The 57020-nt window shown below is 65.7% G+C and carries 53 protein-coding genes and 1 tRNA gene (2 of these 54 running past the window's edge); 19 read left to right on the top strand and 35 right to left on the bottom strand.

Translation table 11 applies throughout. The features are described from left to right. Positions 1 to 772: the 3' portion of a LysR family transcriptional regulator gene (locus GRX31_RS08180; protein ID WP_074921010.1), read on the top strand. It extends 143 nt beyond the left edge of the window; 772 of the gene's 915 nt are visible here — the last part of the coding sequence; its start codon lies beyond the left edge, outside the window; it ends in the stop codon at positions 770 to 772. 351 nt (positions 773 to 1123) lie between these two features. Beyond that, entirely contained in the window at positions 1124 to 2467 is a 1344-nt protein-coding gene (gdhA, locus tag GRX31_RS08175; RefSeq protein WP_016447677.1) for an NADP-specific glutamate dehydrogenase, read from the top strand. 84 nt (positions 2468 to 2551) lie between these two features. On the opposite strand, the gene GRX31_RS08170 is transcribed toward gdhA, so the two are convergent. Next, positions 2552 to 3877 (bottom strand): serine hydrolase domain-containing protein, encoded by a 1326-nt coding sequence (locus GRX31_RS08170; RefSeq protein WP_160852134.1) that lies wholly within the window; start codon positions 3875 to 3877, stop codon positions 2552 to 2554. 122 nt (positions 3878 to 3999) lie between these two features. Beyond that, positions 4000 to 4872 carry a methylglyoxal synthase gene (locus GRX31_RS08165; RefSeq protein WP_016447679.1) on the bottom strand — a complete coding sequence of 291 codons (873 nt, stop codon included), beginning with the start codon at positions 4870 to 4872 and terminating at the stop codon, positions 4000 to 4002. A gap of 149 nt (positions 4873 to 5021) precedes the next feature. On the opposite strand from GRX31_RS08165, the gene GRX31_RS08160 reads away from it, so the two are divergent. Continuing rightward, the gene (locus GRX31_RS08160; RefSeq protein ID WP_017406694.1) at positions 5022 to 5924 is read left to right on the top strand and encodes an alpha/beta hydrolase; all 903 of its coding nucleotides are present in this window, start codon (positions 5022 to 5024) and stop codon (positions 5922 to 5924) included. A 27-nt stretch (positions 5925 to 5951) separates the two neighbouring features. Here the strand turns inward: GRX31_RS08160 and GRX31_RS08155 are convergent, their stop codons facing one another. Beyond that, positions 5952 to 7391: an alpha/beta hydrolase family protein gene (locus GRX31_RS08155; RefSeq protein WP_016451225.1), complete on the bottom strand. Its 1440-nt coding sequence runs from the start codon at positions 7389 to 7391 to the stop codon at positions 5952 to 5954. A 311-nt stretch (positions 7392 to 7702) separates the two neighbouring features. On the opposite strand from GRX31_RS08155, the gene GRX31_RS08150 reads away from it, so the two are divergent. Next, positions 7703 to 9364, top strand: a complete 1662-nt coding sequence (locus GRX31_RS08150) for an ankyrin repeat domain-containing protein (RefSeq protein WP_160852132.1) — start codon at positions 7703 to 7705, stop codon at positions 9362 to 9364. A gap of 68 nt (positions 9365 to 9432) precedes the next feature. On the opposite strand, the gene GRX31_RS08145 is transcribed toward GRX31_RS08150, so the two are convergent. The 5 genes from GRX31_RS08145 to GRX31_RS08130 all read right to left on the bottom strand — a co-directional run bounded on the left by GRX31_RS08145 (position 9433) and on the right by GRX31_RS08130 (position 14054). Beyond that, entirely contained in the window at positions 9433 to 10521 is a 1089-nt protein-coding gene (locus GRX31_RS08145) for a type VI immunity family protein (RefSeq protein ID WP_160852130.1), read from the bottom strand. A gap of 39 nt (positions 10522 to 10560) precedes the next feature. Further along, a complete protein-coding gene (locus tag GRX31_RS30770) occupies positions 10561 to 11031 on the bottom strand; it encodes a hypothetical protein (RefSeq protein WP_237426632.1) in 471 nt (156 codons plus the stop codon). A 69-nt stretch (positions 11032 to 11100) separates the two neighbouring features. After that, positions 11101 to 11238, bottom strand: a complete 138-nt coding sequence (locus GRX31_RS30765; RefSeq protein ID WP_237426631.1) for a hypothetical protein — start codon at positions 11236 to 11238, stop codon at positions 11101 to 11103. A 411-nt stretch (positions 11239 to 11649) separates the two neighbouring features. After that, positions 11650 to 12915 (bottom strand): YeeE/YedE family protein, encoded by a 1266-nt coding sequence (locus GRX31_RS08135; RefSeq protein WP_160852128.1) that lies wholly within the window; start codon positions 12913 to 12915, stop codon positions 11650 to 11652. A gap of 173 nt (positions 12916 to 13088) precedes the next feature. Further along, on the bottom strand, positions 13089 to 14054 hold the full coding sequence (locus GRX31_RS08130; protein ID WP_160852127.1) for a sulfurtransferase: 966 nt from the start codon (positions 14052 to 14054) through the stop codon (positions 13089 to 13091). 214 nt (positions 14055 to 14268) lie between these two features. On the opposite strand from GRX31_RS08130, the gene GRX31_RS08125 reads away from it, so the two are divergent. The 9 genes from GRX31_RS08125 (at position 14269) to GRX31_RS08085 (ending at position 25282) form a co-directional block, all read left to right on the top strand. Then, positions 14269 to 15465: a multidrug effflux MFS transporter gene (locus GRX31_RS08125; protein WP_017407484.1), complete on the top strand. Its 1197-nt coding sequence runs from the start codon at positions 14269 to 14271 to the stop codon at positions 15463 to 15465. Between the two features lie 29 nt (positions 15466 to 15494). Then, positions 15495 to 16484: a tRNA (adenosine(37)-N6)-dimethylallyltransferase MiaA gene (gene miaA / locus GRX31_RS08120; protein ID WP_160852125.1), complete on the top strand. Its 990-nt coding sequence runs from the start codon at positions 15495 to 15497 to the stop codon at positions 16482 to 16484. A gap of 16 nt (positions 16485 to 16500) precedes the next feature. Continuing rightward, entirely contained in the window at positions 16501 to 17217 is a 717-nt protein-coding gene (locus GRX31_RS08115; RefSeq protein ID WP_016447687.1) for an ABC transporter ATP-binding protein, read from the top strand. 19 nt (positions 17218 to 17236) lie between these two features. Further along, positions 17237 to 19804: an FtsX-like permease family protein gene (locus GRX31_RS08110; protein WP_160852123.1), complete on the top strand. Its 2568-nt coding sequence runs from the start codon at positions 17237 to 17239 to the stop codon at positions 19802 to 19804. Between the two features lie 195 nt (positions 19805 to 19999). Continuing rightward, positions 20000 to 20698: an IPTL-CTERM sorting domain-containing protein gene (locus tag GRX31_RS08105; protein ID WP_160852121.1), complete on the top strand. Its 699-nt coding sequence runs from the start codon at positions 20000 to 20002 to the stop codon at positions 20696 to 20698. Between the two features lie 9 nt (positions 20699 to 20707). After that, the gene (locus GRX31_RS31015) at positions 20708 to 21793 is read left to right on the top strand and encodes a collagen-like protein (protein WP_202396519.1); all 1086 of its coding nucleotides are present in this window, start codon (positions 20708 to 20710) and stop codon (positions 21791 to 21793) included. A gap of 226 nt (positions 21794 to 22019) precedes the next feature. Beyond that, positions 22020 to 23072 (top strand): tetratricopeptide repeat-containing glycosyltransferase, encoded by a 1053-nt coding sequence (locus tag GRX31_RS08095; protein ID WP_237426630.1) that lies wholly within the window; start codon positions 22020 to 22022, stop codon positions 23070 to 23072. 26 nt (positions 23073 to 23098) lie between these two features. Continuing rightward, entirely contained in the window at positions 23099 to 24166 is a 1068-nt protein-coding gene (locus GRX31_RS08090) for a PLP-dependent cysteine synthase family protein (protein WP_047326642.1), read from the top strand. A gap of 3 nt (positions 24167 to 24169) precedes the next feature. Then, entirely contained in the window at positions 24170 to 25282 is a 1113-nt protein-coding gene (locus tag GRX31_RS08085) for a lipocalin-like domain-containing protein (RefSeq protein ID WP_047326641.1), read from the top strand. Between the two features lie 61 nt (positions 25283 to 25343). Here GRX31_RS08085 and GRX31_RS08080 read toward each other — a convergent pair whose 3' ends face one another. The 27 genes from GRX31_RS08080 to rpsO all read right to left on the bottom strand — a co-directional run bounded on the left by GRX31_RS08080 (position 25344) and on the right by rpsO (position 51386). Then, positions 25344 to 26342, bottom strand: coding sequence for a branched-chain amino acid ABC transporter permease (locus GRX31_RS08080; protein WP_016447695.1), 999 nt, complete (start codon positions 26340 to 26342; stop codon positions 25344 to 25346). A 27-nt stretch (positions 26343 to 26369) separates the two neighbouring features. Next, on the bottom strand, positions 26370 to 27254 hold the full coding sequence (locus GRX31_RS08075) for a branched-chain amino acid ABC transporter permease (protein WP_012206960.1): 885 nt from the start codon (positions 27252 to 27254) through the stop codon (positions 26370 to 26372). Positions 27255 to 27311: 57 nt separating this feature from the next. Beyond that, positions 27312 to 28508 carry an ABC transporter substrate-binding protein gene (locus tag GRX31_RS08070; RefSeq protein WP_016447696.1) on the bottom strand — a complete coding sequence of 399 codons (1197 nt, stop codon included), beginning with the start codon at positions 28506 to 28508 and terminating at the stop codon, positions 27312 to 27314. Between the two features lie 100 nt (positions 28509 to 28608). Then, positions 28609 to 29319, bottom strand: coding sequence for an ABC transporter ATP-binding protein (locus GRX31_RS08065; protein WP_016447697.1), 711 nt, complete (start codon positions 29317 to 29319; stop codon positions 28609 to 28611). Between the two features lies 1 nt (position 29320). Further along, the gene (locus GRX31_RS08060; protein WP_016447698.1) at positions 29321 to 30091 is read right to left on the bottom strand and encodes an ABC transporter ATP-binding protein; all 771 of its coding nucleotides are present in this window, start codon (positions 30089 to 30091) and stop codon (positions 29321 to 29323) included. 613 nt (positions 30092 to 30704) lie between these two features. Continuing rightward, positions 30705 to 31214, bottom strand: coding sequence for a DUF1178 family protein (locus GRX31_RS08055; RefSeq protein ID WP_160852118.1), 510 nt, complete (start codon positions 31212 to 31214; stop codon positions 30705 to 30707). 38 nt (positions 31215 to 31252) lie between these two features. Continuing rightward, positions 31253 to 31558 (bottom strand): DUF2818 family protein, encoded by a 306-nt coding sequence (locus GRX31_RS08050; protein WP_016447700.1) that lies wholly within the window; start codon positions 31556 to 31558, stop codon positions 31253 to 31255. 55 nt (positions 31559 to 31613) lie between these two features. Further along, entirely contained in the window at positions 31614 to 33107 is a 1494-nt protein-coding gene (gene nuoN, locus GRX31_RS08045) for an NADH-quinone oxidoreductase subunit NuoN (RefSeq protein WP_016447701.1), read from the bottom strand. A gap of 24 nt (positions 33108 to 33131) precedes the next feature. Next, positions 33132 to 34607, bottom strand: a complete 1476-nt coding sequence (locus tag GRX31_RS08040; protein ID WP_046239124.1) for an NADH-quinone oxidoreductase subunit M — start codon at positions 34605 to 34607, stop codon at positions 33132 to 33134. Between the two features lie 16 nt (positions 34608 to 34623). Beyond that, positions 34624 to 36672 (bottom strand): NADH-quinone oxidoreductase subunit L, encoded by a 2049-nt coding sequence (nuoL, locus tag GRX31_RS08035; protein ID WP_202396518.1) that lies wholly within the window; start codon positions 36670 to 36672, stop codon positions 34624 to 34626. A gap of 29 nt (positions 36673 to 36701) precedes the next feature. After that, positions 36702 to 37010, bottom strand: coding sequence for an NADH-quinone oxidoreductase subunit NuoK (gene nuoK, locus GRX31_RS08030; protein WP_016447704.1), 309 nt, complete (start codon positions 37008 to 37010; stop codon positions 36702 to 36704). Further along, the gene (locus tag GRX31_RS08025) at positions 37007 to 37675 is read right to left on the bottom strand and encodes an NADH-quinone oxidoreductase subunit J (protein ID WP_012206970.1); all 669 of its coding nucleotides are present in this window, start codon (positions 37673 to 37675) and stop codon (positions 37007 to 37009) included. Before GRX31_RS08025 ends, nuoK begins: the two co-directional genes overlap by 4 nt. 34 nt (positions 37676 to 37709) lie before the next feature. Beyond that, entirely contained in the window at positions 37710 to 38219 is a 510-nt protein-coding gene (gene nuoI / locus GRX31_RS08020; RefSeq protein WP_016447705.1) for an NADH-quinone oxidoreductase subunit NuoI, read from the bottom strand. Positions 38220 to 38230: 11 nt separating this feature from the next. Then, positions 38231 to 39307, bottom strand: a complete 1077-nt coding sequence (gene nuoH / locus GRX31_RS08015; RefSeq protein ID WP_016447706.1) for an NADH-quinone oxidoreductase subunit NuoH — start codon at positions 39305 to 39307, stop codon at positions 38231 to 38233. Then, positions 39304 to 41427 (bottom strand): NADH-quinone oxidoreductase subunit NuoG, encoded by a 2124-nt coding sequence (gene nuoG, locus GRX31_RS08010; RefSeq protein WP_016447707.1) that lies wholly within the window; start codon positions 41425 to 41427, stop codon positions 39304 to 39306. Before nuoG ends, nuoH begins: the two co-directional genes overlap by 4 nt. Positions 41428 to 41442: 15 nt before the next feature. Further along, a complete protein-coding gene (gene nuoF / locus GRX31_RS08005; protein ID WP_016447708.1) occupies positions 41443 to 42801 on the bottom strand; it encodes an NADH-quinone oxidoreductase subunit NuoF in 1359 nt (452 codons plus the stop codon). Further along, complete coding sequence (gene nuoE / locus GRX31_RS08000) at positions 42798 to 43289, bottom strand: NADH-quinone oxidoreductase subunit NuoE (protein ID WP_016447709.1); 492 nt, start codon at positions 43287 to 43289, stop codon at positions 42798 to 42800. Before nuoE ends, nuoF begins: the two co-directional genes overlap by 4 nt. Then, positions 43286 to 44539, bottom strand: a complete 1254-nt coding sequence (locus tag GRX31_RS07995; RefSeq protein WP_016447710.1) for an NADH-quinone oxidoreductase subunit D — start codon at positions 44537 to 44539, stop codon at positions 43286 to 43288. The genes nuoE and GRX31_RS07995 overlap by 4 nt, the downstream gene beginning before the upstream one ends. Positions 44540 to 44571: 32 nt before the next feature. After that, entirely contained in the window at positions 44572 to 45180 is a 609-nt protein-coding gene (locus GRX31_RS07990) for an NADH-quinone oxidoreductase subunit C (RefSeq protein WP_160852116.1), read from the bottom strand. A gap of 10 nt (positions 45181 to 45190) precedes the next feature. Beyond that, entirely contained in the window at positions 45191 to 45670 is a 480-nt protein-coding gene (locus GRX31_RS07985; protein ID WP_012206978.1) for a NuoB/complex I 20 kDa subunit family protein, read from the bottom strand. Positions 45671 to 45693: 23 nt separating this feature from the next. Continuing rightward, the gene (locus GRX31_RS07980; protein ID WP_012206979.1) at positions 45694 to 46053 is read right to left on the bottom strand and encodes an NADH-quinone oxidoreductase subunit A; all 360 of its coding nucleotides are present in this window, start codon (positions 46051 to 46053) and stop codon (positions 45694 to 45696) included. 73 nt (positions 46054 to 46126) lie between these two features. Beyond that, positions 46127 to 46211: transfer RNA gene (locus tag GRX31_RS07975), tRNA-Leu, on the bottom strand. Between the two features lie 118 nt (positions 46212 to 46329). Next, on the bottom strand, positions 46330 to 46722 hold the full coding sequence (gene secG, locus GRX31_RS07970) for a preprotein translocase subunit SecG (protein ID WP_016447712.1): 393 nt from the start codon (positions 46720 to 46722) through the stop codon (positions 46330 to 46332). A 58-nt stretch (positions 46723 to 46780) separates the two neighbouring features. Further along, positions 46781 to 47527, bottom strand: coding sequence for a triose-phosphate isomerase (tpiA, locus tag GRX31_RS07965; RefSeq protein WP_133072477.1), 747 nt, complete (start codon positions 47525 to 47527; stop codon positions 46781 to 46783). A 2-nt stretch (positions 47528 to 47529) separates the two neighbouring features. After that, on the bottom strand, positions 47530 to 48531 hold the full coding sequence (locus GRX31_RS07960) for an NAD(P)H-quinone oxidoreductase (protein WP_017404093.1): 1002 nt from the start codon (positions 48529 to 48531) through the stop codon (positions 47530 to 47532). A gap of 120 nt (positions 48532 to 48651) precedes the next feature. After that, entirely contained in the window at positions 48652 to 50913 is a 2262-nt protein-coding gene (gene pnp, locus GRX31_RS07955) for a polyribonucleotide nucleotidyltransferase (RefSeq protein WP_017404092.1), read from the bottom strand. A 206-nt stretch (positions 50914 to 51119) separates the two neighbouring features. Next, positions 51120 to 51386: a 30S ribosomal protein S15 gene (rpsO, locus tag GRX31_RS07950; RefSeq protein WP_012206984.1), complete on the bottom strand. Its 267-nt coding sequence runs from the start codon at positions 51384 to 51386 to the stop codon at positions 51120 to 51122. A gap of 280 nt (positions 51387 to 51666) precedes the next feature. Here rpsO and GRX31_RS30755 point away from each other — a divergent pair, with 280 nt between their 5' ends. The 6 genes from GRX31_RS30755 to GRX31_RS07920 form a co-directional block, all read left to right on the top strand. Then, positions 51667 to 51981 (top strand): hypothetical protein, encoded by a 315-nt coding sequence (locus tag GRX31_RS30755; RefSeq protein WP_160852114.1) that lies wholly within the window; start codon positions 51667 to 51669, stop codon positions 51979 to 51981. A gap of 253 nt (positions 51982 to 52234) precedes the next feature. After that, positions 52235 to 52798, top strand: coding sequence for a GspH/FimT family pseudopilin (locus GRX31_RS07940; protein WP_016451209.1), 564 nt, complete (start codon positions 52235 to 52237; stop codon positions 52796 to 52798). Further along, positions 52789 to 53427: a type IV pilus modification protein PilV gene (gene pilV / locus GRX31_RS07935; protein ID WP_160852112.1), complete on the top strand. Its 639-nt coding sequence runs from the start codon at positions 52789 to 52791 to the stop codon at positions 53425 to 53427. Before GRX31_RS07940 ends, pilV begins: the two co-directional genes overlap by 10 nt. After that, complete coding sequence (locus tag GRX31_RS07930; RefSeq protein WP_160852110.1) at positions 53424 to 54299, top strand: PilW family protein; 876 nt, start codon at positions 53424 to 53426, stop codon at positions 54297 to 54299. Before pilV ends, GRX31_RS07930 begins: the two co-directional genes overlap by 4 nt. Further along, positions 54296 to 55060: a pilus assembly PilX family protein gene (locus tag GRX31_RS07925; protein WP_160852108.1), complete on the top strand. Its 765-nt coding sequence runs from the start codon at positions 54296 to 54298 to the stop codon at positions 55058 to 55060. Before GRX31_RS07930 ends, GRX31_RS07925 begins: the two co-directional genes overlap by 4 nt. Positions 55061 to 55075: 15 nt before the next feature. After that, positions 55076 to 57020: the 5' portion of a pilus assembly protein gene (locus GRX31_RS07920; RefSeq protein ID WP_160852107.1), read on the top strand. 542 nt of this gene lie beyond the right edge of the window; 1945 of the gene's 2487 nt are visible here — the first part of the coding sequence; it begins with the start codon at positions 55076 to 55078; the stop codon falls past the right edge of the window.

Below are 57020 nucleotides of genomic sequence, written 5' to 3'. Positions count from 1 at the left end.
GCTCAACCGCACGACGCGGCGCGTCACCGTCACGCCCGATGGCGCGGCCTACTACGAACGCGCGGCACGCCTGCTCAACGACTTCGACGATCTCGAAGCCAGCATGGTCAACACCCAGACCGCGCCCAGCGGGCGGCTGCGGCTGGACGTGGGCAGCTCCATGGCCCGGCTGATCATCATTCCGGCGCTGACCGAATTCTGCGAACGCTATCCCGACATACAGATCGACCTGGGCGTGGGCGACCGCCTGGTGGACCTGATCAGCGACAACGTGGACTGCGTGATCCGCGGGGGCGAGCTCAGCGACCAGTCCCTGGTGGCGCGCCGCATCGGCTCGATGAACTGGGTCACCGTGGCCTCGCCCGCCTACCTGGCACGCCATGGCGTGCCCCAGCATCCGTCCGAACTGGATACGAAGCACCAGATCGTCGCCTTCTTCTCGGGCCATACGCGGCGCATGTACCCGCTGGAATTCCAGCGGGGCGATGAATCCATCGAGGTGTCGGGCAACTACCGCATCGCGGCCAACGACAGCAATGCCTACACGGCCGCCGTGCTGGCGGGCTTTGGCATCGCGCAGCTGGTCACGGCCTTTGCCCAGCCGCTGATCGACAGCGGCGAACTGGTCGAGGTCCTGCCCGATTGGACCCAGCCGCCGCTGCCCATACACGTGGTCTACCCGCCCAACCGCCACCTCAGCGCCAAGGTGCGGGCCTTCGTGGACTGGGCGGCCGACCTGTTCGCGCGCCATCCCCAGCTGCAGCGCAGCTGAAAGGCCGGCGATGGGATGGCCGGGCGGGCCCAAGCCCCGTCCGGCTGCAAGGCCTTCCTAGCCACTCTTCATGTCAGCGGGCATGGCGCCAGCCATTCCCATTCGCCATGACCATGCACGCCACCGGATACGGCCGATCCAGGAGCCTGCCTGCCCGCCCACTGCTGCACGCAGCCTTCTGCCATGCACCAAATACCGTCAACCCCCTCTGAAGATGCACCGAAACACGGCACGAAGGCACCAAGCTCGGGCGCCGTTCACCAAAACGATGCATGACGGCATAACTTTTAGGCATAATCTTGGTTTGCACTCACCCCTTCCCGCAGCCGTTTTTAGTCAGAGGTTTTTTCCATGAAGTACGAGTCCGTCGGCCAGTTCCTTGATGAAGTCGCGCAACGCAATCCCGGCCAGCCCGAATTCCTGCAAGCCGTCACCGAAGTGATGGAAAGCCTGTGGCCCTTCATCGAGAAGAACCCCAAGTACGCCGAGCACGGACTGCTGGAGCGCCTGGTCGAGCCCGAGCGCGTGGTCATGTTCCGCGTGAGCTGGACCGACGACAAGGGCCAGGTGCAGGTCAACCGCGGCTTCCGCATCCAGCACAGCATGGCCATCGGCCCCTACAAGGGCGGCCTGCGTTTCCACCCCTCGGTCACGCTGTCCGTGCTCAAGTTCCTGGCGTTCGAGCAGACCTTCAAGAACGCGCTGACCACGCTGCCCATGGGCGGCGGCAAGGGCGGCTCGGACTTCGATCCCAAGGGCAAGAGCCCCGCTGAAGTCATGCGCTTTTGCCAGGCCTTCGTCACCGAGCTGTTCCGCCACGTGGGCCCGGACACCGACGTGCCGGCAGGCGACATCGGCGTGGGCGGCCGCGAAGTGGGCTTCATGGCCGGCATGTACAAGAAGCTGTCCAACAGCGCCGCCAGCGTGTTCACGGGCAAGGGCCTGTCCTTCGGCGGCTCGCTGATCCGCCCCGAAGCCACCGGCTACGGCACCGTCTACTTCGCCCAGGAAATGCTGGCCACGCGCGGCCAGTCCTTCGCAGGCAAGACCGTCTCCATCTCCGGCTCGGGCAATGTGGCCCAGTACGCCGTGGAAAAGGCCATGCAGCTGGGCGCCAAGGTGGTGTCGGTCTCCGACTCCTCGGGCACCGTGTATGACCAGGACGGCTTCACCACCGAGAAGCTGGCCATCCTGATGGACGTGAAGAACCACCGCTACGGCCGCGTGGACGAGTACGCCAAGCTGGTGGGCGCAGAGTTCCTGCGCGGCAAGACGCCGTGGCACCTGAAGGTGGACGTGGCCCTGCCCTGCGCCACGCAGAACGAACTGACCGAGGAAGATGCCAAGGTGCTGATCGCCAACGGCGTGGTCTGCGTGGCCGAAGGCGCCAACATGCCCTCGACCATCGAAGCCGCCAAGGCCTTCGAGAAGGCCGGCGTGCTGTACGCACCGGGCAAGGCCAGCAATGCCGGTGGCGTGGCCACCTCGGGCCTGGAGATGAGCCAGAACGCGGCCCGCCTGTCCTGGCCCGCCGAGGAAGTCGATGCCCGCCTGCTGCAGATCATGCAAGGCATCCACGCCGCCTGCCTGAAGTACGGCAAGCGCGAGGACGGCACGGTCAGCTACATCGACGGCGCCAACATCGCCGGTTTCGTCAAGGTGGCCGACGCCATGCTGGCCCAGGGCGTGATCTGAGCATCAGCGCTCCCCACCCCTGACGAAAGCCCATGCAGCCTGCTGCATGGGCTTTTTTCATGGAAAGAGATGGATTCGCGCGCCTTACCTGTCGCGCACCGCATCGGCCAGCGCCGCCCAGGCCTTGAGCGTCAGCGCATGCGTGAAGGCCGCGCCCGCCACCGGGTGCGATGACAGCTTGACCACCACCATCTGCGCGGCCGGGTTCACGTGGATGAACTGGCCGTGAATGCCGGCGGCCTCATAGGCGCCATCGGCGTTGTGCAGTACCCACCATTGGTTGCGGTAGCTGTAGCCGGGCCGCGCGGCCTGGATGCCGCGGAACTTGAACTGCTCGCGGTCGCCGCCGCGCGCAATGTCGTCCAGTACCGCCTTGTCGAAGATCTTGTGGCCGTTGAAGCTGCCGCCCAGGCGCAGCATCTCGCCCACGCGCGCCAGGTCACGCGCCGTGGCGTTCAGGCCCGCGCCCTGCAGCGGCGTGCCGGTGCTGTCCACCATCACATAGGCGTCTTCCTGCATGCCCAGCTTCTGCCAGATGTTCTCGCTCATGAGATCGCTCCAGCGCCGGCCCGTGACGCGCGAGACGATCCAGCCCAGCACCTCGGAATGCACGGTGCGGTAGACAAAGCCCTCGCCATGCGTGCCTTCCTTGGGCAGCGTCTTGAGGAAGTCGTACACATTGGTCGGCCCCGCGTAGCCGGGCGGACGCGGCAGCATGCCCGAGGCCCAGGAGTAGCCGAAGATCTCGGTCCTGGGGTCGGTGTAGTCCTCGCGAAAGCGCACGGCGCCCGTCATGTCCATGACCTGGCGCACCGTCATGTCGCCCCAGGCAGAGCCTTCCAGCTCGGGCACGTATTTCGTGACCAGGGCCTGGGGGTCGATGCGCCCGTCGTGGGCCAGTTGCGCGGCCATCAGGCCGGTGAACGATTTGGTGACCGAGAACAGCAGGTGGGGCGAGCTGGCCTGCATCTGGTTCTGGTAGCGCTCGAAGACCACCCGCCCCTTGTGCAGCACCACGATGGCATCGGTATAGGTGCGGTCCAGCCACTGGTCCACGGTGATGGGCTGGCCCTTGTCGTCGTCAAAGCGCAGGCCGCCCAGGGCCATGGGCGCTTCGGGCAGTGCCGAGGGCGCCGCCGCGCCGCGCCGGATGTTCTGCGTGGGCTGGATTTCGCGCAGGTGCTGCACCACCCAGCGCAGCTGTGGATAGCGGTAGCCGTTGGACACGTCCACGCGCTTGTCGGCGGCCGGCGGAAAGCCCTGCATCAGCCCCAGTTGCTCCAGGCGCACGCTGTCGGGCGGCGGCAGCGCGGGCGCTGCGGGGGCCTGTGCCTGGGCCGCCACCCAGCCGGGCAGTAGCACCAGCAGGGCCATGGCATGCCGGGAACGCCGAAAGAGCGGACTGACCATCGTTGTCTCCTTGGTTTTTGGAAACGGCCAGTCTTGCAGAAAGCCCTCGGCCGGTCACGGGTGTTCGCCCACCCGCAGGCCGCAAGGCTGTCGTCTGCGCGACGAAGGTTTTAGTGGGGCATTCAGCGGCGCATCAAGGCCGCATCGCACCAGCGCTGCGCCACGGCCGGAGAAGTGGTGCAGACCGTGTCGTGCGTCACCGTGGTCACGGCGCGCTCCAGCAGCTGGATGTCGGCCTCGTGCTGGCGCGCCACATGCGGGTCCTCGAAGAAGATCACGCGCTGGCAGCGGCGGTCCAGCACCAGGTCGGCGATCTGCGCATCGCCGCCCAGCGGGCCGCTGTTGTAGCGGTCCACCCAGGGCCGGTCCTCGGGCCAGCCACGGCTCCAGGCCATTTCGTTGAGGCGCTGGCCCGTGGTGCCCGTGCCCACGCGCCGGCCAAAGCGCGACAGCAGCTCGAAGTTGCGCGCCGCGAAATCCAGCATGGTGGGCTTGAGCGCATCGTGGGCGATCAGCGCCAGCGTCTGCTGTGCGTAGTCGTGAAAGCGCTGCGCACCGGCATCCTTGGGCAGACCTGCCTGGATGCGCTCCATCTCGACCCAGTCCCGCGCCGAGGCCACGGTGGACAGGAAGGGCTTGCCATGGATCACGCACTGGCGCTTGAGCGCCACGGCCTCGGGAAAGATGGAGGACGGATCCACCGGGTCGGTGAAATAGATGGCCCCGTCGATGGTGCGCTCGTCACCTTCCACGCCCACCACCTCGGCCACCAGTTTCATCAGCCCGCCTTCGCGGCCATAGGGATAGCGGCGCAGGCCCCGGTAGGACGCCAGCATGCCGGCCGCCTGGATGGCATCGAAGGTGCGGCCCACGGCATGCAGGCCCAGCTGCAGCTCGCGAATGCCGGACTCGCAGGCGCGCAGCCAGCCGAACAGTGCGGCATCCTCGGTTTGGTGGTGGATTCGGTTGGCGGCCAGGCCCAGGCGTATCGGCATACAGGTTCACTCATCAACAGTGGGGAGAGGCCCGTGCAGCCAGGACAGCCTGCGGACCAACGGCAAGAATAGCGCCAATCCATGACAGCGCCGGCCGGCACGGCAGCGGCGCTGAACTTTTGGCCGGCCCGTGCATCCATTGTTGCGTCATGCCCTCACTGCTTTCCCACCTGTGGCCCCGACGGCGCCTGCACCGGCTCACGGCAGCGCTGGGCGTGGCCGCGCTGCTGGCGGCCAGCGGCTGCTCCGTTCTGGATACCAAGCAGCGCGAATGGATCTTCCAGCCCAGCGACCGCAGCTGGCCCGGCGCCAACACGGCCGGCATGGAAGATGTCTGGATCGACATGCCAACGCAGGACGGCGCCCGCCTGCATGCGCTGTGGCTGCCCCAGCCGGCCACGGCCGGCAACGCCCCCGTGCTGCTGTACCTGCATGGCGCGCGCTGGAACGTTGCCGGCTCCTCGCCGCGCATCCGGCGGCTGCACGAGCTGGGCTTTTCGGTGCTGGCCATCGACTACCGGGGCTTCGGCAAGAGCAGCGCCGGCCTGCCGTCCGAGGAATCGGCCGCCGAGGATGCCCGCGCCGGCTGGGACTGGCTGGGCCGGCACGCTCCGGACCGGCCGCGCTTCATCTTCGGCCATTCACTGGGCGGCGCCATCGCCATTGACCTGGCGCGCAGCGTCCAGGATGAGGCCGGCGTCATGGTCGAGGCCACCTTCACCAGCATTCCCGACGTGGTCCGCAGCTTCCGCTGGGGCTGGCTGCCCGTGGGGCCGCTGATCACGCAGCGCTTTGCCTCCATCGACAAGGTGGCCGGCATAGGCTCGCCGCTGCTGGTCGTGCACGGCAGCGCCGATCCGCTGATCCCCGCCACGCTGGGCCGCCAGTTGTTCGACGCTGCCAGCGAGCCCAAGCGCTTCGTGCTCATCGAAGGCGGCAACCACCACAACACCCAGTCGCGCGCCATGGAGCAATACCGGCAGGCGCTGGACGAGCTGTTCGGGCTGCGCCTGCTCGCACAGGCGCCCACCGCGCCAGCAAGCCCGCGCTGAGCGGCGCAGCCTGCGCCGCCTTCCGCGCTACGGGCAGCTTGCCGCGTTCTGCGAGATCACGGCGCGCAACTGCCGCGTGGTGGTGCTGTCATCCGGGCCCAGCGTGTTGCGCGTGTAGCGGCAGCCATAGGTGGGCGCGGCCACCGTGGCGGCCGTCTGCACATCGTCACCGCCCGGCCTGGCGCCGCCCTGCTCCCACTGCACCATGGCATCGAAGGCCTCCACCTGCTCGGCCACGGTGAAGTCGCAGTGCGATGCGCCGCGGATGGCGCGCTGCACCAGCCAACGGTCCTTGCCCTTGTCGGCCACGCGTCGCTGGTAGATCTGCTGCATGCTGAACGGCACATACAGGTCGCCCAGCGTGTGCAGCGTCACCACGGGAATGCCGATGTCGCCTGGGCTCACGGGAATCCAGCGCAGGCCGTCGCGGCGCAGCCGGTTGGCATCGGGCGCGGCCGTGCGCTTTTGCGCGGCGGCATTGAGCGCGGCCGAGGCCGCTGCATCCCCATCGATGCGGTAGGTGAAGCGGTTGGTATCGGTCACGTTGCGGTTCAGGATGCCGTTGACCGAGCCGTCGCTGCCGAACACGCCCCAGACCGGAGCGAACGAGCCGCCCACGGCCACACCCAGGTCGAACAGCGGGCGCGGACCGCCCGTGAGATTCTGGATCACCGACAGATAGGCGCGGCCCGTCGCGGTAGGTGCAGACGGGAAGGTCGTGAACAGGGCCGATGTCACCTTGCCCTGGATGGCCGCCCAGTCGGTGACGGCATGCTGGGCCTCGCCCGCCAGGGCCTGGGCAGTGACCTGGGCTGCCGCGAAGTAGTCGAACAGTTGGGTATCGCCCATCACGCCGCACATGGGCACGGCGCCCTGGTAGCGCACCTTGTTGCGGGCCGTTGACTGGGCTTCGGCCTCGATGGCCGCCGCCGTGACATGGCCGCCCATGGAATGGCCGGTGATGTACAGGCGCTGCGGCTGCGCCAACGGCCGGCCGTGGGATGCGGCCAGGCGGTTGAAGGCCAGCGCCAGCGCGTTCGTGTCCTCCACGCCGGCGCGCACGTCGTAGTAGTTCTTGCTGTAGCTGGATGCTGCCCAGGCATAGCCGTTCTGGATCAGGTAGCGGCGTATGGACGGATTGGTGACGTTGAGCGCACTGCCCTCGCCCGCATAGCCGTGGGCATACATCACCAGGCGGCCATTCCAGTTGGCCGGCACCTCGATGCGGTAGGCCGCGCCTTCCAGCACGCCGGCCCAGCGGCTGGTGCTGGCGTTGTCGACCACATCGCCCGAAGCGGCGGCCAGCGCGTCGAAGCTGGTGGCCGAAGGATTGGCCGGCGCAAAGCTGCGGCTGTCCTGTGCCCGGGTCTCCTCGGGCGCATCACCGTCCCCCCCGCCGCAGGCCGCAAGGCCCGTGGCCGCCAGCAGACCGAGATACTTCCAACGATTCCAACGCAGGGCTCGCATAAGACTGTCTCCTTGGGATGAAGGTTTGAAGGGGAACGCGCGCAAAAAATCCGTTTCAAGGGGGAGTGCCGACGCAGCCTATGCCAGGCAACTGGCCCGCCATGCGGGTAGGAACCCGCAAGCAGGGGCTGCCGGCTGTCACCCAGATGACTGTCGCCTTGCGCTAACATCCGCGCTTGCGGTGCAGGCCGCACCCGGACCTGCGGGAAGGGTTGAACCCACCTGTATGCGCCTCTCGGCGTTTTTCTCTTGCCACATGCCTTTGTGCGCCAAGCTGCAGGTCATTGGCCTTCGTGCACGGAGGTATCCCTGTGAAACGCATCCCCGCCCGGCCCGACATGGGCCATCTCAAGAAACAGGCCAAGCAACTGCTGGCCGCCTATCGCGCAGACTCGGCCCAGGCCATGGAGCAATTGCGCGCCCACCTGCCCGCTGCCCGGGGCCGCACAGATGAGGCGCTGGCCGCCATGGACCTGCGGCTGCACGACGCCCAGTCCGCCGTGGCGCGCGAGCACGGTTTCGCTTCATGGAGCGAGCTGTCAGGCTACGTCGAGGCATGCCAGCGCCTGGCGGCGGACCCAGAGACATCCCGGCTGCACTGGCTGGCCCTGGTCTATGCCGGCGATGTGGCGGGCGGCACGCACCGCGCGCAGCCCGCGCTGGCCCGGCGCCTGCTGGACGAGCGGCCGGAGCTGCCGGGCAATGATCCCTGGATGGCCTGCGCCATCGGCAACCTGGCCGCGCTGCGCGAAGCCACGCACAGAGATCCCGGCTGGCTGCAGCGCGCAGGCGGGCCGCTGGGACTGCCGCCGCTGGTCGCCGTCACGCACTCGTGCCTGCTGCGCCTGCCCGAGTTCGCCGAGCCGCTGCGCGCCTGCGCGCGCTGGCTGCTGGACGCGGGCGCCGACCCGCTGCAGACCGTGGACAATCGCTGGCCGCCGGCCTCGCTGCAGGCGCCCTCCGAGACCGAGCGGCTGTCAGCACTCTATGGCGCAGCAGGCCAGAACCATGATGCGCAACTGACGCAGATGCTGCTGCAGGCCGGGGCCGACCCCAACGACGGCGAATCGCTCTACCACTCTCTGGAAGGCACGCCGGCCAGCCGCGAATGCACGCGGCTGCTGCTGCAGGCGGGCGCGCGCGTGGAGGGCAGCAATGCCCTGTTCCGCGTGCTGGACCTGGACGATGTGCAGGCCCTGCGCCTGCTGCTGGACCACGGAGCCGATCCGAACGAGGACAACGGCCAGGGCGAATGGGGCCGCCCGCTGCTGTGGGCCATACGCCGGCTGCGCTCGCCCGCCCACGTGCAGGCCTTGCTGGATGCAGGAGCCGACCCGGCCACCCGCACACCGCAAGGCCTGGGCGCCGCCCGCCTGGCACGGCGCTTTGGCCTGGCCGACGTGGCCGTCCTGCTGGAACAGGCCACGGGCGCTGAACCCGCCTCGCCCGAAGAACAGTTCGTTGCCGCCTGCGCCATGGGCGACCGGGCCCGGGCCGGAGGGCTTCTCGCGTCCCACCCGGGTCTGCTGCAAGGACTGTCTCACGAGCAGCTGCGCATGCTGCCCGAACTGGCAGCCCTGGGCCGCATGGAGGCCGTGCGCTGCATGGTGGAACTGGGCTGGCCCATCGCTGCGCGCGGCGGCGACTGGGATGCATCCGCACTGAACCAGGCCGTTTTCCGTGGCGATGCCGCCATGGCGCGCTTCCTGCTGGAGCACGGCGCACAGTGGACCGAACACCACGCCTATGGCGACAACTGCGCAGGAACCCTGTGCTGGGCATCGCTGAACCGGCCCGAATCCACGGAACCCGGCGGCGGCGACTGGCTGGGCTGCGCCCAGGCCCTGCTGGACCACGGTATGCCCATGGCCCGGCCCGACCCCGAAGTACCCGGCTGCGTGCTCATCGACGGCAACCGGCAGCGGTATCCGGACGAGATCACGGATTTGCTGCTGGGGGTTGACGCGGACTAGGTCCGCCCGACCCGAAAACCCGTCCTGCCGGCTGGCCCGGCAGGATTCAGCTGCAGTGCCTGCATGGGTCAGAACAGATCAAACCGGCTCATGTAGGCATCGCATGCCAGCAGCCACGCATGTTCATCATTGGACCCCGAAGGCGGCGGGCCGATGAAGTTGTTGAGCCGGGATCTGGCGCGCAAAGGCTTGAGCAGGCGTGCCGCCTCGCCAAAGGCGGGCAGCGTCAGCCCCTGGTCCATATCCCCCAGTCCTGGGAAATCTCCTGCCCGTATCCCCAGACAGTTGCCTACATCCCCAGCCGAAAGATACTGGCTGGCCTGAACCTGCTTGCGCACCGCATCCCGACCACCCAGCTTTTCCAGCAAGGCATCACTCACAAAACTCAGCCAGTTGATGCTGTACATGGCGTTGTTGAAGTCATGGCTCATCAGCGCAAGACTGCCCAGGGCATTCAAACCCGGGAAACGCTGCAGGTAGGGATACAGTATTTGCTGCCCTTTGCCGTCGGGTCCGATATTGCGTTCTTCCACTGCGGGCATGACGCCCCAACCTGCAATGGCCCAATAGGGCTGCATCAACTCCACAATCTGGGTGGTGAGGCGGCCCACATTGCGCTCTGGCGGTTGATCCATAATCCACCACGCGGGAAATGCCATGCGAATGAAAGACATGGCCGGGCCCTTTTTTATCGACCCATATCTCTCACGATACCAAATACCTTCATCATTCTCAATACGGCAATAAAGGCGAAAGTCTTGCGCATTATTCTCCCACACCTCAGGAGGATTTGGCTTACCCGAAGCCATATGAAATATCAGGGCATAACCTTTTGGGTTATCAAAGCTTTTCTGCTTCTTTGCAGCCAACTTTCTTTGTGCTATCGCGCTGGTCAGCATGGCAGGCATTCCGTCGTACCAATAAACCAGTTTCTCCTTCCCTACAGCCTCACAAAAAAGATCGACCACTTCCCATGCACGCTCACGCACGGCCAATGAATCCCCGTCATGGAACACCATCTCGATCGTCCAGCCTGCTCTTGCACAAATACGTCCAAATTGATTCTGCAATACCAGCGCCTTGAGAATATCCATCGTCGCCACGGTGGCTTTTTGCAGTTCTCTGGTGCTCAAAGGTTTGTTGAAGTCTTTTGCCATATCCATCCTCCATATTTCACTCAATCCAATCCATCAACTTCAGAATGACAACCCGAGGAATCTCGCCAGTGCGCTCCCTACCGCACCAACACCTCGCAGTGCCCTCCCCAGTGCGGATGCACCGGCCGCAGCCCCGACGGCCGCCGCCGTATCCTTGTTCACCCGCTCTGCCAAAGAGATGGCCTTTTCCCTGTTGGCCTGCCATCGCGCTGCCTGGTTCAACACGCCTTCGTTCGCACTTTCTCCATCGCTGTCGCAAGCGCAGCTTCCGGCGTCCAAGGCATCCTTGAGAAACTTGTCTTCAAAAATATGTGAATAGGCCTGATGCTGTGTCCTGCCGTCTGTCCCTTCCGCATTGGAAAAGCCATCCCCCGGAAACTTCATCTCATAGACCCGCTGCACGTTGTCCAGCACAGGCGGCAGGCGCGGGTTCTTCACCACGACCACATCCGGAATGCGCGAGCCCGCAGGCCGGCTGCGCGTGGGGCGCACGGGCTCGTTGCGCGACATGACAGGTGCTCTGTTCAGGTAAGGCACTTCCTGCTTGTAGTAGCCCCGGTAGCCTTCAAACCCATCGGCCTACATGACCACGCCGGCCACGCAGCGCTGGCCCAGGCCGCCGGTCATGCAGCAGCAAAACAGCTCGCACAGCGCCCTGCGGTCCAGTTCGTTGTCGAAGTCCCGGGTTCCGCATACCTTGTTGAAGCCAACAAGCACGACAGCCTTGCACAGGTCCCTGGACCGCTTCAGGCGATTGAGGGCAATGAAGGCGGGAACCAGTTGCCCGCAGCTCATGTATCCGAGCGGATGGCCGGTGGCCGCTCCACTGCCCCATTCAACTCGTGGAAACGCCCTGCGCGGCTCAATGGCGCATGGATGTCTATCCTGAATGTCATTGGCTCCTTCGCCTGTGAAAGGCGCTCCCTTCCTTCTGAAAGGAAAATAATAGGAGCAATGAATTGAGCACGTAAATCCTATTTTTCAGAAATTTCCAGGACTGAGCTGCCCGCAATTGGCAGCGGTCTCCTCTGAAAACTGGCAGAAAAAAGCCTAGGACAAGCAAGGGCCAGAAAGCCTGTTTCAGGTGCCGCGCTCGCCTGTCACTCGGCCATCATCTCCTGCTGCAGGTCAAAGCCCCTGCGCTCCCGCACGCTCGTGCAGCCAGCGCCGCAACGCAAATCCCAGCCACAGCGCCGTGAACACGGCCGCGCCAAAGACCCAGCCCGACAGCGCGCCCGCCATGCTGCCCGACAGCAGCGTGCCGATGGTGCAGCCCAGCCCCGTCATGGCGCCCCAGCCCAGCAAGGCGCCACCGGCCAGGCCGCGAGCCGCATCGCGCCAGGTGGGGCGGCGCGGCGTCCACTGGCGGCTGGCCACGGCAGCGCCCCAGGCGCCGGCCACCAGGCCCAGCAGCAGCACGGCATGGGGCGTGAGCAGGCTGTTGAGCACGGCCGTGGCGCAGCCGCCCAGGGTGTCCAGGCCGTGCAGGCGCTCGGGCACCCAGCCGCCCGCCTGGGCCCAGCTGCGCACGGTGCTGCCCAGCGTGGTGGTCACGCCCAGCGGCCGCATGCGCACGATGGCGGCGGCCGCGATCAGGCCCACGGCCAGGCCGCCCAGCGCGGCGTTCCAGCGGCCTTGCCACAGTGACATCCACAGCTGGCGCAGGCCCGGTGGCTGCGCCGGTTCTGCCGCAGGCCGGGGCTGTGCGCGGCCCGAGCGCCCATGAATGCGCCAGACCCAGGCCGCCAGCAGGCCCAGCACGGCCAGTTGCAGCGCCAGCGCGCCGCCATAGCCCAGATGGGCCGGCAGCCAGATGACGGGCGCATCGGCTATGGCCAGGCTGTATAGCGGGTTCCAGCTGCGAAACCCCAGCACGAAGCCCAGGCCCGTGCCGACCAGGGCAAACGGCGCCACGGGCGAGCCCTCGCCCAGCCGGTACCAGTGGGCGCTGATGCACGATCCCGAGACCGACATGCCCGCTCCAAAGGCCAGGCCCGCAAGGACCAGCACCCAGCTCACGGGACCTATGTGCATGTCGGGCGGCAACTGCCCGGGCTGGGGCACGGCCACCCAGCTGCCCAGCACCACGGTCATGCCCGCCGAGCCCACGGCCAGCGCCAGCAGGATGGAGAGCACGCCGCGCGGGTCGCCGAACTCGAACCAGTCGCGCGCATGGCAGTAAAAGCAAAAGCGCGAGCGCTGCAGCACCAGCCCCAGCAGCAGGCCCAGCGCCAGCGCAAAGACCAGGGTGCGCCCGCCGCCTTGCAGCTGCAGCTGCGCCGCCACAGGCCAGGCTGCGGCCAGCACGGCGGCCAGGGGCAGCCATCTGGTCCAGTCCCTTGCCCTGTGCCTGCCATTCACGTTCTGCGTGTGCTCACCGGTCACGCTTGTCATTGCTGCCCCCTTTTGTTGCCATCCACCCATAAAAAAGGGGCCCGCAGCCTGCGGGCCCCAAAGGAGCCGAGCTTTTGCCAAAGCCACACGTCACGCACCTGATCCGTCGAACCAAGAGCACCGACACCCCTCGCCCGGCCCCCGCCTTCAAGACAGGTTGATCGACGGCGGGATCATTTCGCGGCCCAGACCGTACCGGCCGGGTTGTTGATGGGCACGCCCACGGAGTTGCCGTATTCGGTCCACGAACCGTCGTAGTTGCGCACCTGGTAGCCGAGGATCTTGGACAGCGCAAACCAGGTGTGGCTGGAGCGCTCGCCGATGCGGCAGTAAGTGATGACGGGCTTGCTGCCGTCGATGCCCACGCCCGCATAGAGCTTCTTGAGTTCTTCGGCGGACTTGAAGCTGCCGTCCTCGCGCACTGCCTGGCCCCAGGGCACGTTGACGGCACCGGGGATGTGGCCGGCGCGGATGGCCAGCTCCGGCACGCCGGCCGGGGCGAAGACCTTGCCCTGGTATTCGTCGGCCGAGCGGATGTCGACGAGCCTGGCGTCGCTGCGACCTTCGGCCGAGGCCAGCGCATCGGTCAGGCGCGCGCGCAGCGCGGTGTTGACCTTGCCCACGCGGTAGGTGGTGGCCGCATATTCCGGGGCGCGGTTGTTGAGGGGGCGGTTTTCGGCCTCCCACTTCTTGCGGCCGCCGTCCAGCAGCTTGACGTTCTGCACGCCATAGATGTCGAAGACCCAGGCCCCCCAGGCTGCAAACCAGTTGTTGGTATCACCGTACAGCACGACCGTGGTGCCGTCCTTCACGCCGGCCTGCGACAGCAGTTTCTCGAACTGCTCCTTGCCCACGATGTCGCGGCGCACCTTGTCGTTGAGATCGTTGTGCCACGAGAAATTGACCGCGCCCGGCACATGGGAGCGCTCGTACAGGTCGGGGTTGACGCTGACTTCGACGATGCGCACGTCGGCGCGGTTGAGGTTGGCCGCCAGCCATTCGGTGCTGACCAGCGGACCTTCGGGAACGGGCGCATTGGCATGGGCCGTGCCGCCGATCAGGGCCGCGACGTACAGCACGGTGCAGGCACCCTGGCGCAGGGTGGCGGGGATGGTGGAGAAAGCGGTCGGCGTTGCCATCACGGTCCTTTGTTCGCAGTTGCGTTGATTGCTCGGTTGGGGTCGGGTTGCTCTGCAATGCAATGTAGGCAGGGGCGGGCCGGTTCCCAACTGCGCAATCCGCAGATGGATATGCGCCGCCAAGGCATGGACAGCGGCACCCCGGGTTCTCTGCTACCCTCGGTCGCCTATGTCAGCGCCCCTGTCTCCCGCCGCCGCGCAAGCGCAGCCGGCCATGTCCCCCGTCCTGGTCGTCGTCCTGCTCGGCCTGCTGCTGGGACTGCAGCCGCTGGCCACAGATCTGTACCTGCCCGCCCTGCCCTCGATACAGGCGGCCTTCTCCACCCAGGTGTCCCAGGTGCAGCTCACGCTGACGGCGTTCCTGCTGGCCTTCGGCTGCTCGCAACTGGCCTGGGGGCCGCTGTCCGACCGCTTCGGGCGCCGGCCCATCCTGCTGGCGGGCATGTCCATCTACGTGCTGGCCGCGCTGGGCAGCGCCAGTGCAGAGGCCATGGAGTCGCTGATCGCCTGGCGCGCGCTGCAGGGGGCATCGCTGGGCGCCGGCGTGATGTGTGCACGCGCCATGGTGCGCGACCTGTTCGCGCCGCACCTGGGCGCCCAGGTCATGTCCAAGGCGCTGACCGGGCTGGGCGTGATCGCCTTCCTGAGCCCCGTCAGCGGCAGCCTGCTGGTGGATTCGCTGGGCTGGCGCTCGACCATGCTGGCCCAGGCGGTGATGGGTGCGCTGGCCCTGCTGCTGGTGGCCCTGCGCTTCACGGAGACACTGGCCCGCACCAATCCCACGGCGCTGCAGCCGCTGGCCCTGGCGCGCAACTGGATCACCATCTTGCGCCACCCGGGATTCCAGTCCTACCAGTTGCTGACCTGCTGCACCTATGCGGCCCTGTTCACCAACCTGGCCGCATCTTCCTTCACCTATATCCATGTGCTGGGCGTGAGCCGCACGGGGTACGGCCTGCTGATGGGCAGCAACGCGCTGTGCTACATCGCGGGCACCTTCCTGTGCCGCTGGCTGCTGCAGCGCATGGATGTGCGGCGCGCCGTGCAGATTGCCGGGCTGGCCAGCCTGCTGTCGGCCACGGCCATCGGCATTGCGGCGCTGGCCGATGCGCGCAGCCTCTGGGCCTATGCCCTGCCCTTCTATATCTTCCAGATCGCCCATGGCGTGCACATGCCCTGCGGCCAGAGCAATGCCATCGCGCCCTTCCCGCAGTCGGCGGGCACGGCCTCGGCGCTCAACGGCTTCACCATGATGCTCATCGCCTTTGCCATGGGACACTGGCTGGGCCTGCACCTGGACGGCCAGTCCACCCGGCCCATGGCCTTCGGCATCTGGTTCTGGGGCGTGTGCACGGCCCTGGTCGCCTGGGGGCTGGTGCGCCGCCACGGCCGGGTCGATGGCCACCGCTGATTCCACTTTCCTGCGTTCCCGTTTCTCGAATGTCAACCGCTTCCCCGCTCCCATGCCTGGCCATCGCCGGCCCCACCGCTTCCGGCAAGACCGCTGCCGCCCTGGCCCTGGCCAGGCTGCTGGCCGAACGCGGCCAGGCCGCAGAAATCATCAGCGTGGACTCGGCCCTGGTCTATCGCGGCATGGACATCGGCACGGCCAAGCCCACGCCCGAAGAACTGGCTGCGTGCCCCCATCACCTGATCGATATCCGCGACCCGCTGCAGGCCTACAGCGCGGCCGAATTCGTGCAGGACACGCAGCGCCTGGTGGCCGAGATCCGCGCGCGCGGCGCCCTGCCGCTGCTGGTGGGCGGCACCATGCTGTATTTCAAGGCCCTGCAGGATGGCATTGACGACATGCCGGCCGCCGACCCCGCCGTGCGCGAGCGGCTGGACGCCCAGGCCACCGAGATCGGCTGGCCCGCCATGCATGCGCTGCTGGCCCAGGTCGATCCCGCAACGGCCGCGCGCCTGGCGCCGGCCGACAGCCAGCGCATACAGCGCGCGCTGGAGGTTTGGCACGTGTCGGGCAAGCCGCTGTCCAGCTTTCATACGCGGGCGGGCAAGGATGCGGCACAGGGCCTGATCAGCCCCGGCGGCTTCCTCTCGCTGGAGCCGCAGGACCGCGCCTGGCTGCATGCGCGCATCGCCCAGCGGTTCGACGCCATGCTGAGCGCCGGCTTCATCGACGAGGTGCAGCAACTGCGCGCGCGCGGCGACCTGCACCTGGACCTGCCCTCCATCCGCTGCGTGGGCTACCGCCAGGCCTGGGAATCGCTGGACGGCCTGTACTCCATGAACTCGCTGCGCGAACGCGGCATTGCCGCCACGCGCCAGCTGGCCAAGCGCCAGATCACCTGGCTGCGCAGCATGCCCGCCCGCCATGCCATTGCCTGCGATATGCCCGATGCCCAGCAGCAACTGCTGCAGGCAGCGATGGCCGTGGTGGCCGCAGCAACCCAGGCCCGCAACGGCTGAACAGGAAACCGCCTTCATGACTGCCGTGCCCCAGGACAACACGCCGCTGACTCAGCCGCCGCTGCTTCAGGTCCAGGGCCTGGCGCGGCGCTACCGCAACGACGGCGGCACGGAAACCGCCGTCTTCGAGAACGTGGACTGCAGCGTGGCGCGCGGCGAGTTCGTGGCCATCGTGGGTGACTCGGGCGTGGGCAAGTCCACCTTTCTCAACTGCCTGGCCGGGCTTGATGAGTGGCAGCAGGGCCGCGTGCTGCACGAAGGCCAGGACCTGTCGGCCCTGGATGAAACCGGCCGTGCGCTGTGGCGGCGCAGCCATGTGGGCTTCGTGTTCCAGGCCTTCCATGTGCTGCCGCACCTGGATGTCTGGCACAACGTGGCCCTGCCGCTGATGCTGCTGCAGCGGCTGGATGCGGCGGGCCGCCAGCGCGTGCAGCAACTGCTGCAGGCCGTCGGGCTGCAGGGGCTGGAGCAGCGCCTGCCCTGGCAGCTCAGCGGCGGCCAGCTGCAGCGCGTGGCCATTGCACGTGCCCTGGTCCACGGCCCGGCCCTGCTGCTGGCCGACGAGCCCACGGGCAACCTGGACCCCGGCACGGCCGCCCAGGTCATGGAGCTGCTGCTGCTGCAGACCCGCGAGCACCAGGCCGCCCTGGTGCTGGTCACGCACTCCATCGAGGCCGCGCGCCGTGCCGACCGCGTGCTGCGCCTGACCGCACAGGGCATGCAGCCCGCCTAGCGCCAGAGACCATCCGCCCATGCTCGCCCTGCTTCGCACCTTTTCCTGGCAGGAGCTGCGCCAGCATCCCTGGCGCACGGCCACCGCCCTGGTGGCCATCATGCTGGGCGTGGCCCTGGGCTTTGCCGTGCACGTGATCAACCAGTCCGCGCTCGATGAGTTCTCGCGCGCCGTGCGCACGGTCAGCGGCCAGCCGGACCTGGAGCTGCGTGCCATGCAGGGCGGCCTGCCCGAATCGCTGTATGGCCGTGTTGCGCAGCAGCCCCAGGTCAGCCTGGCCGCACCCTGGATCGAAGCCACGGCCCTGGTCGGCACCGCCACGCCGGTGCAGTTGCGCGTGCTGGGTGGCGATGCGCTGCGGCTGGCGCCCGTGGCGCCTGCGCTCATGCCCCGGCTGTTCGATGGCGGCGGGCGGCTGGACCTGTTCGCGCCCGATGCGGTCTTCCTCAATGCAACGGCACTCGAAGCCCTGGGCCTGACGCCGGAGCAGGCGCGGCACACGCCCCTGCCATGGCAACTGGGCGGGCGCGCGCAGACCCTGCGCATCGCGGGCACGGTGGCCGCATCCGGCCCGCCGCTGGCCGTGATGGACATCGGTGCGCTGCAGGACAGCCTGCAGCGCTGGGGCCAGGTGGACCGCATCGATGTGCTGCTGGCCGAAGGCGCCACGCGCGAGTCCCTGCTGGCCGAACTGCGCCGCCTGCCCGACTGGCCCGCCCAGGCCCTGGCCAGCCGCCCCGGCGACGACCAGCAGCGCATTGCCGAGATGTCGCGCGCCTACCGCGTCAACCTCACGGTGCTGGCCCTGGTGGCGCTGTTCACGGGGGCGTTCCTGGTGTTCTCGGTGCTGGCGCTCAGCGTGGCCCAGCGCGCGCCGCAGTTCGCCCTGCTGGCCGTGCTGGGATTGACACCGCGCCAGCGCCTGGGCCTGGTGCTGCTGGAATCGCTGCTGCTGGGCATGGTGGGCAGCGCGGCCGGCATTGCCCTGGGCGCGGGACTGGCCTGGCTGGCCCTGCACCTGCTGGGCGGTGACCTGGGCGGCGGCTACTTTGCCGGCGTGCAGCCCGCGCTGCAGTGGAGCGCCAGCGCCGCGCTGACCTTTGGCCTGCTGGGCGTGGCCGCCACCGTGGCTGGCGGCTGGTGGCCGGCGCGCCAGGCCATGGAGCTGCCGCCTGCGGCCACGCTCAAGGGCCAGGGCGCGGGCTCCGAACGCGCGGCGCGCGGCCTGCCGGCCCTGCTGCTGATGGCAGCCAGCGTGGCCCTGGCCTTTGTGCCGCCCGTGGCCGGCATCCCCCTGGCCGCCTATGGCGCCGTGGCCCTGCTGCTGCTGGGCGGCATGGCCGCCCTGCCCTGGTTGCTGGGCCAGCTGTTGCGCCTGGTGCCGCAATCGCTGCTGCGCCAGCCGCTGGCCCTGCTGCCCGTGGAGCGCGCACGGCGCATGCGCCGCAGCACCACCGTGGCCGTGGGCGGCGTAGTAGCCAGCCTGAGCCTGGCCGTGGCGCTGACCGTGATGGTGGCCAGCTTCAGGGACAGCATGATCGCCTGGCTGGACGCCGTGCTGCCCGCCCCGCTGTACCTGCGCACGGCCGGCAGCGCAGGCCGTGCCGATGCCGCGCCCCTGCCCGCCGATCTGGCCCCGCGCATTGCCGCCCTGCCTGGCGTGCAGCGCGCCCAGCCCATGCGCAGCACCAGCCTGTGGCTCAGCCCGGATCGCCCCGCCGTCAGCCTGCTGCTGCGCCCGCTGCATGGCCCCCAGGGCCAGCAGTTGCCGTGGATACAAGGCCCCGTGCAAGCGCCCGCTGGCAGCACGCCCGTCTATGTCAGTGAAGCCGTGGCCCAACTCTATGGCGTGCGGCCGGGCCAGGAGTGGCCGCTGCTGGCCCAGGCCCTGCCGTCGGAAGATTCCCGCGTGTTTGTGGCCGGCATCTGGCGCGACTATGTGCGCCAGTTCGGCGCCATCGCCATGGACTGGGATGACTACCAACGGCTTGCCGACGGCAGCGCCACCACGGCAGGCCCCACCGAAATCGCCATCTGGCCGGACGGCGACGACACGGCCACGGAGCAGCAGCTGCAGGCGCGTATCCAGTCGCTGATGACCGGGCCGGGCGCCGCGCAAGCACTGGAGTTCGCCAGCAGCGGCGCGCTGCGCGAGCGCTCCATGCGCATCTTCGACCGCAGCTTTGCCGTGACCTACTGGCTGCAGGCCGTGGCCATCGGCATCGGCCTGTTCGGCATCGCGGCCAGCTTCAGCGCCCAGGTGCTGGCGCGGCGCAAGGAATTCGGCCTGCTGGCCCATCTGGGCCTGACGCGGCGCGACATCCTGGCCGTGGTGGCCGGCGAAGGCATGGCCTGGACCACGGCCGGCGCCATCGCCGGCAGCCTGCTGGGCCTGGGCGTTGCCGTGATCCTGGTGCATGTGGTGAATCCGCAAAGCTTTCACTGGACCATGGAGCTGTCCCTGCCCTGGCCCCGCCTTTTGGCGCTGGCTGCCAGCGTGATCGCGGCAGGCACGCTGACGGCCTGGCTGGCCGGGCGTGCGGCTGCAGGGCGCGAGGCAGTGCTGGCGGTCAAGGAGGATTGGTAAACCCCATCCCCAGCCACATACCGATAGCCAAATGAAAATGAAACCACCCAATCAATTGTTAATTTTTCTTACAGAAGAATTAATTTCTATCTGATCATCTGCCCGAATTCGGCGGGACACGACCTACATAGAAGGCCCCCTGCCTCGACAAATCAGACCAGGCACATCACCGCCTGGATTCGGGAGATCGGACTCATGGCAGGTTTCGGAAAACGTTGGGCTGCGTCGCTGGCCCTGGGCACGGCACTGTGCGGCTCGGCGTGGGGGCAGATCGTTTTCCCTCCTGGCTCCAGCATCGATCTGGCCGGCGGTTCGTTCCAGTTGCCTTGCACCGCGGTCATCATGCAGGGCGACTTGACACTGGGAACAGGGACCTTCGACACGGGATCCTTCAGCTTCGACACCGGCGCGACGGTCACCGGAACAGGGGGCCAGCTCAACGTCAGCGGCGATCTCACCAGCACCGTGCCGTTGAACCTGGGCACCAGCAGCGTGGTGCTGTCGGACTCGTGCGCCCCCGGCTCCACCCTGCAACTGGGCGGCAACATCGTCGTCAAGGACCTCACGCTGATCAGCACCAGCGCAACGCCTCCCACCATCGTTTTTCCGGCAGGCACCAACCTCACGGTGCTGGGCACCCTTACCCTGGGCTCTCCTGGCAGGCCGGTGGTACTGACCTCTTCCGGCCCTGGCACCGCCGTGGTGACCATGGGGCCGTCGGCGACCCTGGTCAACAGCAGCGGCAGCGTGGTGCCTGGCAACGTGCAGATCGGAGCGCCTGTGGTGACGGCTCCGGCCAGCATCCCCACGCTCAGCACCTATGGGCTGATGCTGATGAGCCTGCTGCTCGGCGGCATGGCCCTGCATCGCCAGCGCCGCAACACACGCATCTGAGGAGCGGACATGCACCAGAACCGTCGCCCTGTCCCGGCCCTGCTGCTTGCGATGTTTGCGGGCGCAGGCCTGCACACCTCCGCAGCACTGGCGGCCGATGTCTCCATCACCCTGCCAGCCAATGGCGATTTCGTGATCAAGAACTCCGTGGGCGCCGAACGGCTGCGGGTGCAGCGTACCGGCGAGGTACTGGTTCCGGCCCTGCCGGCCGATACGGCTACCGGCAACCAGCTGCTGTGTTTTGACGGTGTCTCGGGCCAGCTCATGCACTGCGCGGCGGGTGTGGGCGGCGGGGCCACGGGAGCGACAGGCGCTACGGGCGCCACAGGTTTGACGGGCGCCATCGGCCCTGCAGGCGCCACGGGCGCAGCCGGCCCGACCGGCCCCACAGGTGCCACCGGGGCAACAGGACCCACGGGCGCGGGCATCACGGGAGCGGCTGGACCCACGGGTCCGCAGGGCATTCCGGGCGTTCAGGGCACGATGGGGCCGACCGGCGCCACGGGGATCGGTGTGACCGGTCCCACGGGCCCACAAGGCATCCAGGGCATACAGGGTGTCACGGGCGCCACGGGCGATGCGGGCCCCACCGGACCCACCGGCCCCGCAGGCGGAGGGGGTGTCACCCTCAGGGACAACAGCGGCGCCATATTGGGAACGGTGATCGACATGAACACGGCCAACTACAGCACCGTCGGCGTGCTTACCTCGACCCGACATTTCGCAAGAATGCGCTTCGACGGCCGTATCCAGAACGACAACAACCTGTTCTTTCTCACGCCCGACTGCACGGGCACGCCCTACATGGCGTCAGGGGGGTCGGTGGAGAACATCCCTCGCTTTGCCAAGACACTGGTCTATGCCAAGACCGACAACAAGACCTATAGCTTGAGCGGTGCCAATGCCAACGGCGTGGTGCTGTCGCAAAGCCAGACCAGCCTGGGCATTGACGTGACATCCACCGAGGACATTCTTTCAGGCGACTGCACATTAAGCAATTCCAGCCAGGCGGTGTTCCCTCTGGTCGAGACGCTTCTCAGCAACGCGGGTCTGCCGGCAAGCATCACTGCGCCGCTGCAGTTCTCGGCGCCCTGAATCGGTATGCATCCAAGCACCACCGGAACCCTGGATCGTCGCACCTGCTGCATCCACTCCCGTCGCTTCAGGACCCTGTGTCTCAGTGCAGGCATGTTCAGCACCGCAGTGCAGGCCGCCGAAGTGAGCACTGCCGTGACGCGCCGATAGGCTCGCGCAAAGCCACACCATGCCTGGTTCCCCGCCGCGCAAACGCCCAGGATCCGCTGCCCGCATCTGCCTGAACATGATCGTCAAGAACGAGGCCCCGGTGATCGCGCGTTGCCTGGCCTCGGTCAAGCCGTGGGTGGACCATTGGGTGATCGTGGACACGGGCTCCAGCGATGGCACGCAGGATCTGGTGCGCCGTTGCATGGAGGGCGTACCCGGCAGCCTGCACGAGCGGCCCTGGGTGGACTTCGCCCACAACCGCAACGAGGCGCTGGAGCTGGCGCGGCCGCACGGCGACTACCTGCTGTTCATCGATGCCGACGAGCAGCTGCGCGTGCCCGAAGGCTTTGCATGGCCGGCGCTGGAGGCGGACGGCTGCATGCTGTCCTGCCACATGGCGGGTACCGAATACCAGCGCAATGCGCTGATCGCCACGCGCGTGGACTGGCGCTGGGAAGGCGTGCTGCACGAGTACCTGACCGCCCCGGCGCACCAGCCCTGGCAGATGCTGGCGGGGCCGTTCATCGATGTCTCGCACGATGGCGCGCGGGCCCGGGACCCGCAGACCTACCTGCGCGACATCGCCGTGCTCGAAAAGGCCGTGCGCGAGCAGCCCGGCAACACGCGCAACGTGTTCTATCTGGCGCAAAGCCACCGCGACGCGGGCCAGATCGAGTCCAGCTTGCATTGGTACCGGCAGCGCGCCGCCATGGGCGGCTGGGCCGAGGAGCAGTGGTTTGCGCTGTTCCAGATCGGCGTGCTGCTGGAGCGCTCGGGCGCCGAGCCAGCCTCCGTGCGCGAGGCCTATCTCACCGCCTATGCCGCGCGACCGCAGCGGGCCGAGCCCCTGTGCGAGCTGGCGCGCTACCACCGCGAGCGGTCCGAGTTCGCCCTGGCCTGCCTCTATGCGCACCAGGCCGCCGCGCTGCCGCGCCCGGCCGAGGACATCCTGTTCATCGACGCCCAGGTCTATGCCTGGCGCGCACTGGACGAGCTGGCCGTCAGCGCCTTCTACACCCCGCTGCGCGACCTGGGCCGCGCCGCGCTGCAGCAGTTGCTGGCCGAACGCCGCTACCCTGCCAGCGAGCAGGCACGCATCGAGGCCAATCGCCCCTTCTATGGCCTGTAGCCGCCTGGGCCGGGCGGCCTGCGACAATGGCCGCCATGCCGCACACCACCTCCCCCTGGCTGCATGAAGCCATCAACCGCATCGAGGCCGACTACCAGCGCAGTGCCGACACGCACCTGATACCGCTGCCCCTGCCCGGCTTTGCCGGCCTGGGGATCGACCTCTACCTCAAGGACGAATCCACCCATCCCACGGGCAGCCTCAAGCACCGGCTGGCGCGCTCGCTGTTTCTCTATGCGCTGTGCAATGGCTGGGTGCACGAGGGCTCGACCATCGTCGAGGCATCGAGCGGCTCCACGGCCGTGAGCGAGGCCTACTTCGCGCGCCTGCTGGGCCTGCCCTTCGTGGCCGTGATGCCGCGCAGCACCTCGGTGGAGAAGATTGCACTGATCGAGTTCTACGGCGGCCGCTGCCATCTGGTGGACAGCGCCGCCCAGGTCTATGACGAGGCACGCGCCGTGGCCGCGCAGGCCGGCGGCCACTACATGGACCAGTTCACCTATGCCGAGCGCGCCACCGACTGGCGTGGCAACAACAATATTGCGGAGAGCATGTTCACCCAGATGCGGCGCGAGCGCCATGCCGTGCCGCGCTGGATCGTGGTGGGCGCGGGCACGGGCGGCACCAGTGCCACCATCGGCCGCTACGTGCGTTTCCAGCGCCATGCCACGGGCATCTGCGTGGCCGACCCCGAGGGCTCGGTGTTCGCCGCCTACCACCGCACGGGCGATGCCACCCTCACCGCGCCGGGCTCGCGCATCGAGGGCATAGGCCGCCCGCGCGTGGAGCCCAGCTTCGTGCGCACGCTGGTGGACCGCATGGAGGAAGTGGCGGACTGCGATTCCCTGGCCGCCATGCGCAGCCTGTCCGCACTGCTGGGCCGGCGCGTGGGGCCGTCCACGGGCACCAACTACGTGGCCATGCTCAGGCTGGCCAGCGAGATGCGCCAGCGCGGCGAGCAGGGCTCCATTCTTTCGCTGCTGTGCGATGCGGGCGAGCGCTACCTGCCCACCTACCATGATGCGGACTGGGTGATGCAGCGCATCGGCGACTGCGGGCCGGCCCAGGCGCGCATCGCGCAGTTGCAAAGCTGATCCATGATGCCCCTGCCCCGCCGCCATCTGCTGGGCCTGGCTGCCGGCCTGGGCCTGGCGGCGGCAGGACTGCCCGCCCAGGCACTGCCGCCACGCACGCTGGTTTTTCCGCGCGACCACGGTAGCCACCCGGAGCTGCGCACCGAGTGGTGGTACATCACCGGCCAGGCACGCGCGGCGGGCCGGGCCTGGGGTTTCCAGATCACCTTCTTCCGGTCGCGCGTGCAGGCCACGCAGGAGCTGCGCTCCGCCTTTGCGGCGCGCCAGCTGCTGTTTGCCCATGCGGCGCTGTGCGATGTGCAGGGCGCCCGCCTGCACCACGACCAGCGCATTGCGCGCGCAGGCTTTGGCATTGCCCAGGCCAGCGAGGCCGATGCCGACGTGCAGCTGCAGGACTGGTCGCTGCAGCGCACCGATGAAGGCGCTGCCGAGCGCTATACCACGCGCCTGCGCAGCAGCACATTCGCCCTGGACCTGCGCTTTGACACCCGCCTGCCCCCCTTGCTGCAGGGCCGCGCCGGCCTGTCGCGCAAGGGTCCCGAACCCGATCAGGCCAGCTACTACTACAGCCGCCCGCAGCTGCAGGTGAGCGGTACGCTGGAGCTGGCAGGCCAGCGCATGGCGATAGAAGCCGCACGCGAACCCGGCGACAACCGCGCCTGGCTGGACCATGAATGGAGCCAGGCCCTGCTGCACCCCGAGGCCGTGGGCTGGGACTGGATAGGCATGAACCTGTTCGACGGCGGCGCGCTCACGGCCTTTCGCGTGCGACGGGCGGATGGCAGCGCGTTGTGGGCCGGCGGCTCGCTGCGCGGTGTGGATGGCACGCTGCAGGTCTTCGCCCACGATGCAGTGCAGTTCACGCCGCTGCGCCACTGGAGCAGCCCTGCCAGCGGAGCTCGCTACCCCGTGCAATGGCAGGTGGACACGCCCGCAGGCCGCTTCATCGTGAACGCCCTGGTCGATGACCAGGAGCTGGACAGCAGCGCCTCCACCGGCGCCATCTACTGGGAGGGCCTGTGCAGCCTGCAAAAGCCCACCGGCCCGGGCCAGGAGGCGCGAGCCGGTCAGGGATACCTGGAGATGACGGGCTACGCCCGGCCGCTGCAGTTGTAGCTATGGCAGTCAACAGCATGGGCACGTAGCCCACCCCCTTGAAACCGTCCCAACCCGGCTCTCAAGGGGTGCGCTTTTTCTGCAGCCGGACGATCAGCTCGCCCATGATGCCCTTGCGGAACAGCAGCACGCAGACCACGAAGATCAGGCCCGTGACGATGGTCACCGACTCGCCCAGCGTGGAGAACCACTCCACGCCCGTGAGGCGCTGCAGGAAGAGGCCGAACTCGCCGATCTTGTTCTCCAGCATGACCACCACGGCCGATCCCAGGATGGGGCCGGACAGCGTGCCCAGGCCGCCCATCAGCGTCATCAGGATCACGTGGCCGGAGGTGGTCCAGTGCACATCCGACAGCGTGGCAAAGCCCAGCACCACGGTCTTGAGCGAACCGGCCAGGCCCGTGAGCGCGGCCGAGATCACGAAGGCCAGCAGCTTGAAGCGCGCCACGTCGTAGCCCAGCGAGGTCGCGCGCGGCTCGTTCTCCTTGATGGCCTTGAGCACCTGGCCGAAGGGCGAGTGGATGGTGCGCACGATCAGCAGGAAGGCCAGGACCACGATGACCAGCGTGACGTAGTACATGGTCATGTCGCTGGCCAGGTCGATGAGGCCGAACAGCTTGCCGCGCGGCACGCCCTGCAGCCCGTCCTCGCCGCCCGTGAAGGGCGCCTGCAGGCACACGAAGAACAGCATCTGGGCCAGCGCCAGCGTGATCATCGAGAAATAAATGCCCTGGCGGCGGATGGCCAGCCAGCCGAAGATCAGCCCCAGCAGCGCGCCGCCGGCCGTGCCGGCCAGCATGGCCAGCTCGGGCGTGAAGCCCCAGCCCTTGATGGCGTAGCCCGTCACATAGGCCGCGCCGCCCAGGAAGGCCGCGTGGCCGAAGGACAGCAGGCCCGTGTAGCCCAGCAGCAGGTTGAAGGCCGAGGCGAACAGTGCGAAGCACATGAGCTTCATCACGAACACCGGATACGCGCCCAGCAGGGGCGCCGCCAGCAGGCCCAGCAGCAGCAGGCCATAGCCCCAGGGGGCAATGCGTTGAACGAGAGTCTTGGATTTCATGTGGTCGGCCCCTTGTCCTCGTTCTTGTTATTTCTCTTTGCCGAACAGGCCGGCGGGGCGGATGAGCAAAACGATGACCATGATGAAGAACACCACGGTGGACGATGCCTCGGGCCAGAAGACCTTGGTCAGGCCCTCGATCACCCCCAGGCCCAGGCCGGTGAGGATGGAGCCCATGATGGAGCCCATGCCTCCGATCACCACCACGGCGAAGACCACGATGATGAGGTTCTGCCCCATCAGCGGCGTGACCTGGTAGACGGGCGCCGCCAGCACGCCGGCAAACGCCGCCAGCGCCGCGCCGAAGGCATAGGTCAGCGTGATCATCACGGGCACGTTGACGCCGAAGGCCTCGACCAGGCGCGGGTTCTCGGTGCCGGCCCGCAGGTAGGCGCCGATGCGCGTCTTCTCGATCATGAACCAGGTGGCCACGCAGACCACGATGGAGGCCAGCACCACCCAGGCGCGGTAGTTGGGCAGGATCATGAAGCCCAGGTTGGTCGCGCCCTCCAGCAGCTCGGGCGTGTCATAGCCCAGCCCCGAGACGCCGTAGACCGAGCGGAACAGGCCCTCGATCAGCAGCGACAGGCCCAGCGTCAGCAACAGGCCGTAGAGATGGTCGAGCTTGTAGATCCAGCGCAACAGGAAGCGCTCGATCAGCACCCCCAGCAGGCCCACCAGCAGCGGCGACAGCACCAGCATCACCCAGTAGTTGATGTTGAAGTAGCTCATGGCCATCCAGGTGACCATGGCGCCCAGCATGAACAACGCGCCGTGGGCGAAGTTGATCACGTTGAGCAGGCCGAAGATCACCGCCAGCCCCAGGCTGAGGATGGCGTAGAACGAGCCGTTGACCAGCCCCAGAAGGAGCTGGCTCATCAGGCCTGGCAGGGAAACACCAAAGATTTCCATGGGATGCAGCTGTCGTGGTTGGCCGGGTGGCGGTTGGGGGTCAGTGGCGGCGCGGCGTTACTTCCACAACGCGCACTTGGTCTCGGCCTTGGTGGTCCAGACCTGGTCGGCGGGCAGCGTGGCCACGACCTTCAGGTAGTCCCAGGGCTTCTTGGACTCGGCGGGCTTCTTGACCTCGACCAGGTACATGTCGTGGGCAAAGGTGCCGTCGGGACGGATCGAGCCCTTGCCGTAGAAGTCGTCGATGGGCGTGCTCTTGAGATGGGCCATGACCTTGTCGGCATCCGTGGACTTCACGGCCTGCACGGCCTTGAGGTAGCTGGTCACGGCCGAGTAGTCGGCGGCCTGGATGGAGGTAGGCATGCGCTTGGTCTTGGCAAAGAAGCGCTCGGCGAACTTGCGCGCCGCGTCGTTCTGGTCCCAGTACCAGCTGGTGGTGAACTGCATGCCTTCGGTGTTCTTCAGGCCCAGGCTGTGGATGTCGGTCAGGAACACCAGCAGGCCCACGGTCTTCATGCTCTTGTTGATGCCGAATTCCTTGGCCGCCTTGATGGCGTTGATGGTGTCGCCACCGGCATTGGCCAGGCCCAGGATCTGGGCCTTGGAGGCCTGCGCCTGCAGCAGGAAGGACGAGAAGTCCGAGGCGTTGAGCGGATGCTTGACGCCGCCCACCACCTTGCCGCCCTTGGCCTTGATCACCGCCGTGGTGTCGTTCTCCAGCGCGTGGCCGAAGGCGTAGTCTGCCGTCAGGAAGAACCAGTCCTTGCCGCCGCGCTCCACCACGGCCGTGCCCGTGCCCTTGGCCAGGGCCACGGTGTCATAGGCGTAGTGCACGGTGTAGGGATTGCACTGCTCGTTGGTCAGCGCCGACGAGCCTGCGCCGCTGTTGAAGTGCACGCGCTTTTTCTCATTGGCCACCTGCGACACCGCCAGGGCCGTGCCGGAGTTGGTGCCGCTGAACACCAGCGAGATACCCTGCGTGTCCACCCACTCGCGCACCTTGGAGGCGGCGATGTCGGCCTTGTTCTGGTGGTCGGCGCTCAGCAGCTCGATGGGCTGGCCCAGCACCTTGCCGCCGAAGTCATCGATGGCCATCTGCATGGCGGTGACGGCGTTCTTGCCTTCCACGTCCGCATAGAGGCTGGACATGTCGGTCACGAAGCCGATCTTCACCTTCTCCTGTGCCATGGCAAGCGGGCTGGCCAGGCCGGCGGCGGCCAGCATGCACGACAGTGCGGTCAGTTTTGCTTTCATTGGTGTCTCCTTCGCGTTGATGTCTTGGGTTTTTTGTCACAGGGCCATGGCAGGAATGCAGCCGGCGAGCCCCAGGCGCCAGCCACGATGGATATCCGGGTCAGACTCCGAGCAGTTCGTTGAGCACGGGCATCTTGGCCTGCAGCTCGGCCGCGCCGAAACGCTCGACCACATGGCCGTGCTCGACCACGTAGAAGCGGTCGGCCAGCGGCGCCGCGAAGTGGAAGTTCTGCTCCACCATCACCACGGTGTAGCCCTTGGTGCGCAGCATGGTGATCATGCGGGCCAGCGCCTGCACGATGACGGGTGCCAGGCCTTCGGAGATCTCGTCGAGCAGCAGCAGCCGCGCGCCGGTACGCAAAATGCGCGCCACCGCCAGCATCTGCTGCTCGCCGCCCGACAGGCGCGTGCCCTGGCTGTGGCGGCGCTCGGCCAGGTTGGGGAACATGGCGTAGATCTCGTCCACGCTCATGCCCTGCTGGCCGGTCTTGAGCGGCGGCGGCAGCATCAGGTTCTCCTCGCACGAGAGGCTGGAGAAGATGCCGCGCTCTTCCGGGCAGTAGCCCACGCCCAGGTGGGCAATGCGGTGCGTGGGCAGGTGGATGGCCTCCACGCCATTGATCCTGATCGAGCCCTTGCGTGCGCCCGTCAGCCCCATGATGGCGCGCAGCGTGGACGTGCGGCCCGCGCCGTTGCGTCCCAGCAGCGTGACTACCTCGCCGGGCTGGACCACCAGGTCCATGCCGTGCAGCACATGGGATTCGCCATACCAGGCCTGCAGGCCCTTGATTTCCAATGCCGGTGCAGTCATCTCAATGCGCTCCCTGCAACTGGCCGTCGGTGGTGCCCATATACGCTTCCATCACTTGCGGGTTGCGCGAAACTTCCTCGTATGGCCCCTCGGCCAGCACGGCGCCGCGCTGCAGCACCGTGATGCGGTCGGCGATGGTGGAGATCACCTTCATGTTGTGCTCCACCATGAGAATCGTGCGGCCTGCCGAGACCTTCTTGATCAGCTGGGTCACGCGGTCCACGTCTTCGTGGCCCATGCCCTGGGTGGGCTCGTCCAGCAGCATCAGCTCGGGCTCCATGGCCAGAGTGGTGGCGATCTCCAGCGCGCGCTTGCGGCCATAGGGCAGGTTGACGGTGACCTCGTCGGCCAGGTCCTGCAGGCCGACTTCGGACAGCAGCTGCATGGCGCGGTCATTGAGCATGGACAGGCTTTTTTCGCTGCGCCAGAAATGGAACTCGGTGCCCAGCTTGCGCTGCAGGCCGATGCGCACGTTCTCCAGCAGCGTGCAATGCGGGAAGACGGCCGAGATCTGGAAGGACCGGATCACGCCACGGCGCGCGATCTGCGCCGGCGCCTCCTGCGTGATGTCCTCGCCGTTGAAACGGATGGTGCCGGAGGTGGGCTCCAGGAACTTGGTCAGCAGATTGAAGCAGGTGGTCTTGCCTGCGCCATTGGGGCCGATCAAGGCATGGATGGAGCCGCGGCGCACCGAAAGGTCCACCTTGCTCACCGCCGTAAATCCCTTGAACTCTTTGGTCAGGTTCCGGGTTTCGAGAATAACGTCGCTCATGTGCGCTTCGCCTGCTCCGTTGATGCTGCCAGCCGCCAACGCGTCGCCAGAGGCTCTGGTGGGCGTTGTGCAGGGTCGGACGCATCGTAGGCTTGCCGACGTTGTGCACCGCAGCGGGAAAACGCCTACGTAGGTGCTCCTAAGCACAGGCCCTGCCCCGCACTGCAGCATGGCGCATCAAGACGAGTCGCCGCAAAAACAAGAAGCAACCACTCACACTTGAAATAATCAAGCAGTCACGGGGCTGCAAGGCGCCGCGGCTGCAGGCGGGCCCTAGGGTTCTCCATCACCTCGGCCCGGCGACGCCCACGCGGAAGGCCAGAGCGCTTCCAAAGAGATAGCAAACTACCCTTTTTGCGGCTTGGCAGACAGCGACCAATGTCTGCTGCATTACGGGAAACACCCAGGTGGGCAATCTCCCTGTGGCCTGCTCAGTCACTATGCGAAAAGCCGCGGATATGCTTGGGTTTGTCGCCCCATCAATTGAATGGCGACAAAGCGACTCAAAGCGCTATTCAATTAATAGCATCAGGTGATTGCCTGGCATGTGAATTGGCGATTGATCGGCATGAGCGCAATTGTCGCCGCCAAGACAGCATGTACCCGGAGCAAGTTACTGCAGCGTTTCCTTGCTGCCTTGCGGCAAGGCCAATGGAACCACGGCAATGCCTTCGTCCAGCAATTGCATGGCCTGCTCGGGACTCGCCTTGCCGCGGATGGCGCGCTCTTCGGTCTCGCCGTAGTGCATGCGGCGGGCTTCATCGGCAAAGCGTTCGCCCACGTCCTCGGTCTGCTGCGCGACCTTGCGCGACCACTGCAGCCAGGCGGCCTGCATGGCCTGCAATTGCTCACGCGCATGGGGCGGCATGGCCGTTGAAGCAGCGGCTGCCGCGCTGGCGGCCGAGGCGGCTGCAGCAGGCTCTGCCGCCGCAGCCGGGGGCAAACTTGCAGGCTTGGCGCCAAGATTGATGCGGGGGGCGCTCAGGCGCTTGGTGATGTCGCTGTGGCCGCAGACGGGGCACAGCACCAGCTGGCGCTGCAGCTGGCTCTGGAAATCCTCTTCCGAGGCGAACCAGCCCTCGAAGAGATGGCCCTGCGGGCAATGGAGGTCGAGCACTTTCATCGCGCACCCTCATCCATGAAGCAACCGGCACCGCGGCCTCAGCCGCGGCGGTGAATCAGGAAACGATAGACGAAACCCGGGAATGCCAGTGTCAGGAACAACGCCCCCGTGATGGCATAGAACTCCCAGCCCTGGGGTGCAATCTGCCCCACGCGGCGCTCCAGCAGCAGCGCCACGCCGCCGACGATGAAGTACAGCAGCACCATCTCCAGCAGGCACAGGGCCAGCGGCTTGCGCTGGGTGCGCAGCGGCCCCAGCTGCAGCCAGCGGGGGTTGAAGAAAGGCAAATTGGCTGCCACAAGGGCAGCCAATATCACGAGCCAGATCGAAGCGGTTTGCGACAAGCCGATGTCCTCACCGCAGGGCCTTGCGCGCAAGGCCCTGCACAGGGAAAGTGGATCAGGAAGCCAGGGCGCGCACGACGGCGTCGGCGCACAGGGCCATCAGGCCGCCGGGCAGGATGCCCAGACCCAGCACCAGGGCGCCATTGAGGGTCAGCACCACGCGCACGTCCAGCGAAGCGGAAACGCTGGTGGCGGTGATGGGCTCATCAAAGTACATGACCTTGACGACGCGCAGGTAGTAGAAGGCGCCGATCAGCGACATGACCACGGCGAACACGGCCAGGGCGATGTACAGGCTGTGGCCCGAAGCCACCAGCGCCTGCAGCACCGACAGCTTGGCGTAGAAGCCGACCAGGGGCGGAATGCCGGCCATGGAGAACAGGCAGATCGCCATCACGCCGGCATACAGCGGGCTGCGCTGGTTCAGGCCGGCAAAGTCGGCGACCTCTTCGCTCTCGAAGCCTTCGCGGGCCAGCAGCTGGATCACGCCGAAGGCGGCCAGCGTGGTCAGCACATAGGTCACCACGTAGAACATGGCCGAGCTGTAGGCGTTCTCGACGGTGGCCGGATCGACCTTGCCGTCGACCACACCCGACATCAGGCCCAGCAGCACGAAGCCCATCTGCGAGATGGTCGAGTAGGCCAGCATGCGCTTGAGGTTGGTCTGCTGCAGGCCGGCCAGGTTGCCGACCAGCAGAGAGGCAATGGCAAGCACGGCCAGCATCTGCTGCCAGTCGATGGCCAGCGGCAGCAGGCCGTCCACCAGCAGGCGGATGACGATGGCGAAGGCCGCCAGCTTGGGCGCGCCACCGATCATGGTGGTGATGGCCGTGGGAGCGCCCTGGTACACGTCGGGGACCCACATGTGGAAGGGAACCACGCCCAGCTTGAAGGCCAGGCCGGAGACCACGAAGACCAGGCCGAACACCAGCACCTGGTGCTTGATTTCGCCCGAGTTGATGGCCTTGAACACCTGGCCGATGTCCAGCGAACCGGTCGCGCCGTAGAGCATGGACATGCCGTACAGCAGGAAGCCGCTGGCCATGGCGCCAAGCACGAAGTACTTCATCGCGGCCTCGACCGAAGCCGTGTGGTCGCGGCGCAGCGCCACCAGGGCGTAGCTGGACAGCGTCAGCAGCTCCAGGCCCAGGTAGATGACCAGGAAGTTGTTGCCCGAGATCATGATGAACATGCCCAGCAGCGCGAGCATGGCCAGCGTGAACAGCTCGCCGCCGCGCAGCATGTCGCGGTCAGCGGCATAGGGTCGGCCGTAGACCAGGGTGACCATCATGGCCACGGTGGCGAAACACTTGAGCCAGTTGCCCATGGCGTCGGAGACGACCATGTTGCCCCAGCCATAGAACGTGTTGCCACTGGAGGCATACATGCCTTGCAGCACGGCCACCACGCCCAGGGTCAGCAGTGTCAGAACATAGGTGCCCGTGCGGCGCGGGCTTTTGACGCCCAGGTCCACCAGGGCGATCACGCAGGCCATGACCAGGAGAAGGATCTCCGGATAGATGGCCAGCCAGCTGATGTTGTCAATCATCTCGATTCTCTCGTTTCAGTCTGGTCACTGCAGCTTGCTCATGGCCACATGCTTGAGCAGCTCGGCCACGGACACATCCATCACGTCAGTGAAGGGCTTGGGATACAGGCCCATGTACAGCACGGCGATGGCCAGCAGACCCAGCACCAGGAACTCGCGGTTGCCGATGTCGGTCAGGCCGCGCACATTGTCATTGGTGACAGGACCCAGGTAGACGCGCTTGTACATCCACAGCGTGTAGGCCGCGCCGAAGATCAGCGCCGTGGCAGCGCCCAGGCCGATCCAGAAGTTGTATTGCACGGCGCCCAGGATCACCATCCACTCGCCGACGAAGCCGGCCGTCGCGGGCAGGCCGCAGTTGGCCATGGCGAACAGCAGCGCGAAGGCCGCGAACTTGGGCATGGTGTTGACCACGCCGCCGTAGGAAGCGATTTCACGCGAGTGCACGCGGTCGTAGAGCACGCCGATGCACAGGAACATGGCGCCCGACACGAAGCCGTGGGCAATCATCTGCACGATGCCGCCGGCAATGCCCAGCGGATTGAAGATGAAGAAGCCCAGGGTCACGAAGCCCATGTGGGCCACGGACGAGTAGGCCACCAGCTTCTTCATGTCCTTTTGCACCAGGGCGACCACGCCCACGTAGATCACGGCGATCAGCGACAGGGCGATGACCAGCCAGGCCCACTTGTGCGAGGCATCGGGTGCGATGGGCATGGAAAAGCGCAGGAAACCGTAGGCGCCCAGCTTCAGCATGATGGCGGCCAGCACGGCGGAGCCGCCGGTGGGCGCTTCCACGTGCACGTCGGGCAGCCAGGTGTGGACCGGCCACATCGGCACCTTCACGGCAAAGGCCGCGAAGAAGGCGAAGAAGATCAGCGTCTGGGCCGTCATGGACAGCGGCAGCTTGTGCCAGTCGAGGATCTCGAAGCTGCCACCCGACTGGGTGTACAGGTAGATCACGGCGACCAGGGTCAGCAGCGAACCCATCAGCGTGTACAGGAAGAACTTGAAGGCCGCATAGATGCGGTTGGGACCGCCCCAGATGCCGATGATCAGGTACATCGGGATCAGCGTGGCCTCGAAGAACACGTAGAAAAGCAGGCCGTCCAGCGCGCTGAACACGCCGACCATCAGGCCGGACAGGATCAGGAAGGCGCCCATGTACTGGTTCACGCGCTCGGTGATGTTCTCCCACGACGCGATCACGACGATCACGGTGATGAAGGCGGTCAGCGGCACGAACCAGAACGAGATGCCATCCACGCCCAGGTGGTAGTGGATGTTGAAGCGCTCGATCCACAGCGCCTTCTCCACGAACTGCATGGCAGCCGTGCTGTTGTCGAACTGCTGTATCAGCGGCAGCGTGACGGCCAGGCCTGCCAGCGCGCCGACCAGGGCCAGCCAGCGCACTGCCTTGACCTGATCCTCGCGGCCCAGGGCCAGCAGGAGGGCGCCGAAGGCGATCGGCACCCAGATTGAAAGACTCAACCAATGCATTTTTGTTCTTCCCCTACTACTTGTTGAGCCACACGAAATACGTCATGAGAGCGAACACGCCCAGCAGCATGACCAACGCGTAGTGATAGAGATAGCCCGACTGCAGCTTGCGCACCCACTGGCCGATGCGGCCGATGAGCTTCCACGAGCCGTTGACGATGCCGCCATCGATGATGGCCTGGTCGCCGACCTTCCAGAAGAAGCTGCCGAAGACGCGTGCGCCGCGGGCGAAGATGTTCTCGTAGACCCAGTCCACGCCGTACTTGCCTTCCAGTGCCTGGTAGACACCGATCTTCTGCATGGACGACTTGATGGCGGCAGGCACTTCGGGCTTGACCATGTAGAACAGGTAGGAGACGACGACGCCTGCCAGTGCCAGCCAGAACGGCGCGGCCGTGAAGCCGTGCAGCGCCATGGGCACCCAGCCGTGGATCTTCTCGGCCAGCTCGGCCATGGCGCCGTGCTTGCTGCCATCGACGTGGATCACGCCCTTGAAGAAATCACCGAACAGCATGGGCATCAGTGCCAGGGCACCGATCACCACCGAGGGGATGGCCAGCAGCATCAGCGGGCCGGTCACGACCAGCGGCGACTCATGCGGCTTGGCATCGTGGCCATGGCCGTGGTGGTCGTCATGGGCGTGGTGGTCATCGTGGCCATGGTGGTGCGCATCGGGATTCTGGTCGTAGCGCTCCTTGCCGTGGAAGACGATGAAGTACAGGCGGAAGGAGTAGAAGGCCGTGATGAACACGCCGGCCAGCACCGCGAAGTTGGCGAAGCCAGCACCCGGCAGGTTGGTGGCGTGCACGGCCTCGATGATGGCGTCCTTCGAGTAGAAGCCCGAGAAGAACGGCGTGCCGATCAGCGCCAGGTTGCCCAGCAGGAACGTGATCCAGGTGATGGGCATGTACTTGCGCACGCCGCCCATCCAGCGGATGTCCTGGTTGTGGTGCATGCCCATGATCACCGAGCCGGCGCCAAGGAACAGCAGGGCCTTGAAGAAGGCGTGGGTCATCAGGTGGAACACGGCCACCGAGTAGGCCGAGGCGCCCAGGGCCACGGTCATGTAGCCCAGCTGCGACAGCGTGGAGTACGCGATCACGCGCTTGATGTCGTTCTGGATGATGCCCAGCACGCCCATGAACAGCGCCGTGATGGAGCCGATCACCAGGATGAAGCTCAGTGCCGTGTCCGACAGCTCGTACAGCGGCGACATGCGCGAGACCATGAAGATGCCGGCCGTCACCATGGTGGCGGCGTGGATCAGTGCCGAGATGGGGGTCGGGCCTTCCATCGAATCGGGCAGCCAGGCATGCAGCGGGAACTGGGCCGACTTGCCCATGGCGCCGATGAACAGGCAGATGGCCGTCACCGTCACCAGCAGCCAGCCGGTGCCCGGCAGCAGGGTGTTCTGGATCTCGGGCAGCTTGGCGAAGATCTCGCCGTAGTTCATGGTGCCCGTGTAGGCAGCGATCAGGCCGATGCCCAGGATGAAGCCGAAGTCGCCCACGCGGTTGACCAGGAAGGCCTTCATGTTGGCGAAGATGGCCGAGGGCTTGTTGTAGTAGAAGCCGATCAGCAGATACGACACCAGGCCCACGGCTTCCCAGCCGAAGAACAGCTGCAGCAGGTTGTTGCTCATGACGAGCATCAACATGGAGAAGGTGAACAGCGAGATGTAGGAGAAGAAACGGTTGTAGCCGTCATCTTCCTGCATGTAGCCGATGGTGTAGATGTGCACCATCAGCGACACGAAGGTCACCACGCACATCATCATGGCCGTGATGCTGTCGATCAGGAAACCGACTTCCATCTTCAGCCCGCCGATTTCCATCCAGGTGTAGATGGACTGGTCGAAGCGCGCCCCGTCGAAGATCACGCTGTTGAAGGTGATGGCCGACAGGATGAAGGCGATCAGCACGCCCAAAATCGTGAGGGAATGGCTGCCGCCGCGACCGATCTTGTTGCCGCCGAAGGCCGTGCCCCAGATACCCGCGAGCGCGGAACCCGCCAGCGGTGCCAGCGGCACCGCCAGGAGCATGGATGCAGAGAGTGTTTGACTCATTCTTAAGAACCTTGCAAGTTACGGCGGACTCAACCCTTGAGGGAGTTGAGATCTTCCGCATTGATGCTGGTCTTGTTGCGGAACAGAAGCACCAGGATCGCCAGACCGATGGCCGACTCGGCCGCTGCCACTGTCAGGATGAAGAACACGAACACCTGTCCGTGCATGTCACCCAGATAGCTGGAGAAGGCCACGAAGTTCATGTTGACGGCCAGGAGCATCAGCTCGATGGCCATCAGCAGCACGATCAGGTTCTTGCGGTTCAGAAAAATGCCAACGACGGAGAGCGCGAACAGCATGGCGCCCAGCGTCAAGTAATGGCCCAAAGTCAGCGTCATGCTTTTGTCTCCACGGCGGGGGTTGCCTCGGCGGCCGGTGCCTGCGGCGCCTGGGTGACCGGCACCTTGACCAGCTCGAGGCGATCCTTTGCGCGCACGCGGATCTGCTGGGCCGGGTTCACTGCCTTGCTGTCCTTGCGCTTGCGCAGGGTCAGGGCGATGGCGGCGATCATGGCCACCAGCAGGATCACGGCAGCGATCTCGACGGGGTACAGGTATTCGGTGTACAGCAGCTTGCCCAGGGCCTGGGTATTGGAGTACTGCACGGTCTGGCCGGCAGCGTTGACCGTGGCCGCAATGGCCTTGGGCTCCTCGACACCGCTGAAGCCGCCCATCAGCACCATGCCCATTTCAAAGGCGATCAGTGCGCCGATCAGGGCAGCGAAGGGGAAATGCTTCCAGAAGCCCTGGCGCACGGCGTCGATGCGGATGTCCAGCATCATCACCACGAACAGGAACAGCACCATCACGGCGCCCAGGTAGACCAGCACCAAGGTCACGCCCAGGAACTCGGCCTTGAGCAAAAGCCAGATGCCGGCAGCCTGCGAGAAGGCCAGGATCAGGTTGAGCACGGCGTGCACGGGGTTGCGCGCCGTGACGACCCGGAAGGCTGCAAACAGCAGCACGACCGAGAACAGATAGAAGAAACCAGTTTTGGCGTCCATGGATCGAATCTTTTCAAGTGATCAAGGAGCCGCTTCAGCGGTACTTGGCGTCCGCAGCCTTGGCGGCGGCAATCTCGGGTTCGTAGCGATCGCCAACGGCCAGCAGCATGTCCTTGGTGAAGTACAGGTCGCCGCGCTTTTCTCCGTGGTATTCGAAGATATGCGTCTCGACGATGGAATCCACCGGGCAGCTTTCCTCGCAGAAGCCGCAGAAGATGCACTTGGTCAGGTCGATGTCGTAGCGCGTGGTACGGCGCGAGCCGTCGTCACGCACATCGGACTCGATGGTGATGGCCATGGCCGGGCAGACCGCTTCGCACAGCTTGCAGGCGATGCAGCGCTCTTCGCCGTTGTCATAACGGCGCAGGGCGTGCAGTCCGCGAAAACGCGGCGACAGAGGTGTCTTTTCTTCGGGGAACTGCACCGTGACCTTGCGGCGGAAGGTGTAGCGGCCAGTCAGGGCCATGCCCTTGGCCAGTTCCCAGAGCATGAAGCTCTTGAAGAAATCTTTGATCGAAAATGGGGTAGCAGCAACCGCAGACATTCTTGCTCCGCTCAGTTCCAGATGTTCCAAGGCGAGTGCATCCAGCCACCCACGATGACCAGCCACACCAGGGTGACGGGAATGAAGATCTTCCAGCCCAGACGCATGATCTGGTCATAGCGAAAGCGCGGGAAGGTGGCACGGATCCAGATGAACATGGACACGACCAGGAAAGTCTTCGCCGCCAGCCAGATCCATCCGGGGATGAACGACAGGAAGTCGAACGGAGGCAGCCAGCCGCCCAGGAACATGATCACGGCCAGGATGGACACCAGCCACATGCTGGCGTACTCGGCCAGGAAGAAGATGGCAAAGCCCATGCCCGAGTACTCGACCATGTGGCCGGCCACGATTTCGGCTTCGCCTTCGACCACGTCGAAGGGGTGGCGGTTGGTCTCGGCCACGGCCGAGATCAGGTACACCACGAAGATCGGCAGCAGCGGCAGCCAGTTCCACGACAGGACGCTGGCACCCATGCTGGCGAACTGGCCCTGGCCCTGGCTCAGCACGATCTGCGTCAGATTCATGCTGCCCGTGACCATGATCACCACCAGGAAGCAGAAGCCCAGCGCGATCTCGTAGCTGACCATCTGCGCCGAGGCGCGCAGCGCGCCCAGGAAGGCGTACTTGGAGTTGGAGGCCCAGCCGGCAATGATCACGCCATAGACTTCGATGGACGTGATGGCCATGATCAGCAGCAGGCCGGCGTTGACGTTGGCCAGCGCCACTTCGGGGCCGAAGGGGATCGCCACCCATGCCGCCAGGGCGGGCATGATGGCCATCACGGGACCCACGTAGAACAGGCCCTTGGCGGCGGCCGTGGGCTGTATCAGTTCCTTGGTCAGCAGCTTCAGGCCATCGGCCAGGGGCTGCAGCAGGCCGAAGGGACCCACGCGGTTGGGACCCATGCGAACCTGCATGAAGCCCAGCAGCTTGCGCTCCCACAGCGTCAGGTAGGCCACGGCGCCCATCAGCGGGGCGACGATGGCGACGATGCCCAGCAGGATCCAGAGCACGGGCCAGGCCACGTCGGTCCACCAGGGGGCGGCGATCAGGCCGGCACCGGCCGTCTTGAGTGCGTCAATCATGCGGCGCCTCCCTCACGAGCCTGACGTGCATCTGCCGTCAGTTGCAGCGACGTCGCGCGGCGCACGATGCTGTCGAGCTGATAAATGCTGGCCACCACGGGCGCGGCATGGCCGGCGCCGTTGGCGATGGAATTCACGGCAGGCGCACCATTGCCCAGCAGGTTGGCCGGCACGCTGGTGGCGCCGGCGGTGGCGGCTGCGAGCACATCCTGCGACGTCTCGTAGTCCACGCCCTGCACGCCCAGCAGGTTGGCCAGAACGCGCAGCACCTTCCAGCCCGGACGGGCTTCGGCCAGCGGCTTGACCACGGCATGGAAGCTCTGCAGGCGGCCTTCGGCGTTGACGAAGCTGCCCGAGGTTTCCGTGAACGGGGCGATGGGCAGCAGCACGTCGCTGAATTCCATGTTGGCCTTGAACGGACTCAGGGTCACGACCATCTCGGCCTTGCCCAGTGCCTCTGCGGCGCGGGCGCCGGCAGCGGAGTCGAACACGGGTTCGTTGTTCAGCAGCAGCACGGCCTTGAGGCCGCCGGCCAGCATCTGGCCTGCGTTCAGGCCCGAAGCGGCAGGCTGTGCGCCCACCCACTGCGCGCCCACCGTGTTGGCGGCTTCGGTCAGGTAGCCGACCGAGGCGCCGGTCTGCTCGGCAATCCAGTTGGCCAGCGACAGCAGGGTCGATGCCTGTGCGTGGTGCGCAGCGGCATTGCCCAGCAAGATGGCCTTGCGCTCACCGCGCAGCAGCGCGGTGGCAATGGCCTGGGCCTCGGCATGCACGTCGGCGGCGGCCACGGGAGCGGCAACACCCTTTTCCTGCGCCACGGCGGCGGCCACATCGGCCAGCGCCTGGGCCCAGTCCGGGGCTGCCACGATGGACGCCGTCACCGGCATGGCCCAGTCGTAGACACGCTCATTGATGGCGAGCACGGTGCAGCCCTGCTTGGCCGCCTGGCGGATGCGCTGCGCGAACAGCGGATGGTCCTTGCGCAGGTTGGAGCCGAGCACCAGGACGCCTTGCAGCTTGGACAGCGAGGCGATGGGCGTGCCCAGCCACTGCACGCCCTGGGCGGCGGTGAACTCGGCATTGCGCAGGCGATGGTCGATGTTCTCGCTGCCCAGGCCGCGCACCAGCTTGCCTGCCAGGAACAGCTCTTCCAGCGTGCTGTGCGGGCTGACCAGCGCGCCGATGGCGGAGGCGCCATGGTCGTTCTTGATCTGGCGCAGGCCGTTGGCCACGTATTCGAGGGCCGTCTGCCAGTCGACTTCCTTCCACTCGCCGCCCTGCTTGAGCATGGGGCGGGTCAGGCGTTCGTCACTGTTCAGGGCTTCATAGGAGAAGCGGTCGCGGTCGGCGATCCAGCATTCGTTGACCTCTTCGTTCTCGAAGGGCACGACGCGCAGGACCTTGTGGTTCTTGACCTGGACGATGAGGTTGGCACCCGTGGAGTCATGGGGCGAGACCGACTTGCGGCGCGACAGCTCCCAGGTGCGGGCGCTGTAGCGGAAGGGCTTGCTGGTCAGCGCGCCCACGGGGCAGATGTCGATCATGTTGCCCGACAGCTCGGAGTCCACCGTATCGCCCACCACCGTGGTGATCTCGGAGTGCTCGCCGCGGTTGATCATGCCCAGCTCCATCACGCCGGACACTTCCTGTCCGAAGCGCACGCAGCGGGTGCAGTGGATGCAGCGGCTCATCTCCTGCATGGAGATCAGCGGGCCCACGTCCTTGTGGAAGACCACGCGCTTTTCTTCCTCGTAGCGCGAGGCGGAGCTGCCGTAGCCCACGGCCAGATCCTGCAGCTGGCATTCGCCGCCCTGGTCGCAGATCGGGCAGTCCAGCGGGTGATTGATGAGCAGGAACTCCATCACCGATTGCTGTGCCTTGATCGCCTTCTCGCTCTTGGTGCGCACGATCATGCCCTGCGTCACGGGCGTGGCGCAGGCGGGCATGGGCTTGGGGGCCTTTTCCACGTCCACCAGGCACATGCGGCAGTTGGCGGCGATGGAAAGTTTCTTGTGGTAGCAGAAATGCGGGATGTAGGTGCCTGCCTTCTCGGCTGCATGCATGACCATGCAGCCCTCGGCGACCTCCACCTTCTTTCCGTCCAGTTCAATTTCAACCATATGCTTTTCTCGCGATCAGGCGGCGTGGACCGTCTGCTTGGAAGCGTTCTGGATCTTCGCTTCAAACTCGTGGCGGAAGTGCTTGATCATGGCGCGCACCGGCATCGCTGCCGCATCGCCCAGCGCACAGATCGTGCGCCCCATGATGTTCACGGACACCGAGTCCAACAGCTCGATGTCTTCAGGACGGCCTTCGCCGTGCTCGATTCGGTTGACCACGCGCCACAGCCAGCCCGTGCCTTCGCGGCAGGGAGTGCACTGGCCGCAGGACTCGTGCTGGTAGAAGTAGGACAGGCGCAGCAGGCTCTCGACCATGTCGCGCGAGTCGTCCATCACGATCACGGCGCCCGAGCCCAGCATGGAGCCGGCCTTGGCGATGGAGTCGTAGTCCATCGTGCATTCCATGATGATGTCGGCCGGCAGCACGGGCGAGGACGATCCGCCGGGGATCACGGCCTTGAGCTTGCGGCCCGTGCGCACGCCACCGGCCAGCTCCAGCAGCTTGCTGAAGGGCGTGCCCAGCGGCACTTCGTAGTTGCCGGGCAGGTTGACGTCGCCGCTGACCGAGAAGATCTTGGTGCCGCCATTGTTGGGCTTGCCGCACTCCAGGTACGCAGCACCGCCGTTGCGGATGATCCAGGGAACGGCCGCAAAGGTTTCGGTGTTGTTGATGGTGGTGGGCTTGCCGTACAGGCCGAAGCTGGCCGGGAACGGCGGCTTGAAGCGCGGCTGGCCCTTCTTGCCTTCCAGCGACTCCAGCAGCGCAGTCTCTTCGCCGCAGATGTAGGCGCCGAAGCCATGGTGCGCGTGCAGCTGGAAGCTGAAGCTGCTGCCCATGATGTTGTCGCCCAGGTAGCCGGCAGCGCGGGCTTCCTCCAGCGCGGCCTCGAAGCGCTCATAGGCCTCGAAGATTTCGCCGTGGATGTAGTTGTAGCCCAGGGAGATGCCCATCGCGTAGGCCGCGATGATCATGCCCTCGATCACGATGTGGGGGTTGTGCACCAGGATGTCCCGGTCCTTGCAGGTGCCCGGCTCGCCTTCGTCCGAGTTGCACACCAGGTGCTTCTGGCCCGGGAACTGGCGGGGCATGAAGCTCCACTTCAGGCCCGTGGGGAAACCTGCGCCGCCGCGGCCGCGCAGTCCCGACTCCTTGACGGTGGCGATCACCTGATCCTGCGTCAGGCCTTCGCTGCCGTCCTTGCCCAGGATCTTGCGCAGCGCCTGGTAGCCGCCGCGTGCCTCGTAGTCCTTGATGGACCAGTTGGCGCCGGTCAGATCGGCATAGATCTGGGGATTGATGTGGCGGTCGTGGAAGCAGGTCTCGCTGCCCGAGGCGGCAAACCTGGCCAGGACCGATTGTGCGGCGGCGTTCATGCCTTGCCCTCCGCGGCGCGCAGGCCGTCGATCAGTTCGTCGAGCTTTTCGTTGCTCATGAAGCTGCACATGCAGCGGTCGTTCACCAGCATCACCGGCGAATCCGCGCAGGCACCCAGGCACTCGGACTGCTGCAGCGTGAACATGCCGTCGGGCGTGGTCTCGCCCATCTTGATGCCCAGGCGGGATTCCAGATGGTGCAGCGCCTTGTAGCCGTCGCGCAGCTGGCAGGGCAGGTTGGTGCAGACGTTCAGCTTGAACTTGCCCACCGGCCGCTGGTTGTACATGTTGTAGAACGTGGTGACTTCGTGCACCGCGATCTCGGCCATGCCCAGGAACTCGGCGATCACGGCCTCGCTCTCGGGACTGACCCAGCCCTGCTCCTGCTGCACGATGGACAGGCAGGCCATCACGGCCGACTGCTTCTGGTCGGCCGGGTACTTGGCCACCTCGCGCGCAAAGCGCTCCTTGGTCGCTTCGGTAATCATCGGTCAACGTCTCCAAACACGATGTCCAGGGTACTCAGCACCATCACGGCGTCGGCCAGCATGTGGCCTCGGCACAGTTCGTCCATGGCGGACAGATTGGCGAATCCCGGCGGACGGATCTTCAGGCGGTAGGGCTTGTTGGCCCCGTCGCTCACGATGTAGATGCCGAACTCCCCCTTGGGGTGTTCGATGGCCGCGTAAGCCTCGCCTTCGGGCACGCGGAAACCTTCGGTGAAGAGCTTGAAGTGGTGGATCAGCTCTTCCATGTTGGACTTCATGCCTTCGCGCGGCGGCGGGGCGATCTTGTGGTTGTCCACGATCACCGGGCCCGGGTTGGCACGCAGCCAGTCCACGCACTGCTTGATGATGCGGTTGGACTGGCGCATTTCGGCCACGCGCACCAGATAGCGGTCGTAGCAGTCGCCGGTCTTGCCCACGGGCACGTCGAAGTCCATGCGGTCATAGACCTCGTAGGGCTGCGACTTGCGCATGTCCCAGGCCACGCCGGAGGCACGCAGCATGGGGCCGGTCAGGCCCAGGTTCATGGCACGCTCGGCCGTCACCACGCCGATGTCCACGTTGCGCTGCTTCCAGATGCGGTTGTCGGTCAGCAGGGTCTCGTACTCGTCGGCGCACTTGGGGAAGCGCTGCGTGAAGTCGTCGATGAAGTCCAGCAGCGAGCCCTGGCGGTTGCGGTTCATGACCTCGACCGAGCGCGCATTGCGCACCTTGCTGGCCTTGTACTGCGGCATGGTGTCGGGCAGGTCGCGGTAGACGCCGCCCGGACGGAAATAGGCCGCGTGCATGCGCGCGCCGGAGACCGCCTCGTACATGTCCATGAGGTCTTCGCGCTCACGGAAGGTATAGATCAGCGTCGTGGAGCTGCCTGCATCGTTGCCGCTGGAGCCCAGCCACATCAGGTGATTCATGATGCGGGTGATCTCCGAATACATCACGCGGATGTACTGGGCGCGAATGGGCACTTCGATGCCCAGCAGCTTCTCGATGGCCAGGCAGTAGGCGTGCTCGTTGCACATCATGGACACGTAGTCCAGCCGGTCCATATAGGGCAGCGACTGGATGTAGGTCTTGCTCTCTGCCAGTTTTTCCGTCGCGCGGTGCAGCAGACCGATGTGCGGGTCTGCACGCTGCACCACTTCACCGTCGAGCTCCAGCACCAGGCGCAGCACGCCGTGCGCTGCCGGGTGCTGCGGACCAAAGTTCAGGGAATAGTTCTTGATTTCAGCCATGGTCGTCCATCAAAAAGGCGCCTGCAGCGCCTTCAGTGCAGGCCCCCGTAGTTGTCTTCGCGGATGATCCGCGGCGTGATCTCGCGGGGCTCGATGGTGACCGGCTGGTACACCACGCGCTGCTGTTCGGGGTCATAGCGCATCTCCACATGGCCCGACAGCGGGAAGTCCTTGCGGAAGGGATGGCCGATGAAGCCGTAGTCGGTCAGGATGCGGCGCAGGTCGTCATGGCCATCGAAGACGATGCCGAACAGGTCGAACGCCTCGCGCTCGAACCAGTTGGCGCCGGCCCAGATGGGAGTGACCGAAGCCACCACCGGAAAATCGTCGTCGGTACAGAAGACGCGAACGCGCAGGCGCTGGTTCAGGCTGATCGACAGCAGGTGGGACACCACGGCAAAGCGCGGCCCTTCGCGGCCGACTTCCGCATAGGTGGAATAGTCCACGCCACACAGATCCACCAGGACCTCGAACCGGCAATCCGGGGCGCTTTGCAGAACCTGCATGGCCTCCAGATAGTTGGCAGCGGACACTTCGACCGTCACCTCGCCCAGGGCCACGGTCACGCTGCGCGCCTTGTCGCCCAAGGCAGCAGCCACCACATCCCGAAGCACTTCGGGGTGAATCGCAATAGCAGTCATCATCTAGCCCTTAGACGCGAGCGATGGTATGGGTGCGGCGGATCTTCTGCTGCAGCTGGATGATGCCGTAGATCAGGGCTTCCGCCGTGGGGGGGCAACCAGGCACATAGACATCGACCGGCACGATGCGGTCGCAGCCACGCACCACGGAATAGCTGTAGTGGTAGTAGCCGCCGCCATTGGCGCACGAGCCCATGGAAATGACCCAGCGGGGCTCGGACATCTGGTCATAGACCTTGCGCATGGCGGGCGCCATCTTGTTGCACAGGGTGCCGGCCACAATCATCAGGTCCGACTGGCGGGGGCTGGCACGGAAGACTTCCGAGCCAAAGCGGCCAATGTCGTAACGCGCCGCCGCAGCGTGCATCATCTCGACCGCGCAGCAGGCCAGACCAAATGTCATGGGCCACAGCGAGCCCGTCTTGGCCCAATTCACCACCGAGTCGTAACTCGTGGTGATGAAGCCTTCCTTCATCACGCCTTCGATCATCGTGTTTCCTTAGTGAACCCGCATCAGTCCCAGTCCAACGCACCCTTCTTCCATTCGTAGACAAAGCCCACGACGAGAACGGTCAGGAAAATCAGGACAGCGGCGAAACCAGCCCCACCCACGTCCCGAAGCGCAACGGCCCAGGGCAGCAGAAAGGCGATTTCCAAATCAAATAGGATGAACAGGATGGCGACGAGGTAGTAGCGCACATCGAATTTCATGCGCGCGTCTTCGAAGGCCTCGAAGCCACATTCGTAGGGAGAGTTCTTGGCGGCATCGGGCCGGTTCGGACCCAGCACATACCCCAGTACCAGGGGGACTACGCCGACACCCATGCCGACGAGAATGAACAAGAGAACGGGAAGATACTGGTCGATGTTCATCGTGTGCGGCTACCTTGAAAGGCATGCCCGCACCGATCAGCCTGATCAGCAGGGCAGGCTCTTAGTTATATCTTGGTGCCGTCGGCGAGACTCGAACTCGCACAGCTTTCGCCACTACCCCCTCAAGATAGCGTGTCTACCAATTTCACCACGACGGCTACGTCTCGATTTCGGCTGGCTCTTTATCTTCGTTGCAAAGATTCCGCCTACCGAACAATCTCTAGATTCTACTCTGAAAAACCCTCGGACCAGGAGGACCGAGGGCTTTGTTCGAAATTATTTCGTGGGAATCTGGGCCGCACCTTCAGCACCGGCAGCAGGCGCCTGACCTGCCGCAGGAGCAGGCACTTCGCCAGCAGCGCCAGGGACGGCGGGAGCCGGTGCCGTGATGGGGGCCGCGCCTTCCAGCACGCTGCCCGAGCTGACGGGACGCGCATTGCTCAGATAGGCCAGCGCCAGCGTGGTCACGAAGAACACCGTGGCCAGGCCTGCCGTGGAGCGCGACAGAAAGTTCGCGCTGCCCGAGGCACCGAACAGGCTGCCGGAGCTGCCGCTGCCGAACGAGGCGCCCATGTCGGCGCCCTTTCCGTGCTGGATCAGGATCAGGCCGATCATGCCGAGTGCCGACAGCATCTGGACGGCGAGGATCACGCTTGCGAATGCATTCATTGGTTGTACCTGCTAGTAACGCGAGAGCTAAAAAAGCGAATGGAGAAACTGCTCCGGCTCACTGGGCCGCAGCGATGATGGTCAGGAAATCCGGCGCCTTGAGCGACGCCCCGCCCACAAGGCCACCGTCAATGTCGGCCTGGGCCAGAAGCTGGGCTGCATTGGAGGCATTCATGCTGCCGCCGTAGAGCAAGGGGATGCGGTCAGCCTGCCGGCTGGCAGCCGCCAGCTGGGCGCGCAGCACGGTATGCACCTGCTGCGCCTGCTCGGGTGTTGCGGTCCTGCCGGTGCCGATAGCCCAGACAGGCTCGTAGGCCACGACCAGCTCACTGATGCACTGACCCACCTGATGAATCACGGCTGCCAGCTGGCGCTTGACGACTTCCTCGGTCTGCCCCGCCTCGCGCTCTGCCAGCGTTTCGCCCACACAGACGATGGGCGTGACGCCCTTGGCCAGCGCAGCCTGCGCCTTCAAGGCCACCACGGCATCGGTTTCACCATGGTATTGGCGACGCTCCGAGTGCCCCACCAAGGTGTAGCGCACGTCAAAATCCTGGAGCATGGCAGCCGAAAGCTCGCCCGTGTAGGCGCCCGAGTCATGCTGCGACACATCCTGCGCAGCCACGCCAATGGACGACCCTGCAAGCTCGGCCTGGGCCTGGGCCAGATAGGCAGCCGGCACGGCCACCGCCACACCCGCATTTCCACCTTCGGGCAGCCCCTGCTTGAGGGCCTTGAGCAACACGGCATTGGCAGCCAGGCTGCCATTCATCTTCCAGTTGCCGACGATGAGTTTCTTCTTCATGGTTACCACGTCAAAACGATTTTGCCGGTGTGCTGACTCGACTCCATCAGCGCGTGCGCCTTGTCGGCATCAGCGGCAGCAAAGGTGCTGTGAATCACAGGGCGGATACCGCCTGCCTCGATGAGCGGCCAGACCTCGCGCCGCAGCGCCTGGGCGATGGCCGCCTTGAAGGCGACAGGACGCGGACGCAGCGTGGAGCCCGTCACCAGCAGGCGACGGCGCAGGACCAGGCCCGCATCGAACTCCGCCTTGATGCCGCCCTGCACCGCAATGATGACCAGACGGCCATCCTCGGCCAGGCTCTGCACTTCGCGCGCCACATAGCTGCCCGCCACCATGTCCAGGATCACGTCCACGCCCTTGCCGTCGGTGATGCGCTGCACCTCCGCGGCAAAGTCCTGGGTACGGTAGTTGATGGCATGGTCGGCGCCCAGCTTCAGGCAGTCGGCGCATTTGGCATCGGAGCCAGCCGTCACGATGACCGTGGCGCCACGCGCCTTGGCCAACTGGATGGCCGTCACGCCAATGCCGCTGCTGCCGCCCTGCACCAGCAGGGTTTCGCCCGCCTGCAAGGCGCCGCGATCGAACACATTGCTCCAGACGGTGAAGAAGGTTTCGGGCAATGCCGAAGCCTCCACCTCGCTGAGCCCCGCCGGGATGGGCAGGCACTGGGCCACTGGCGCAACGCAGTACTCCGCATAGCCACCACCGGCCAGCAGCGCGCACACGCGGTCGCCCACGCGCAGGCCTGCCAGCCGCATGGCGTCGTCGTCACCCGACACGATCACCCCGGCCACTTCCAGCCCGGGCAGATCCGAGGCACCGGGCGGCGGGGCGTAGTGCCCCTTGCGCTGCAACACATCAGGGCGATTGACACCGCTGGCCGAGACCTGGATCAGCAACTCCTGCGCGCCGGCCACGGGCAGCGGACGCTCGCCCAGGCGCAAGACATCGGGGCCACCAAAGTCCGTGAGTTCCACGGCACGCATGATTTGCTTTTCCATTTTTCGACCTCGCAATCCCTGTCAAAAATGCCACAAGCGCTGAACAGGTCAGCGCTTTTTCCAGTCACCGCATGCACCTGCAAGGCCACCCCCCTTTTTGGGGAACGGCCTTGCCGGGCATTACTGCTGCTGTTGCTGTTGCTGCTCGCCCTCGGCAGCCGGACGACCGCCTTCACGGGGCTCGCGAGGTTCACGCGGCTCGCGGTACTCGCGTTGCTGGCGGGGCTCACGCGGCTGGCGGAACTCACGCTCGGCAGGCGCGGGGCGCTCGCTGCGCTCCATGCCGGCAGGACGCTCGGTCAACGCCTTCAGCGACAGCTTGACACGACCCTTTTCGTCGGTCTCCATGACCTTGACCTTGATGATCTGGCCTTCCTGCAGGTAGTCGGCGACGCGCTCCACGCGCTCGTGGGCAATCTGGCTGATGTGCAGCAGACCGTCCTTGCCGGGCAGCAGGTTCACGAGAGCACCGAAGTCCAGGATCTTGGTGACCGGGCCTTCGTAGATCTTGCCGATTTCGACTTCGGCCGTGATCTCTTCGATGCGGCGCTTGGCTTCGTCGGCCTTGGCGGCATCGCTGGAGGCGATGGTGATGGTGCCGTCTTCGCCGATGTCGATCTGCGTGCCGGTCTCTTCGGTCAGTGCACGGATGGTGGAGCCGCCCTTGCCGATCACGTCACGGATCTTCTCGGGGTTGATCTTCATCGTGTACAGCTTGGGAGCGAAGGACGAGATCTCGGCCTTGGCTTCGCCCATGGCTTCCTGCATCTTGCCCAGGATGTGCATGCGCGCTTCCTTGGCCTGGGCCAGGGCGACCTGCATGATTTCCTTGGTGATGCCCTGGATCTTGATGTCCATCTGCAGCGCGGTGATGCCGCTGGTGGTGCCGGCCACCTTGAAGTCCATGTCGCCCAGGTGATCTTCGTCACCCAGGATGTCGGTCAGCACGGCGAAGCGGTTGTCTTCCTTGATCAGGCCCATGGCGATGCCGGCCACGTGGGCCTTCATCGGAACGCCCGCATCCATCATCGACAGGCAGCCGCCGCAGACCGAGGCCATGGACGAGGAGCCGTTGGACTCGGTGATTTCCGACACCACGCGAATGGTGTAGGGGAACTCTTCCTTGCTGGGCAGGCAGGCCGCCAGGGCGCGCTTGGCCAGACGGCCGTGGCCGATTTCGCGGCGCTTGGTCGAGCCCATGCGGCCCACTTCGCCGGTGGCAAAGGGAGGCATGTTGTAGTGGAACAGGAAGCGGTCCTCGAACTCGCCGGCCAGCGCGTCGATGCGCTGCGCGTCGCGCTCGGTACCCAGCGTGGACACGACCAGGGCCTGCGTCTCGCCACGCGTGAACAGGGCCGAGCCGTGCGTGCGGGGCAGCACGGAGTTGCGGATTTCGATGGGGCGCACGGTGCGCGTGTCACGGCCGTCGATGCGCGGCTCGCCGGCCAGGATCTGGCTGCGAACGATGCGTGCCTCGATGTCGAACAGCATGCCTTCGACCTTGACGCCGTCGAACTCCACGCCCTGGGCCGTCAGGCCGGCCTTCACGGCGGCGTAGGCTTCGCGGCAGGCCTGCGTGCGGCTTTGCTTGTTGCGGATCTGATAGGCCGCGCGCAGGGCTTCGTCACCCAGTGCGGCCACCTTGGCGATCAGCTCTTCATCCTTGGCGGGAGCGACCCAGTCCCAGACGGGCTTGCCGGCTTCGCGCACCAGTTCATGGATGGCGTCAATGGCGATGCGACCTTGCTCGTGGCCGAAGACCACGGCGCCCAGCATCACGTCTTCAGGCAGTTGCTGCGCCTCGGACTCCACCATCAGCACGGCAGCTTCAGTACCGGCCACGACCAGATCCATCTGCGAATCCTTGCGCTGGGTCTGGCCGGGGTTGAGCACGTACTCGCCATTGATGTAGCCCACGCGGGCGGCACCGATGGGACCGTTGAACGGAATGCCCGACACGGACAGGGCGGCCGACGTGGCGATCAGGGCAGCGATGTCGGCATCGACTTCGGGGTTCAGCGACACGGTGTGGATGACCACATGCACGTCGTTGTAGAAGCCTTCGGGGAACAGCGGGCGGATCGGACGGTCGATCAGGCGGCTGGTCAGGGTTTCGAGTTCGCTGGGCTTGGCTTCGCGCTTGAAGAAGCTGCCGGGGATCTTGCCTGCGGCGTAGGTCTTCTCGATGTAATCGACGGTCAGCGGGAAGAAGTCCTGGCCGGACTTGGCCTGCTTGGACGCCACCACGGTGGCCAGCACCACGGTGTCATCGATGTTGACCAGCACGGCGCCGGAAGCCTGGCGGGCGATCTCGCCGGTTTCCATGGTGACCGTGTGCTGGCCCCACTGGAAGGTCTTGGTGACTTTGTTGAAGATGGACATTGTTGCTCCTAGGGAATGTTGGCCAGATGCACTCATCCGGCCATGATGGAGAGCAATTCAGAACACGATGCCATTCCATTGCTGGATTTCTTGCTATCAAATCCGCAGCAATGGAATGACACAGCTTCGCTCTGTCTTGCTTTCTCCGAAGTAAAAAACGCCTGAGCTAGACAGGCTAACTCAGGCGTTTCGATCTCCCACCGTGCTTACTTGCGCAGGCCCAGCTTGGCGATCAGTGCGGTGTAGCGATCAGCGTCCTTGGACTTGAGGTAGTCCAGCAGCTTGCGACGGCGGCTCACCATGCGCAGCAGGCCGCGACGACCGTGGTGGTCCTTGGCGTGTTGCTTGAAGTGAGGGGTCAGCTCGTTGATGCGTGCGGTCAGCAGGGCCACTTGCACTTCTGGGCTACCAGTGTCGTTGGCAGAGCGTGCGTTGGACTTGACGACTTCAGCCTTCACGGAAGATGCGATCATTTTTTTTCCTTGGAAATTGGCGCCTCAAAGACAAAAGCAAGGAGGCAGCCTTGGTTACTTGCGCCGGGACTGGAAAGGCCCCGACGTGCGTCTTGCACCATGCAAAACCCTGGGATTATAACAAGCACGCCCGGACCGGCATCCACACCTGATTTGCGCCCTTTGCCACTTCGGCCTGCTGGCCGCCCAGAATCCCGCAAAGCCCGCGCCAAAGGCATGCCGTCACGAAGCACGGATATGTGGTGCGCAGGCATTCCATACACCAAGGGAGGGCCACGCCATGGCAGTGCGTTTTTCATTCATTCCATCGCCCCGACAAGCGCAGCTGCGGCAATGCGCCCTGCTCTGCCTGGTCACGGCCCTGGGCCTGGCCCTGCCTGCCCAGGCTGCGTCCCATCGCGCCGACGCATCGGCTGCGCAAGGCTCCAAGCGCAAAAAGGGCGGGCAGCGGGTCCGGGTGCCGACGCAGCGCAGCAGCTCAGACGAGTCGCCCGAGCAACGCGACAAGCGGCTTTACCGCGAATGCCAGGGCAGGCACAACGCCGGAGCATGCGCCGGATACACCGGGCAGCCGCCGGGCAGGCGCCAGCGCTGACACGCTCCCAGAAACAGTCCTAGGCCGGCCTCGAATACCCAAAAATCCGGCAAAGCCTTGCCATCATTGGATTTTTTCGCACCTCTGCACGCCTGAATTCAGCCCCATTCACGGCACAACTCCTATTTTTTGACCAGAGAAACAGATTGGTCTGAAAGACATGCACGAACAACCCCAATAGATTGAGCGGCGCACGAAACAAGCAGCAACAACCAGCGTTGCGCAAGCCAATCGACGGGGAGGGATTCAAGACATGTCATCGACCAGGCCTCAGGCTCGCCCGGGCGCCGAAGGCTTCACTGCCATCGAGTTGATGGTGGTCGTCGCCATCCTCGCCGTGCTCACCACGCTGGCAGCTCCCAGCTTCAACCTCATCATCGAGCGCTGGCGTGTTCGCCAGACCGTCGAGGCCCTGCAATCGACGCTGCAGTACGCGCGCTCCGAAGCCGTGCGGCGCGGTGGCGGCGTTTTCATCCAGAAACTGCCCCAAGGCACCAAGGGCTGCACCCTGGCGGCGCAGCACGCCGACTGGGGCTGCGGCTGGGTGGTGTTCGTCGACCGCAATGGCAACAGGCACTGGGATCCCAAGGAGGAGCTGCAGCGCTTCGACACGCCCGCCCGCACCCTCGTCACCCGCTCCCGGTCTGCCTCCATCATCAGTGTGGACCGCTGGGGTCAGTTGGGCGGACTCACCGCCATGGGCTTCGCCATTGCGCCATCTCCGGCCGGAATCACTTCCGCCGCAACCCAAGGCATTTGCGTCTCGTCCGGCGGACGCATCCGGGTGGTCGGCCAGGAGGGTATTCCATGCGCCTGACACGTACCCGCAATCGGCATCCCAATGGCTTTACCCTGATCGAAACCCTGGTCGCCACCGTCATCACGGCCCTGGGTGTTCTGGGAATCCTGGGACTGCAGATGCGCACCCTGGCCGACAACCAAAGCGGCGTGCGCCGCGCCCAGGCCATCCGGCTGATCGAGGACCTCAGCGAGCGCACGCACGCCAACCCCAACTCCCTCGGACAGATCGGCCGCTACGTTTCCGACTGGAATCACGCCCCCGAATCCGTCGCCGACTGCAGTGCCGCCGCATGCGGCCCGGACGCAATGGCCAGCTACCACCTCGCACGATGGAAGGCATCCGTTCGCCAACTGCTGCCAGGCGGGGCCGCCAAGGTCTTCCTCGCAGGAGACGAGGCAGCCGCCAGCGCCGGCAATGGGCGCCAGCTGGGGATCATGATCAGTTGGCGCGAGAACGAAAAGTCCGGCAAGGCCGACTACAAGGACCCCATCGGGCTTGATGGCGATGGCGATCGCATGCACAGCGATCAGGCCATGGCCTGTCCTGCAGGCAGAACCTGCCACCTGCAATACATCGCACTCAGCGCTCGCTGCGCTCCCTACCTTGCAAACAACGCAGTCCAGTTCTTCTGCGCAGGCCCATGAATCCCCATCGCATCGCCACCGCCATTGCGGCCAGACCGCGCCAACGCGGCCTGAGCCTCGTCGAACTGCTGGTCGGACTTTTCCTGGGACTGCTGATCATCGGCGTGGCCATGGGCGCACTCATGGCGTCACGCGCCGTGTCCGCCACCATCAGCGATGCCAGTCAGTTGCAACAGCAGGCTTCCCATCTCTTCCGTGTCATGGGCCGGCAGATCCGGCAGGCGGGGTCCCTGCGGCTGCTTCTTGCATCACACAAGAGGGCAACAGAAGCCATTGACGTGGCAGACCCCGTTGCATTCGAGGCGGGCGCACTGGACTTCAACCCCGCGCACGACACCATCCAGGGCCTCGATGCACCCGGGCGCTCCCAATACAAGCTCGCCGTGGGCTACAGCAACTACACGCAGCCGCTGCACACATCGGCCATCGAGACCTCACTGCAGCGCAATTGCCTGGGGCAGACCAACAGCGACAGCCTCATCCTGAGCCGCTTTGTCCTGGACGCCAGTAAAAACACCCTGCGCTGCGCCGGAGCGCCCTCCGCGGGTGCCCAGCCCCTTGCCAGGAACGTCGCCAACTTCCAGGTGCGCTACCTGATCCAGGCGCCGGGGGGCGCCGCCCGCATCCAGTATGTCAACGCAGCCGCCATAGGCCAGGACTGGCCTCGCGTCGTCGGCGCCGAGGTCTGCCTGGTGCTCTTCGGCAACGAGGCCATCGACATGCCCGCCAACAGCAGCTATACCGACTGCGCCGACAGCGACGGTACGGCCGAATCCATCCACATGGCCACGCTGCCTGCGCCCAGGACGCGGCGCCTGCACATGGTCTTTCGCAGCGTGTACCAGTTGCGCAGCCAGGGGTTGGCCGGATGACGCACAAGGCTGCAGGCATGCGACATGCCCACACCTGCGCAGCGCAGCGCCAAAAAGGCATGGCCCTGTTCATCGTGGTGGTCCTGGTCATGCTGTCCATGCTGCTCGCCCTGTGGGCGTCGCGCAGCGCACTGTTCAACGAAATGTTCGTGGGCAACGATGCCGACTACCAGCGTGCCCTGGAGGCTGCACAGGCCTTGCTGCAGGATGCCGAACTGGATATTCGGGGCGAACAGGCCAGCGGCGCCGCCTGCGCCGCCAGCAGCAGCCAGCCATCCGTCTGCCGCAGCGGTGCAGGCATCGCACAGTTCCCCCGGGAAACCGGGGAAGTCGGCCTGCTGCTGGCCAGCCTCGCTGAGGCCACACCCACTGGATGCCGCGATGGCCTGTGTACCAAGCGCACGGGACCTCAGGACTTCTGGAACAACGCGGACGAAGGCCAAGGGATCACGCTGGGCCAGATGACTGCCGCTGACGTCGGCGCACGCTACGGCCAGTTCACGGGCGCCATCGCTGGCGGAAAGAGCGACTCCATCCTGGCAAATCGTGAGGCAGGAAAGGGAGGCTGGTACTGGATAGAGATCCTGCCCTATGACGTCAACGCAGGGAACTCGGGCGTCATCGCCAACGGCTCACCCCGACTGGCCCTTTACATGCAGCCCCAGGTGATTTATCGCATCACGGCCATTGCCCATGGCCGCAAGAGCAACACCCAGGTGGTGATGCAGCAGACCTACGCCCGGCAGAAACGCCGCGACTGACTCAGGACACCTGACATGCCCCACCTCTGCCATCCCTGGCTCCGGCGCATCCTGCTGCCAGCGCCGACAGCCGCAGCCATGGCCGCTGCAGTCCTGGCCGCGCAAAACAGCCAGGCAATGGATATGATCCAGTCGTCGCTTGGGCCCCGAGTCAAGGTCACGATAAAGCCTGGCCTGCCGGCACCCATCCAGGTCCAGCAGGTCTCGGAGGCAGACACTCCAGTTGCCAGGGTTCAGGCAGATGGCACCGAATTCGCCGCGCCCATTGAAGACTGCCCGGCCGGACAACAGGCAGATGCCAAGGGCCGCAGCAGCTCCATGGCCTCCAGCGGCAGCGTGATTACGCGGGCCGGCGTGGACATATTCAGCGCCCGCTACAGCGCAAAAGCGGCCTGGAGCGGCTGGATCAGCGCAGAAACCGTCCAGGCCGATGGCAGCCTCACCGCAACAGCCGGCTGGCAAGGCAAAACCACGGCCGGCCACCTGGATGCACTCAGCGACGAACAGGCAATCAATGACCGTCTGATCCTGACCTGGAGCGACAGACTGCAAAGAGGCGTGTCCTTCAAGTGGAATGAACTCGACCACCGGCAGAAAGCCTCCCTGGGCATCGATGTCGAAGGAAGAGCAGACAACCTGGGCAAGCACAGGCTCAACTTCATACGCGGCGACCGCCGCATGGAAGCGCCGGGACAACCGCCGCGCGTTGGCCCCACCCGTCCTTTTCGCCAGCGCAGCTCGCGCCAGGGCGACATCGTCAACTCCCAGATCTGGCATACCGGTCATCCCGTGGACAACTGGCCCCTGCCGGGCTATGCCGCCTATACCCTCGCCCAGCAGAAACGCCAGCCCATGATCTATGCAGGCGGCAATGACGGCATGCTGCATGGCTTTTCGGCCACCGACGGCAGGGAAAAGATCGCCTACATCCCACGAGGCGTGATCTCCGGACTGGCAAGACTTTCCGACCCCGACTATGACGCCCGGCATCGCTACTTTGTGGACGGCTCAGTCATGAGCGGCGACATCCCCCCGGGCAGCGTTGCGTCCTCGCAGTGGCGCACTGTGCTGGCTGGCATGGCGGGCGCCGGAGCCAAGGGCTACTTCGTGCTGGACATCACCCATCCGGAGGCTTTCAGCGAGTCCGGCGCCAGCTCGCTGGTCCTGCTCGACCGAACCCAGACACGCAACAGCGATCCCGGCGACTGCGCCAGCCTGGATGACATGCGCCAGCGCGCCACTTGCCAGGAAAACAAGGACCTGGGCCATATTTTTGCGGCCCCCGTGCTGGACGATGCCAACCCGCAACGCAGCACTCAGATCACGCAGTTGAACAACAACCGCTGGGCACTGGTGACGGGCAACGGCTACCACAGCACCAACCAGCGGCCCGTGTTGCTGATCCAGTATCTCGATGGCAACCAAGAGCTGTTGCGCCTCGTTGCCACGGGCAATACCCCAACCGGCACCACCCCCGAGACTACCCGCAACGGACTCTCCGCCCCGCGCCTTGTGGACATCAATGGAGACGGCCGGCCCGATGTGGTCTACGCAGGTGACATCCAGGGCAATCTGTGGAAATTTCTCATCGCCAGCGGTGCCTCCTCCCGCTGGGGCGTGGCCTTCGACGGCCGGCCGCTGTACACAGCCTGGGGTGGCAGTTCTCCATCGGCCACTCGCAACCTGCGTCAAGCCATCACCGCCCCTCCTTCCGTACGCGCCAATGACCGGCGCAGGGCCAGCAAAAATGCCAAAGAAGGGCGCGAGCGCTTGACGGCAGGCGGCATGCTGGTGGCATTCGGTACCGGACGCCACATCACGCGGCAGGATTCTGGCAACACAGCGGTCCAGAGCATCTATTCCATCCTCGACAGCACCCGCTACAGGTTGCTCGCGGACGGCAGAGTGCAAGCTTGCCTCGATGGCAAGGATTCGGACTGCAGGCAGCCTGACGGACAGC

Source organism: Delftia sp. CH05 (genome assembly GCF_009827015.1).
In the GTDB taxonomy this organism is placed as follows: domain Bacteria; phylum Pseudomonadota; class Gammaproteobacteria; order Burkholderiales; family Burkholderiaceae_C; genus Comamonas; species Comamonas tsuruhatensis.
The sequence above is the reverse complement of the archived record's forward strand: the minus strand, read 5'-3'. Positions and strand labels throughout refer to the sequence as shown.

Coding starts and splice junctions, on each gene's coding strand:
- GRX31_RS08070 (WP_016447696.1), bottom strand. CDS start 28,508: ATGAAAGCAAAACTGACCGCACTGTCGTGCATGCTGGCCGCCGCCGGC.
- GRX31_RS08090 (WP_047326642.1), top strand. CDS start 23,099: ATGGCCGCCATGCCGCACACCACCTCCCCCTGGCTGCATGAAGCCATC.
- nuoF (WP_016447708.1), bottom strand. CDS start 42,801: ATGAACGCCGCCGCACAATCGGTCCTGGCCAGGTTTGCCGCCTCGGGC.
- GRX31_RS07995 (WP_016447710.1), bottom strand. CDS start 44,539: ATGGCTGAAATCAAGAACTATTCCCTGAACTTTGGTCCGCAGCACCCG.
- GRX31_RS07990 (WP_160852116.1), bottom strand. CDS start 45,180: ATGACTGCTATTGCGATTCACCCCGAAGTGCTTCGGGATGTGGTGGCT.
- GRX31_RS08025 (WP_012206970.1), bottom strand. CDS start 37,675: ATGGACGCCAAAACTGGTTTCTTCTATCTGTTCTCGGTCGTGCTGCTG.
- GRX31_RS08130 (WP_160852127.1), bottom strand. CDS start 14,054: ATGGCAACGCCGACCGCTTTCTCCACCATCCCCGCCACCCTGCGCCAG.
- GRX31_RS08110 (WP_160852123.1), top strand. CDS start 17,237: ATGCTCGCCCTGCTTCGCACCTTTTCCTGGCAGGAGCTGCGCCAGCAT.
- GRX31_RS07980 (WP_012206979.1), bottom strand. CDS start 46,053: ATGAACATCGACCAGTATCTTCCCGTTCTCTTGTTCATTCTCGTCGGC.
- GRX31_RS08160 (WP_017406694.1), top strand. CDS start 5,022: ATGCCCTCACTGCTTTCCCACCTGTGGCCCCGACGGCGCCTGCACCGG.
- GRX31_RS07930 (WP_160852110.1), top strand. CDS start 53,424: ATGAATCCCCATCGCATCGCCACCGCCATTGCGGCCAGACCGCGCCAA.
- tpiA (WP_133072477.1), bottom strand. CDS start 47,527: ATGAAGAAGAAACTCATCGTCGGCAACTGGAAGATGAATGGCAGCCTG.
- GRX31_RS08155 (WP_016451225.1), bottom strand. CDS start 7,391: ATGCGAGCCCTGCGTTGGAATCGTTGGAAGTATCTCGGTCTGCTGGCG.
- nuoG (WP_016447707.1), bottom strand. CDS start 41,427: ATGGTTGAAATTGAACTGGACGGAAAGAAGGTGGAGGTCGCCGAGGGC.
- gdhA (WP_016447677.1), top strand. CDS start 1,124: ATGAAGTACGAGTCCGTCGGCCAGTTCCTTGATGAAGTCGCGCAACGC.
- GRX31_RS07985 (WP_012206978.1), bottom strand. CDS start 45,670: ATGATCGAAGGCGTGATGAAGGAAGGCTTCATCACCACGAGTTACGAC.
- GRX31_RS08115 (WP_016447687.1), top strand. CDS start 16,501: ATGACTGCCGTGCCCCAGGACAACACGCCGCTGACTCAGCCGCCGCTG.
- GRX31_RS08105 (WP_160852121.1), top strand. CDS start 20,000: ATGGCAGGTTTCGGAAAACGTTGGGCTGCGTCGCTGGCCCTGGGCACG.
- GRX31_RS30755 (WP_160852114.1), top strand. CDS start 51,667: ATGGCAGTGCGTTTTTCATTCATTCCATCGCCCCGACAAGCGCAGCTG.
- GRX31_RS08165 (WP_016447679.1), bottom strand. CDS start 4,872: ATGCCGATACGCCTGGGCCTGGCCGCCAACCGAATCCACCACCAAACC.
- GRX31_RS08065 (WP_016447697.1), bottom strand. CDS start 29,319: ATGACTGCACCGGCATTGGAAATCAAGGGCCTGCAGGCCTGGTATGGC.
- GRX31_RS08170 (WP_160852134.1), bottom strand. CDS start 3,877: ATGGTCAGTCCGCTCTTTCGGCGTTCCCGGCATGCCATGGCCCTGCTG.
- GRX31_RS08040 (WP_046239124.1), bottom strand. CDS start 34,607: ATGCATTGGTTGAGTCTTTCAATCTGGGTGCCGATCGCCTTCGGCGCC.
- rpsO (WP_012206984.1), bottom strand. CDS start 51,386: ATGATCGCATCTTCCGTGAAGGCTGAAGTCGTCAAGTCCAACGCACGC.
- GRX31_RS08080 (WP_016447695.1), bottom strand. CDS start 26,342: ATGAAATCCAAGACTCTCGTTCAACGCATTGCCCCCTGGGGCTATGGC.
- GRX31_RS08055 (WP_160852118.1), bottom strand. CDS start 31,214: ATGAAAGTGCTCGACCTCCATTGCCCGCAGGGCCATCTCTTCGAGGGC.
- GRX31_RS08075 (WP_012206960.1), bottom strand. CDS start 27,254: ATGGAAATCTTTGGTGTTTCCCTGCCAGGCCTGATGAGCCAGCTCCTT.
- GRX31_RS08145 (WP_160852130.1), bottom strand. CDS start 10,521: ATGGCAAAAGACTTCAACAAACCTTTGAGCACCAGAGAACTGCAAAAA.
- pilV (WP_160852112.1), top strand. CDS start 52,789: ATGCGCCTGACACGTACCCGCAATCGGCATCCCAATGGCTTTACCCTG.
- pnp (WP_017404092.1), bottom strand. CDS start 50,913: ATGTCCATCTTCAACAAAGTCACCAAGACCTTCCAGTGGGGCCAGCAC.
- GRX31_RS07940 (WP_016451209.1), top strand. CDS start 52,235: ATGTCATCGACCAGGCCTCAGGCTCGCCCGGGCGCCGAAGGCTTCACT.
- GRX31_RS30770 (WP_237426632.1), bottom strand. CDS start 11,031: ATGTCGCGCAACGAGCCCGTGCGCCCCACGCGCAGCCGGCCTGCGGGC.
- GRX31_RS08095 (WP_237426630.1), top strand. CDS start 22,020: ATGATCGTCAAGAACGAGGCCCCGGTGATCGCGCGTTGCCTGGCCTCG.
- GRX31_RS08085 (WP_047326641.1), top strand. CDS start 24,170: ATGATGCCCCTGCCCCGCCGCCATCTGCTGGGCCTGGCTGCCGGCCTG.
- secG (WP_016447712.1), bottom strand. CDS start 46,722: ATGAATGCATTCGCAAGCGTGATCCTCGCCGTCCAGATGCTGTCGGCA.
- GRX31_RS07960 (WP_017404093.1), bottom strand. CDS start 48,531: ATGGAAAAGCAAATCATGCGTGCCGTGGAACTCACGGACTTTGGTGGC.
- GRX31_RS31015 (WP_202396519.1), top strand. CDS start 20,708: ATGCACCAGAACCGTCGCCCTGTCCCGGCCCTGCTGCTTGCGATGTTT.
- nuoK (WP_016447704.1), bottom strand. CDS start 37,010: ATGACGCTGACTTTGGGCCATTACTTGACGCTGGGCGCCATGCTGTTC.
- GRX31_RS08060 (WP_016447698.1), bottom strand. CDS start 30,091: ATGAGCGACGTTATTCTCGAAACCCGGAACCTGACCAAAGAGTTCAAG.
- nuoI (WP_016447705.1), bottom strand. CDS start 38,219: ATGTCTGCGGTTGCTGCTACCCCATTTTCGATCAAAGATTTCTTCAAG.
- GRX31_RS08135 (WP_160852128.1), bottom strand. CDS start 12,915: ATGACAAGCGTGACCGGTGAGCACACGCAGAACGTGAATGGCAGGCAC.
- GRX31_RS08125 (WP_017407484.1), top strand. CDS start 14,269: ATGTCCCCCGTCCTGGTCGTCGTCCTGCTCGGCCTGCTGCTGGGACTG.
- nuoH (WP_016447706.1), bottom strand. CDS start 39,307: ATGATTGACGCACTCAAGACGGCCGGTGCCGGCCTGATCGCCGCCCCC.
- GRX31_RS07925 (WP_160852108.1), top strand. CDS start 54,296: ATGACGCACAAGGCTGCAGGCATGCGACATGCCCACACCTGCGCAGCG.
- nuoL (WP_202396518.1), bottom strand. CDS start 36,672: ATGAGTCAAACACTCTCTGCATCCATGCTCCTGGCGGTGCCGCTGGCA.
- nuoE (WP_016447709.1), bottom strand. CDS start 43,289: ATGATTACCGAAGCGACCAAGGAGCGCTTTGCGCGCGAGGTGGCCAAG.
- miaA (WP_160852125.1), top strand. CDS start 15,495: ATGTCAACCGCTTCCCCGCTCCCATGCCTGGCCATCGCCGGCCCCACC.
- nuoN (WP_016447701.1), bottom strand. CDS start 33,107: ATGATTGACAACATCAGCTGGCTGGCCATCTATCCGGAGATCCTTCTC.